The following is a 55,345-nucleotide window of genomic DNA, read 5'->3' as shown; positions in this document are numbered from 1 at the left end:
GATGAAGACACTCAGTTACGAGTGGCATTAGCCTGTGGCTTTGAGACCTTCGAATTATGCCAGCAGCGCATCGCAGCACATATGCAAGAGGTGCATCGTCAGTTTCTTAATGTGGTGGGCAGTGAGGAAGAGCTCCAAACTGAAAACGACAGCGCATTATCGATTTTATGGCAGGACTTACTCGATGACGCCACAGCCCTCGACGTGCTGAAAGAGGCAGGGGTAGGTGCTGACCACGCCGGCGACTGGTGGCAAGCGATTCAATTATGTCGTCAGCAGGTGCGCAAACGCAGCCCAGGCACTCGAGGACGAGAGTTATTAGCCACATTGGTTCCGCGTATTGTTGAATATGCTGCGCAAGGCGCCGTCGCAGTTGAAAGTTTGCAGCGTGCATTTGCTGTGGTGCAAACCATTGCATCACGGACGGCTTACCTTGATTTACTGGTGAATAATGCCGGTGCGTTACGCCAATTATTAGTGCTGTGCCATGCCAGCCCTTGGATAGCACACCAGATTGAGCGTTACCCACACCTTCTCGATGAGCTGATAGATCCGCAGCAACTTTATAATTTACCGGAATTAACCAGTTACCGTGCACAAGTACAAGAGTTTTTAAATCGTATTCCTCTGGATGAGATGGAAGCGCAAATGGAAGCACTGCGCCAGGTTAAGCAAAGCTTCCAATTAAAAGTAGCGGCAGCCGATGTGGCTGATGGCGTGGCCCTGATGCGAGTCAGCGACCACCTGACCTTCTTGGCGGAGGCGGTCATTGAACAAGTGGTTGCGATGGCGTGGCAGCAACTGACCGACCGTCACGGCGCGCCACCTGGCCGGGATTTACATAATTCAGGCTTTGCGGTGATTGGATATGGCAAGTTAGGCGGCATTGAATTGGGTTACGGCTCCGATCTCGACTTAGTGTTTGTGTGCGATGACATTCAAGACACCCAAACCCAGGGTGAGCGCCCGATTGATAGTCAGCAATTTTATCTGCGCCTTGCGCAGCGCGTGCTGCATTTGTTTACTACGCGCACGTTGAGCGGCGTCTTGTACGACGTGGATATGCGGCTACGCCCATCGGGCAATGCTGGTTTGATGGTGATTCAGTTATCCACCTACGACGACTATTTAGGTCGCGAAGCATGGACCTGGGAACTGCAAGCCTTGGTGCGCGCGCGTATGGTGTTTGGCCACGAGCACATGCATCGTCGCTTTGAACAGATTCGCCGGCGTCATTTGGCCCAGCCTCGCGACCTTGATGCTTTGCGCCACGACATCGTGTCCATGCGTGAAAAAATGCGTCAACACTTACTGAAGCGCAGTGCACAGGGGGTTGATATCAAGCAAATGCCCGGGGGCATGACGGATATTGAATTTCTGACCCAGTATCTGGTGCTTGCCCACGCGGATAAGTACCCACAGCTTTGCACATATACCGATAATGTGCGCATATTGGAGCACGCAGAAAAGGCGGGGTTATTGAATCAAGCTCAGTTGGCTGTGCTGATTGATAACTACAAATTGTTACGCGCTAAGAATCACCGCTTATCGTTAGCTGAACAACAAGGCATTAGTCACGATGACCTAAGTGCAAACGCTGAGCAAGTGCTCAGCGTTTGGCAAGTGTTACTTGGGAGCGCAACGGTCAATAAAGCTGGCGCAGAGGCAGCGAAATAGGGCGCGCAGCGCGACCTTTAGTCTAAATCTGCGTAATAATCAGGCATGTCTTCGCTGGGGCGAGTTTTGTAACGCCGATGCATCCACATATACAGGTCAGGCTGCATAGCAACCGCTTTTTCAACCTCGCGATTAACCCGGCAAGCGTCTTCGTACACGTCCCCGCTTGGGATCGGCGCTTGTGGCGGGTAAAAGTAAATGCAATAGCCTTGATCGTTCGGTAAGCGTTTAAGCACACTGACTAATGTGGTGGCATTCTTGACGTTGGCGAATAAGCTAGTGCCTTGAGTGGTGCACGCATCGGGCACCGCAAACAACGGCGCAAACACCGCACGGTGACGGCCGTAGTCTTGGTCGGGCAGGTAACCTGCCATTTCTCCCTCGCGCAGTGCGCTCACCATAGCGCGCACGTCCTTACGGTCAATCATATATTTGTTCGACCGGCTACGGCCTTTGGTCTGAATGTATTCCATCACGGCGTTATTGTGCGGCCGGTAAAGGCCCACTGAGCTATGGAACATGCCGGCTACGCGAACATGCACTTCCAGATTCAAAAAATGGAATAGCAGCACAAATAAGCCTTTACCCGCTTTTTGATTGGCAATTACATGCTCTTCGCCTTCAATTTTAATTAACCGTTTCAGGCGCCAGTTTGGCCACCACCAAGCGATGCCAGTTTCAAACAGCGCCATGCCAGCATTGGCAAAATTACGCTTCAATAGTGCTTCACGCTCCTTTTCAGGCATGTCTGGGAAGGACAATGTCAACGTGCGACGCGCTACTTTAGTGCGCTTTGGCACAGCTTTCATCAGTAAGCGGCCAATGCCCCGGCCTAACAGCATTTGTAGGCGATAGGGCAGCCACGACAGCAAGTACAAAAAGCCTACCAAAGCCCATGTGGGCCAAAACTTCGGCAATAACATCTGGCGCTGAAATTGAGGTGCGTGTAAAGCACCTTTTTGCTTCGCTGCCGTGGCTTCAGACGTTGATTTCGATTCAGTCATGAACACTCGTTTAGATAAATAACCAAAGTAAAATGATACCAAGAATCACACGATATGCGACAAAGGGTTGCATACCGATTTTGCGAATGAACACTAAGAAGTAGTGAATACACAGGTAAGCACTGACACCAGCCACCACTGCACCAAGCAATATAGCCAGCCAGTCCACTTCGACGTCGGCGCGCACCAAGCCTAATGTTTCATAGCCACCAGCGAGTGCAATCACCGGAATAGACAGTAAGAATGAAAAGCGCGCGGCAGCTTCACGGCTGAGGCCCAGAAATAGCGCGGCGGTAATGGTAATGCCCGAGCGCGACGTGCCAGGAATTAATGCGAGTGCTTGAGCAAGCGCTATCCAAAGTACATCCGTACGCGACATTTGGTATTCGGTTTTGTTGCCGCGATGCTTCCAATCCGCAACGCCGAGCAAGATACCAAAACCAATCAGGCCGAGGGCGACTACAATCGGTGAGCGTAAGGTTTGGCTAATGAAGTCGTTAAATAACACGCCAGCTAAACCAACAGGGATAGTGGCAAGAATCACTGCCCAAGCCAATTTACCGTCTTCGCTTAAACGCCGATGCTTGAGTGAATCTATCCACGCCAGCAACATGCGCGCAATTTCCTGGCGAAAATACAAAATAACCGCGGCTAAACTACCAATATGCAGCGCGACGTCAAAAGCTAACCCTTGATCATCCCATGCAGTGAAAACCGGAATTAAAAGTAGATGAGCTGAGCTCGAAACCGGCAGAAACTCAGTTAAACCTTGAATTAATGCCAATACAATAATTTGAATAAAGTCCATAACGGGGTCCGTGACTGGCTGTCGATACAATTACAAAAAAAGGTGCCCGAAGGCACCTTTTGTCGGCGCTACCTAGCAGGCAGCCTTAGTCCTGCTCAGCAGGTGCTGGGCGCAAAGCGTCATTGATTGCAAACAATGCGTCTTCGCTGATAGTACCAGCCGCTTGCTGCAAATTAAGAATGCCTTGAATGTAAGAATAACGTGCTTCCGATAAATTACGGCGTGCGTTAAACAGGTTACGTGTACTGTCGAGTACGTCGACAATAGTACGTGTCCCAACTTCAAAGCCAGCTTGGGTTGCATTTAATGCGCTCTCAGCTGAGACAACGGCTTGTTCCAGCGCCGCAATAGTAGAGATATTCGCAACTACGTCAAGGTAATTAGAGCGCACGCGACGCTCGACCGCACGACGGTTTTCTTCTAGCGTTTGGCTCACCGCCACATAATCGTTACGTGCTTGTTCAGTGCTAGCGACGGTGCGACCACCACTAAATAAAGGCACCACTAACTGAAGACCAACTTGGCTTTGGTCTAAACCGCTAAAGCTACGATCACCAAAGTCAACGTCACGATTTCCGTAGCTCGCGCTCAAGCTCACTGTTGGGTAGTGTCCACTGCGGGCCAGTTCAATACGCTGATCAGCTATTTCAAGCCCGCTGCGACTAATTAAAAGCTCAAGGTTGCGCTCATAAGCAACATTCACCCACTCACGCGCAGTGCTCGGGTCTGGCGTGACCGGCTCGAACATGTCAGTGTTCAGAACATGAATGTTTTGATGTGACCGTCCGGTTATTTCGCGCAATGCTTCATAGGCAATTTCTACCGCATTTTGTGCCTGAATTTCACGGGCGACTGCTTGGTCAAATTGCGCTTGCGCTTCATGCACGTCGGTCACCGCAGTTAAACCGACAGAAAAGCGCTGGCGTGTTTGGTCAAGCTGGCGCTCAATAGCACGTTTTTCTGCACGGGCAAATTCAAGACTATCCATTGCCAAAAGCACGTTAAAGTAGGCGTCTGTAACACGTAGCATTAATTGTTGGCGAGTTAGCAAGTAGTTGACTTCTTGCTGATAGGCTTGCTTTTCAACAATGCCGGTCGCGCGCCATGTACCTAAATTAAATACTTGTTGGCTCAGGTTAAGCTCGCGGTTCCAGGTTCTGGTGCTGGTGGTGTTACTGGTAATCAAATCGGGGTCGGTTGGAACTGTTGTTGCTGAAGGGGTGCCTTCAGAGCGGTTATAACTATAACCCGTGCGAAAGTCGATTTGCGGAAACCAGTCGGCACGAGATACATCAATAGCCGAGCGAGCGGCGTCGCGTTCAGCGGCGGCACGTAATAATTGCGGATCGTTTTCTAACGCCATACGATAAATATCGGTTAAGTCTGTGGCGTTAGCTGTCAAACTGGAGAAGCCTAAGCTGAAGCCTAGGGCGAGTGACAGAAGTTTGATTTTCATCGATCGTTTCCTTCACAGTATTGGGAGAACTACGTCATTATTATTGCTGTAGAATCTGTGACCCATGTTAGCGCGTTTAACTCTAAAAGCGTATGCTAAAACGCAAATTTTAAGACCGCGCAAGTGTAACAGAATGTTTGGTGAATAATGAGTCAATTCGTTCATATGCAGGTTAACTAAGGTAGTTTGTCCAATGCAGTTAAAATTTTCTTCAAAAGACGTGAAAATCATTAACAAGACCCCGTTGCACCAAGGTTTTTTCAAAACCACCTTGTATCGGCTTCAGCATAAGCTATTTGCTGGCGGCTGGAGTGCTGAGATCGAGCGCGAGGTGATGGACCGTGGTCACGCTGTGGTGGTGTTACCTTACGATGTGGAGCGCGACCAAATTGTCATGTTGGAGCAATTTCGGGTGGGTGCGATTGCCACCAGCGACACGCCATGGTTGATCGAGTTGGTAGCGGGCATGACCGAAGAGGGCGAAGCGGTCGAAGAGGTTGCACGCCGAGAATTAGACGAAGAAGCCGGATTAACCGCGCAGCACCTTGAATTCGCGTTAAGCTATTTGTCGAGCCCAGGCGGCTTAACTGAACGTATTCATATTTATTTAGCCAAAGTCGATGCCAGTTCTGCCAGTGATTTTGGCGGTCTTGCCAGCGAACACGAAGACATACGCGTGCAAGCATTACCTAGAGCAGAGGTGATGGCGCTGCTGGATGATGGTAAAATTGATAATGCGGCGACCGTCATCGCGTTGCAATACTTAGCCTTGCACCGGGATGCTATTATGACGCGATGGCAGCAAGCGACAATCGCACCTTAACAGATCGAATACATGAGACCTTTTTAAGTTCCATGGGGGGTTATGCAGTTTCAGCAACGACGCAAGAAGTACGTGCCTGATTTACGCGAGATGCAAAGCTTGGCTGAGCGCAATTATGCGGCGGCTATTGGTTTGCTGCCCGCGCAATATGAAGTGGGTCAAACACGACAGGTATCGATACACGATAGCTTAACCTTTGAACTGAAGGTGCTAACCGATGCGCCGTATACCACTGATATTCAAGTCGAACAGCAGCAGTCACGTGCATTACTACAAACTCGCTTCGTTATGCGCTTGTACCATGACATGCAGTTGGCGGAGATTATTTCCAGTCAAGGTTTGGAACGTTTTGCTGCGAGTTATGAGCAGCCTAACCCGCATATGCATCAGCGCGATGAGCGTCGGCAAATCAACCATTTTCTTGCCGATTGGCTTAAGCTTTGCTTTCAACGTGGACGCTGGCATGATGTATCTATAGCGACACACCACTCAGGCCTCCAATTTCAGGTAAAAAGATAACAATGACAGACTATAAAGCGGATGCTATTGAGGTTCTAAACGGCCTCGAACCGGTACGTCGACGCCCCGGTATGTACACTGACACGACTCGGCCTAACCATCTTGCCCAAGAGGTCATCGATAACAGTGTCGATGAAGCCTTAGCAGGACACGCTAAGGCCATCAAAGTCATTCTCCATGCGGACCAATCTATTGAGGTTGTCGATGATGGTCGCGGTATGCCGGTTGATATTCACCCCGAAGAAAAATTGCCCGGGGTTGAGTTGATCATGACGAAATTGCATGCGGGCGGTAAGTTTTCCAATAAAAACTATCAGTTTTCCGGTGGCTTACATGGTGTGGGTATCTCTGTAGTTAATGCATTGTCGCTGCGTGTTGAAGTCAGCGTGAAGCGCGACGGCGAAGTTTACCAGATGGCATTTGAACATGGTGACAAAGTCTCGGACCTCGAAGTCACGGGGACTGTAGGCAAGCGCAACACAGGCACCACGATTCGCTTTTGGCCAGACCCCAAGTATTTTGATTCGCCAAAATTTTCAGTGCGTGCGCTCACCTACCAACTACGCGCCAAAGCGGTATTGTGCCCAGGCTTGAGTATCACCTTCGTCGATAAAGCGCAAAATCAAGAGCAAACTTGGTTGTACGAAGGGGGTCTACAGGACTATCTGGTCGAGGCCGTCGATGGTTATGAGCGCTTACCGCATATTCCTTTTATCGGTGACTTTAGTGCCAAAGAAGAAGCGGCAGAATGGGCGGTTACCTGGTTGCCAGAAGGCGGCGAGGGCATTCATGAAAGCTATGTGAACTTGATCCCAACCGCTCAAGGTGGCACCCATGTCAACGGATTGCGCCAAGGTATGTTGGAAGCGTTGCGCGAGTTCTGTGAGTTTCGTAATTTGCTGCCGCGCGGCGTCAAGTTAACCCCTGAAGATATTTGGGAGCGTTGCAGCTTTATTTTATCGATCAAAATGGCAGATCCGCAGTTTTCCGGGCAAACCAAAGAACGCCTGTCGTCACGCCAAACCGCGGCATTCGTCAGTGGCGTGGTAAAAGACGCATTTAGTTTATGGTTGAATGAGCATACCGACCAAGCGGAGCAATTGGCTGAACTATGCATTAGCCACGCGCAAAAGCGTATGCGGGCAAGTAAGAAAGTAGTACGTAAACGCGTGACGCAAGGCCCTGCGTTGCCAGGCAAGTTAACCGATTGCGCCACGTCCGACCCAAGCCGTAGTGAATTATTTCTGGTTGAGGGTGATTCTGCAGGCGGCTCAACTAAGCAAGCTCGCGATCGTGATTTTCAAGCGGTCATGCCGCTGCGCGGTAAAATTCTTAATGCTTGGGAAGTTGAGTCCGACCAGGTTTTAGCGTCACAGGAAATTCATAACATTACGATTGCGTTGGGGGTTGACCCAGGGGCAGCTGATTTATCGCAATTGCGCTACGGTAAAGTCTGCATTCTTGCGGATGCTGATTCTGACGGTCTGCATATCGCCACCTTGCTGTGCGCATTGTTTATGAAGCACTTTAGACCGTTGGTGGAAGCGGGGCATGTGTATGTGGCAATGCCGCCCCTATATCGTATCGATGTCGGCAAAGAGGTGTTCTACGCCTTAGATGAATCGGAAAAGCAAGGTATTCTGGATCGCATCGAGGCGGAAAAGAAGCGCGGCAAAGTGAACGTGCAGCGCTTTAAAGGCTTGGGTGAAATGAACCCTATTCAGTTGCGCGAAACCACGATGGACCCTAACACTCGCCGTTTAGTCCAGCTTACGGTGAACGATATCGAACAAACCGATGCGCTGATGGATATGCTGTTAGCGAAAAAACGTTCAGGTGACCGCAAGACCTGGCTTGAGTCCAAAGGCAACTTGGTGGAGTTAGCATAAATTATGACCACGATGCTTGATAGCAACGAACAAATCGAACTGCATCGATTTACCGAAGACGCATACTTAAATTATTCCATGTACGTCATTATGGACCGCGCATTGCCACATATTGGCGATGGCTTAAAGCCGGTGCAGCGGCGCATTGTGTATGCGATGTCTGAGCTTGGTCTTTCGGCTTTGGCAAAGTATAAGAAATCAGCACGTACGGTTGGTGACGTGTTAGGTAAATTCCACCCCCACGGTGATTCCGCCTGCTACGAAGCGATGGTGCTGATGGCACAGCCGTTTTCGTACCGGTATCCGTTGATAGACGGGCAGGGCAACTGGGGCTCACCGGACGATCCCAAGTCATTTGCAGCAATGCGATACACCGAATCGCGGCTTTCGCGCTTTAGTGAAGTATTGCTCTCGGAGCTTGGCCAGGGAACCTCAGACTGGGTGCCCAACTTTGACGGCACGATGCAAGAGCCGAAGGTGTTACCTGCACGCTTGCCACATATTTTGCTAAATGGCGTGACTGGTATCGCCGTTGGTATGGCGACGGATATTCCGCCGCACAATGCCCGTGAGCTGGCAAACGCCTGTGCATTACTGCTGGACAAGCCGAACGCTGATTTAGCCGACATCATGACATTGGTGCAGGGGCCTGATTACCCCACTGATGCGGAAATTATTAGCCCGCAAAGTGATATTGAACAGATTTACCGCAGCGGTAAAGGCTCAATCAGAATGCGCGCACGTTATGCGGTAGAAGACGGTGAGATCGTAATCGATGCCTTACCACATCAAGCCTCAGGCGCCCGCATTTTAGAGCAAATTGCCCAGCAAATGACGGCGAAAAAGCTGCCTCTAGTGGCGGATTTACGCGATGAGTCAGACCACGAAAACCCAACGCGTCTAGTGGTAGTGCCGCGCTCCAACCGAGTCGATACCACGCAATTGATGGCGCATTTGTTTGCCACCACGGATCTGGAAAAGAGCTATCGCGTTAACTTGAATATGCTTGGCTTGGATGGCCGACCGCAGGTCAAGTCGCTGCTGACTATTTTGAACGAATGGCTGGTGTATCGCTTGCAAACCGTGACCCGGCGTTTGCAGTATCGGTTGGACAAAGTTGAAGCACGGCTGCATATTTTGCAGGGCTTGTTGATTGCGTTTCTGAATATCGATGAAGTGATCGAGATTATTCGCACCGAAGAAAAGCCCAAGCAAGAACTGATGGCGCGCTTTGGTTTAACCGACACCCAAGCTGAAGCTATTCTAGAGTTGAAGTTGCGCCATTTAGCTAAATTGGAAGAGCAAAAGCTGCGTGGCGAGCAAGATGAATTGGCCAAAGAACGTGACCAACTGACAACATTGCTTGGTTCAGAGCGCCGTTTAAAGACTTTAATCAAGAAAGAGCTATTAGCCGACGCTGAAAAATACGGCGACGATCGCCGCTCGCCGTTGGTGGAACGCAAAGAGGCCAAGGCGCTGACTGAACGCGAGTTGACGCCATCTGAAGCCGTTACCGTGGTGGTATCGAAGAAAGGCTGGGTGCGCGCAGCCAAAGGCCATGACGTCGACGGTGCGACATTGTCGTACAAGTCCGGCGATGACTACTTAGCCAGCGCGAGAGGGCGCAGCAATCAGCCTGTGGTGTTTATCGATTCATCGGGGCGCTGTTTTACCTGTGAAGCACATACTTTACCGTCCGCTCGAACCCATGGTGAACCGCTGACCGGACGTTTTTCCTTAGTCAGCGGGGAGGTGATAGAGCAAGTACTAATGGGCCGCGAAGAGCAGCAGTACTTGGTGGCGTCTGATGCAGGCTATGGGTTTGTGACCCGCTTTAGCGACATGCAAAGTAAGGTCAAAAATGGTAAAGCATTACTGACCCTGCCAAGTGCCGCGAAAGTATTAGCGCCTGTGGTGGTCAGCGACATAGAAACTGACCAGGTGGCGGTTGTGTCTAACGAAGGCCGCTTACTGGTATTTGCGTTAAAAGACATGCCGCAACTGAGTAAGGGCAAGGGCAATAAAATGCTCAGTATTCCTGGCACTCGGGCGAAATTGCGCGAAGAGTACGTTAAAGCCATGACGGTTGTGCCTGCTGGAAGTGGCCTGACCATCGTGGCAGGTAAGCGCAAGTTGGTGCTCAAAAGCAGCGACTTAGAGCATTACCAGGGCGAACGCGGACGGCGTGGCAATAAGCTACCACGCGGGCTGCAGCGCGTTGATGCACTACAAGCCCAAGTGCTCAATGACGATCATTTAAGCGCAGATGACGAACAAGAAACCCAAGCATAAGCTTGGGTTTTTTCTAGCGTACACGTGTATACTGTACGCTTTTAAGATTGTCTGAGAGTGTTCATGTTAGCTGTAATCCGACTTATTATTCTTGCGGTATTTTTTGTCGTAGTAGGTGTGTTGGGGTGTTTGTTCTGCATTTTGCGACCGTTCCATCGTAATAACACGCCTTTATTTGCGCATATATTCGGCAGTATGCACCGCCTGTTCGGCCTACGTTTAATTATTCGTAAACCAGAAGACTTTGACCACCAGGGCCCTTACGTTTACATCGCTAACCACCAAAACAGCTATGATATTTTTACCATGAGTCGCTCATTGCCATTAGGCACCGTGACGATTGGTAAAAAGAGCCTCAAATGGATTCCGTTCTTTGGCCAATTGTATTGGCTGGCAGGCAATATTCTGATCGACCGCAAGAACAAAGGGCGCGCCTACGGCACTATTGGCACCGCCGCTGAGGCAATTAAAAAGCGCAAGTTATCAATTTGGATGTTCCCCGAAGGCACCCGCAATTACGGCCGAGGTCTGCTACCGTTCAAAACCGGCGCATTTCATACAGCATTGCAAGCTGAAGTGCCTGTCGTTCCAGTATGTATGTCAACCACGCACAATCAAGTGAGTTTGAATCGCTGGCGCAATGGCACGGTTATTATTGAATTTTTGCCTCCGATTGAGACCGCAGGATTAAAAAAAGAGGGTGCGCGTGAACTTATGCAGTCCGCACATGCGCAAATGAATGCTAAGATAGCGCAAATTGACGCTGAAGTAGCGTCGCTTGATCATGATTTAACGCGTAAAGCATAGGAGACACAGCAATGTCCGAGTCTGAATTCCCGGTACTGGATAGTGAACAAGCATGCCGGGCTTTTACCCGCGAAACCTTAGCGGAGCTGAAAGAGGTCGGCGCGGAGATGGACGAGCCTCATTTAATCGAACATCACCTTTACAGTGATGATTTCGATAATCTAGAGAAGGCTGTCGTTGAGCTTGCCAAGCTAGGTTATGAAGTTGAAGACGCCGATGAAGTAGAAATGGAAGATGGCAGCACCGGTTTTTGTTGCGATATTATGGCGGAAAGCGCGTTAACTCAAGACGAATTGAATGTGCAAACCGACCTAATTATTGCATTGGCGATTAAATACGAGCTTGAGTACGACGGGTGGGGGACTTACTTACCTGAACTCGACGCTGAAGACGATGACGATTACGACAATGAGGGCACGGTGCACTAACTAGCCGCTGCGTCCGCTGCATATAAAAAGGCCGCTTAACGTTACCCGTTAAGCGGCTTTTTTCATGCCTTATATAGTCGATTGCTGACTCTACAATGCCGCAATTTTTGCCCGTTGCTGGGTTAATGTCGTCAGTGCTTCTTCTTGCTCGGCAAGCTTAGCTCGTTCTTTATCAATTACCGCCGCTGGCGCTTTACTGACAAAGCTTTCATTGCTGAGCTTACCCTCTACGCGCTGGATTTCGCCACGTGCTTTGTCTATCGCTTTATCTAAGCGTGCAAGCTCCGCGTCTTTATCAATTAACCCTGCCATCGGAATATGCAGCTCTAACTTACCGACCAATGCAGTCGCTGACGCTGGGCCTTCTTCATCGGCGGCCAAGAACTCGATACTTTCAAGCTTGGCGAGCGCTTTTAAGAAAGTTGCATTATCAGTTAAGCGACGCTCAGCAGTCTCGTCAGCGTGCTTAATGAGTAGTGCTAAGGCTTTGTTTGGCGAAATATCCATTTCACCACGAATGTTGCGAATGCCCACGATGACTTCTTTCAGCCACTCTAAGTCGGCCAGCGCAGTTGGGTACTGTTGTTCTGTCACTAACGGGAATGGCTCCACCATAATGCTCTTACGCACTTGGGTGTCGATACCCGCAACAGGGGCGACACGCTGCCAGATTGCCTCAGTCATGTAAGGTAAAATTGGGTGCAGCATGCGTAATAACTTTTCTAGTGTCTGCACCAAAGTACGGCGTGTACCGCGTTGTTGCGCTGGGCTACCATTGAATAATACCGGCTTAGTCAGTTCAAGATACCAGTCACAGAACTGATTCCAAGTGAACTCATAGGCGATGCTGGCCGCTTGGTCAAAGCGGTATTGCTCAAGTGCTTTGCGAAAATCAGCGACGGCCTGATTGGTGCGCTCAATAATCCAACGGTCCGCTAATGACAGCTCAATTTCCGCGTCAGTATCGAGACCACAATCAAGGGTTTCGGTGTTCATCAGCACATAGCGGCTGGCATTCCATAACTTGTTACAGAAGTTGCGATAACCCTCTAAGCGCTTCATGTCCCAGTTGATGTCGCGGCCCGTTGATGCAAGCGCTGTCAGGGTAAAGCGCAACGCATCCGTTCCGTGAGGGGTAATGCCTTCCGGGAATTCTTTACGGGTGCGTTTAGCAATTTTGTCAGCTAATTTGCCCTGCATCATGTTGGCGGTGCGCTTAGCCACGAGTTCGTCAGCACTGATGCCGTCAATCATATCCAATGGGTCCAGCACGTTACCCTTCGACTTCGACATTTTATTGCCTTCTTCGTCGCGGATAAGACCGGTAACGTAGACTTTCTTGAAGGGCACCTGAGGTGTGCCATCCGGGTCTTTAATAAAGTGCATGGTCATCATGATCATGCGCGCAACCCAGAAGAAAATAATATCGAAACCAGTAACCAACACGTCAGTGGGGTGGAAGGTTTTCAAATCATCGGTGTTTTGCGGCCAGCCAAGGGTTGAGAAAGTCCACAGGGCGGATGAAAACCAGGTATCCAACACATCATCGTCTTGGCGCAATGTAACGCTGTCAGCTAACTGATGCTTGCTGCGTACTTCGGCTTCAGTGCGACCGACATAGACTTTGCCCTCGTCGTCGTACCACGCTGGAATGCGATGTCCCCACCACAATTGGCGCGAAATACACCAGTCCTGAATGTCACGCATCCAGGCAAAGTACATGTTTTCGTATTGCTTTGGCACAAACTCGATGCGGCCGTCTTCAACTGCTGCGGTTGCTTCTTTTGCCATCGGCGCCACACGCACGTACCACTGGTCAGTCAAAAATGGTTCGATGACCACGCCTGAACGGTCACCCATAGGAACTTTGTTGGTGTGGTTCTCGATGGCATGCAGCAAGCCTTTTTCTTCAAACGCCACGACAATTGCCTGGCGTGCGTCGAAACGGTCCATACCTGCGAATTCGCTTGGTAGCTGCGTGTCGGCATTGGCAATCACTTCACCCGTGCTGGTGTACACCTCAGCTTCGGCTAAAATCTGGGCATCGGCATTGAGCACGTTAATCATTGGCATGCCATGCTTTTTACCCACTTCATAGTCATTAAAGTCGTGGGCTGGGGTAATTTTGACGCAACCAGTGCCGAATTCTGGATCTACATAGTCGTCGGCGATAATTGGAATGCGGCGACCCACCAGTGGCAAGGTAATAAACTTACCGTGCAAATCTTTATAGCGCGCATCATCTGGATGCACCGCAACGCAGACGTCACCCAACATGGTTTCAGGGCGGGTGGTGGCGACGATTAAGTAGCCGTTGCCTTCAGCGGTGGTCTGGCCGTCCGCTAGTGGATAACGTAGGTGCCATAACTTGCCCTGAGCGTCGATGTTTTCAACCTCTAGGTCAGAAATCGCCGTTTTAAGCTTAGGGTCCCAGTTAACCAGGCGCTTGCCACGGTAAATCAGGTCGTCTTCAAATAAGCGCACAAAGACTTCTTGCACAGCATCCGACAAGCCGTCGTCCATGGTAAAGCGCTCGCGATCCCAATCTACCGAGTCACCTAAACGGCGCATCTGTTGGGTAATGGTGCCACCGGACTGCTCTTTCCATTGCCAAATTTTATCAATAAAGGCATCGCGACCAAGCTCGTGACGCGTCGGGCCACCTTCATTGGCGAGTTTACGTTCCACTACCATTTGGGTAGCAATACCCGCATGATCAGAACCCACTTGCCAGAGGGCGTTGTAGCCGTCCATGCGCTTGTAGCGGGTTAAAATGTCCATGATAGTGTGTTGAAACGCATGCCCCATATGCAACGAGCCGGTGACATTGGGGGGCGGGATCATGATGCAGTAAGCATCGCCTTGACCGCTCGGTTTAAAATAACCAGCAGTTTCCCATGTCTGATACATTGATTCTTCAATGGCTTGTGGGGAATACGTCTTGTCCATAATGTCCTTCGTTATCTAGTTACGGGTCAATTCGGCATGCGCCGTGTGTGGTTGTAAACCAAATTGACGATATTGCTTAAAACGTTCGCGAGCAGCGGCGCGCTGGGTGGTTTCGACCGGCACTACATCGACCACCCGTTGTGCTCTTGCTGCCACACTGGGCGCTTGCGTGGCCAAGTTAATGACCACTTGGCGCATGGCTGCGTTGGCCTGTTGTGGCCAACTGATTTCAACCGGGCTGCCTTGGCCGCCTTCACCACTTAAGTGATGGGGCACGAATGCATCGACAGGAAGCTGCCACAGCAGCTCGTCCAGCGCCTCAGCTTGTGCTTGATCTTCTGCCATCACCAGCACGCGCTGACCTTGGCGGAAGAAGTGACTTACCTGCTGGCAAATAAACGGTAGCAATTGTGCATCGCCAATATCATCCAGCAGGTAAAACGTCGCTGTTGCCATACTTATTCGCCAGCCACTTCACCAGCGCGGCTCAATAAAAACTGGGTCAACAGTGGCACAGGGCGCCCAGTTGAACCTTTATTTTTACCACCTTGCCAAGCGGTGCCAGCGATGTCCATGTGCGCCCATTGGTACTTCTTGGTAAAGCGCGATAAGAAACATGCGGCAGTAATAGTACCGGCTGGGCGGCCACCTAAGTTGGTCATGTCCGCGAACGGGCTGTCCAGCATGTCTTGGTACTCGTCCCACAGCGGCATACGCCAAGCGCGGTCACTACTTTGCTCACCCGCGTTAATCAATTCATGGGCAAGCGGATTATGCGTACTTAACACCGCACTCGCGTGAGCGCCCAAAGCGATAACACAAGCACCAGTTAAGGTCGCCAGGTCAACCACCACGTCTGGGTTAAAGCGCTCTACATAGGTCAGCGCGTCGCACAGGACTAAACGACCTTCGGCGTCCGTATTCAGCACCTCAACCGTTTGTCCAGACATTGTGGTCAATACATCACCAGGGCGATAGGCTTTACCATCCGGCATGTTTTCACACCCGGCTAGAACACCGATGACGTTGATAGGCAATTGCAGCTCCGCCAGTGACTGCATGGCACCTAGCACACCCGCGGCGCCGCCCATGTCATATTTCATTTCGTCCATCGCTTCTGACGGCTTAATTGAAATACCGCCAGAGTCGAAGGTTAAACCTTTACCGACCAGCACTATTGGTGCTTTGTCATCGCTCGCGCCGCGATAATGCATTAAGGTCATCATCGGTGGGTTGGCTGAGCCCTGTGATACCGCCAAGTAGGCATTCATACCTAACTCGGCCATAGCGTCGCGGTCTACTCGCTCAATATTTAAATTATCGTACTGCTCTGCGATTTGTTCTGCCTGTTCCGCTAACCATACCGGGGTACAAATATTGGGTGGCATGTTGGCTGCATCACGGCACAAGCTGACGCCTTTCGCTACCGCCAGACCATGCTTTACTGCACGCTCGCCTAAATTCAATTCACGGCGGCTTGGCACGTTAAATACCAATTTTCTAAGCGGTCGACGAGGCTCTTCTTTCTTGGTTTTCAGCTGGTTAAAGGTGTATAAACTGCTGTTGGCCGCTTCAACGGCTTGGCGAACCTTCCAATAGGTGTCGCGAGCTTTAACATGTAGCTCACTTAAAAAGCACACCGCTTCCATTGACCCTGTTTCGTTCAAGTTAGCAATGGTCTTGCTAATAATTTGCTTGTACTGGCGCTCGTCAAGCTCACGTTCTTTGCCGCAGCCGACTAAAAGCACGCGCTCGCTTAAAATATTTGGCACGTTGTGCAGCAGTAGCATTTGGCCCGCTTTGCCTTCAAGGTCGCCACGGCGCAGTAAGTTACTAATGTAGCCGTCGCTGACTTGATCAAGTTGTTCGGCAGCGGGAGACAGGCGGCGAGGTTCGAAAACACCGACTACAATACACGCGGAGCGTTGCTTTTCAGGGCTACCGCTTTTGACATTAAATTCCATGGTGACTCCCATTTCTGGTGAATTGCAAGCAAGCATGGCATTATACGCCTGCCCTGAGACAACTAGTTGCACATAAATGCAAAGCGAATCATGCTTAGTTGCTCATTGTATGTATGCTTGCAGGGCTAAATCTTATGAAAACAACAAGTTTACCTAAATATCTGCGTATTTCCAGCAAAACGCAAGGTTAAGAGAACTGATACGTGCGCATTTTTCGTTACTTAATTCGTGAAACATTCAAAGCACAGCTGGCCGTTTTCGTGGTCCTGATGACTATTTTTATCAGCCAGCAATTCGTCTCCGTGCTTACCGAAGCCTCAGAAGGCCAAGTGCCTGCGACTTTAATTTTGCAGGTGCTGGGCTTACAACTGCCCGCGCTCGCCGCGTTAATTTTACCTATCAGCTTGTTCCTCGGCATTTTAATGGCGCATGGGCGTATTTATGCTGACAACGAAATGGCGGTATTACATGCCTGTGGCGTGAGTGAATGGTATGTCACACGCGCCACGCTTGCCTTTGCCACTGTATTGGCGGCTATTACTGCGGTATTAACTATTTGGCTTGGCCCTTGGGCGATGAGCCAAGAGCATCAAATTGCCGAGCGTGCGCGCATGGAAGCGGGTTTAACCGCAGTGCAAACTGGGCGTTTTCAACAAGCCAGCAGCCAAAATGCGGTCATTTTTATTGAGCAACAAGCCGAAGGCGGGCGCCTTGAAGGGGTATTTGTCGCGCAGTTGCCAGAACGCTCAGAAGTCCGCGGTGAGCGCGCAAGTGTGGTTATGGCCCAATACGGTCAGGTTAGCTCCGATGGCAGTGGTGGGCAAACGCTGATTCTGGAAAATGGCCGTCGTTATTCACAGCATGTGACTGAACTTGACCATCAAGTGATGGAGTTTAGTCGCTATCAAATGCAAATTCGCGAACAGGAAATCGACCAAGAACGCCGCCGTTTAGAATCGATTCCAACTCTGGAACTGATGCAGCGCAGCGATTATGAAGCGCAGGCAGAGCTGCAATGGCGAATTGCTATTCCGCTGGCGATGCCGCTGCTGACCCTGATTGCCGTGCCACTGGCACGGGTTAACCCGCGTCAAGGCAAGTTCGCGCGCATGGGCCCAGCGCTGATGATCTACTTAGGCTATTTCTTAGTGTTGATGGCAGCGAAACGGGCTCTGGGCGACGGTGCGATTCCAGTCAGTGTTGGGCTATGGTGGATTCACGTGGCGCTGGCAATCTTTGGCTTTATTTTAGTATTTAAAGGGCGGCCCATGGGGCACAAAGCCCTTGCTAAGCTGCGAGGGCGCGGCTGATGATGTTTAGTATTTTAGACCGCTACATTGGCAAAACCATTCTAACCACCACAGGTTTGAGCCTTGGTGTACTCACTGGTTTGAGTGCGTTAATCCGGTTTGTTGAACAAGTACGCAGTATTGGCCGCGGCACCTATGACATGATGGACGTGCTGACCTTTGTGTTACTCAGCATGCCTCGTGACATCGAGCAGTTCTTCCCGATGGCAACCTTGCTCGGTGGCCTTATCGGCATGGGCATGCTGGCGAGCAACAGTGAACTGGTGGTGATGATGGCCGCAGGGCGCTCGCGCCTTAATATTGTTGCCTCAGTGATGAAGTCAGCAATCCTAATGATGTTACTGATTACCGCACTCGGTGAGTGGGTGGCACCCCAGATGGAAGGGCAAGCCCGTCAATTGCGCGCCCAAGCCATCTCTGGGGGCAGCTTGATTAGTGGCCCGCAAGGCCAGTGGGCCCGTGACGGTAGCCAGTTTATTAATATTGGTGAAGTACAAGACACCGGTTTGCTACTGGATGTCACCATTTACCAGTTTTCGTCTGAGCGTGAGTTAGAGCGAGTGATTCGTGGCGAAAGCGCGCAGTTTGTTGACGATAGCTGGCGTGTGCGTGATGTGCGTTACACCGAAATGGGCACTGAGGCACTACAAAATTATCGTTTAGCGAGCTGGGTGTGGCGCTCAGGCCTGACGCCTGAAAAGCTCGGTGTGTTGACCGTGCGGCCAGAATCACTACCGATTACCGGCTTGCAAAGTTACATCAGTTACTTACGCAGTAATAATCAAGATGCCAGCCGCTACGAGTTGGCGTTATGGCGCAAGATACTGGCACCACTGACGGTCGCTGTCATGCTGTTGGTGGCGTTGTCGTTTATATTTGGGCCACTACGTTCAGTGACGATGGGGGCTCGGATCTTGCTTGGGGTGATTACCGGCTTTGTCTTTCATATGGCGAACCAGGTGTTTGGCCCGATTGCACAGGTATACCATTTACCGCCGGTGGCAGGGGCAATACTACCGAGTATTATTTTTGCAGCCGCCGCAATTTATATGATGCAGCGGCAGAAAACCTAGCCCATTTAGCGCAAATAGGCTGGCTTATTTGCGCTTTTTCCAGGTAATCGAGCGATTCGCTTCAACACTTAACAGCACCACTTCGCACTTTGCGGCGCGGTCTTGCCATGCCAGGTTATCGCGACTGAACAGCACACCAAGGTTGCTAAGCCCAAGTACTGCGGTGAGAAAGCGGATGCTGGCTTGACGCCAGGACAGGGTAGAGCCGTCGTGGTTTTGTACTCTAAGGCGCCAGGCGCGCATCCCCAAGGTTTGACCACCGCGCACCCAAAACCCACCATAAAACCACAGCAAAACCGCAATCAGGTAAATGCGATACAGCCAATTATTCTCAAGTACAGAGGCATGGTCAGCGCCCTCAGCCAAAGTCAGCAATCCGATTGCGTTTAAACCCGCTACCAAAGCTAAGGCGATACCCGCTGCAAACATGAGTACCGCGACGACAACTAACGAGTCGTAGACAATAGCGCCGATGCGGCGAAAAAAGCCTGCACGCGGAAAGTTTGCGAAGTCATAGGGCGCACTGGGCTGGGTGCCAGTGTTAGGTGATGGTGTGGTGGCCATATTCATACTCTTATCAAACCATGATGGAATAGATGCGCATCTTAGCATGGAATTTCCAGCCCAGCGGCGCACACAGTGCCAAAACCAACTAAGTTGCTTAAAGCTTAAGCATACGCACTGAATTTATCATTTTGTGCTTGCTTCAATAAAAGTGAAATGTATAATGCAAACCGCTTGAGGGGCAAAACCTTCAAGTAGCCTCCTAAGTTTCAACCTGAAACATTGCCTGGGTGGCGAAATTGGTAGACGCAGCGGATTCAAAATCCGCCGGGGTTAAACCCGTGACGGTTCGAGTCCGTCCCCAGGCACCATCATCTCAACGACTCTCAACGACTCTCAACGACTCTCAATAAACTTTCTCAAACATTATATTTACGCCTTCGCGCTTGCTCGGCTATTGATGCGATCATGCCATGCTTTCAAGTGGGCATGTCGCGGTTGGATGCGAATATCGACCACTTTGGCAAACTGCACGGTCACGTAGGCGTTGATATCAGCAATTGTGAAACGGTCGGCACAGATAAATTCGTGCTGCTCTAAGTGGTTATCGAGAAAATCAAAAAACGCCCAGACCTTGCTGGCGCAGTCTTTGCCAAAGTCTGGAAAGGTGTTCATATGGGCTTTGAAGTAACCACTGCAATGTTGAAAGCACGCGCCCAGCGGCACCATAAACTCAAAGTCTATCCAGCGTAGCCATTGTTCAACTAGCGCCTTTTCTTGCGCATCGTTGCCCATTAAATTGGGAGCTTGAGTAAAGGTGTCTTCCATGTAGCGGCAAATTGCATTGGTTTCCGCAATACAGCTGCCGTTATCAAGTTCCAGTACAGGCACGCGGTAAAACGGATTCTTTTGAGCAAACTCGGGTGTACGATGTTCACCTTTAGCCAAATCTAATTCGACTCGCGTTACCTTATCAAGCAGGGATTTTTCGGCCAGGAACATGCGCACGCGACGCGGGTTTGGCGCAATCGCCATTTCATACAGCAGCATAAGCCCTCACTAATTGTTAGCCAATCTATTGTATTGAATCATGCTACTAACTATGTCGCTAGGCAAGGTGCAGGCAGCATGTACCATGTTACTATGTGCCAAACTGACACGCGAAAACCCGCAGCGCAACAACTGAACGGCGATTACACCCACTATGATTTATATCACTCACCCGGATTTTTACCTGATTGCTAAGCCATCAGGAACAAATATGCACCAAGAAGGCGAGGCCATTGGGTTGGTCACTCAAGTGGAAGCATTGGTGGGTGAGAAGTTATTTCCTGTGCATCGGTTAGATAAAGACACCAGCGGGTTAGTGATTCTGGCGCGGCACGCTGAGGCGGCGGCTATTTTTGGGCGCTTGTTCGAGCAGCGCGAGATAGACAAGTTCTATGTTGCAGTGGCAGGTAATAAGCCAGCCAAGAAGCAAGGTGCGATTCAAGGCGATATGGAAAAGGCAAGGGGTGGAAGTTGGCGCCTTACGAAGTCACAGCAAGCGCCGGCCAAGACTTGGTTTTTTAGTTTTGGCACCGGGCAGGGCACACGTCTATATGTGCTAAAGCCTCTAACGGGGCGCACCCATCAGATAAGGGTGGCGCTGAAAAGTATTGGTGTGCCAATTCTTGGCGATAGTCGTTACAAAGGAAAGCCTGCGCAGCGGCTGATGTTGCATGCGCTTGCGCTCGGTTTTACCTGGCGAGGGGAAAAGTTAAGCTATTTACTGCTGCCTGACAGTGACTTTTACCCACTCAACGATGAACTAACCGCGAAACTTAACCAGCCATGGGACCTTCCGTGGCCCCAAGCCAGCGTCTAAGTTACCGCGAAGTGTTGTTACTCGTCACGTTGGGCGATTTCTTCGCTATCGTCGTCCGAGCTTGATGTGACTGATGCAATGACTGCATCGACACCGTGCACGTAGCCTTGTGCGGTTTGGATATCCGGCATATTAACGCTGACGTGCTCGACCATGATCGCGCCATACAATGTACGCAAGCTAACAGTCTCGCCATTTAATGTGGTGACTTCCTGTGCGTCATCAGATAACGCATTGGTGTCGTACTCGCCTTCCACAATGTGATAACCGATAAACTCACGGTAGCCTTCTTCATCGTCTCCAGCTTGCCATGCTTCGAGTACATCGCTTGGAACACGCGAGAACGCTTCATCAAAAGGGGCGAACACGGTGTACGACTGCTCTGGGTCAAGCTCCTCTAGCAGCCCTGTTTGCTCAAGAGCCTGATGGAATTGACCGAAATAGGGTTGCTCTGCAAGTGCTTGGGCTAAGGTATAACCAGAGAAATCCGTTGGTTGATTCTCATCCATAGCTTCTTGCGCTTGCTGCTCGGCGAGCTCTTCACGTGACTGTGTCTTTAACCATGGGCAAGTTTTTGATACGCAGCAAGCGTGTTTAGATGAACTTTACCTTCTTTAACAAAATGTGTTTAACGAGATGTGTTTAACAAAATAAATTGAAGGAAATGGAGATAAAGAAAAAGCGATGCCCAAGGCATCGCTTTTGTATCATCAAGACTGATTAAGTGGTTAAGTCACTATTCTGCGGCTTGGCGCCCGGTGCGGCTAGCATCCATTAGCACGGTGTCAATCGCGTGAATATAGCCATTTTCCGTTTCAATGTCTGCGTGGGTCACACTTGCAGTATTCACCGTGAAGCTTCCAAACGCATTGGCGACCCGAAGTTGCTCGCCTTGCATGGACGCATGTTCTTCACGTGCTTCGCCAATATCGTCCACGCTAACGCGCTCTTCTACGATGTGGTAGCTGAGGATTTCGCGTAATTGGTCACGGTTATCATCTTCCATCCACTGCTCCCAAGTGCCTTGTGGTAGGCGCTCGAAAGCTTCATTAGTGGGTGCGAATACCGTGTACGAATCACTATCATTCAATTTGTCTTTCATGTCAGCCTGCTCTAGGGCTTCGCTGAACTTAGAAAAACGGTCTTTTTCATTCAGTACTTCGACAATAGTTTTGTCGTCGTGCTTACTACCTTTTTCATAGCGACGTTGTTCGTCACCGCGCTGCTCACCCATGCGCTCTTGCTGCTGTTGCTGTTGCTGTTGCTGAGTTTGAGTGCGCTGCTCTTGCTGAGCCATCGCCCCAGCTGAGAAAGTTGCTGCGATCAGGGCGGCTAACGTTGTAGTTCCGAAAGTACGTAACATAACTTGTTCCTCCTGTGTCAAATTCACTTAAACCCTAGTCATGGAGGTTTAGCTTGCAGCGTCGTTTACGTATTCTTTACGACTTCACGCCCTAAATTATCAAGTGCCCGTATTAAGCATCGGCAGTACTTACTCGGTTTCGTCCCCCGTGCTTAGAGGCATACAGCGCTTGATCCGCAGCCTCTAACCATTGCGTATGGGTTTTGAATTGTGACGAAAAACTCGCCACCCCTAAACTCACCGTAATGAAAAAATCAATGTCTTCGTGTTGGAAAGGTGCTTTTGCGATGGACTCACGCAAGCGTTCAGCCAACTGACGAGCGTCGTCGAGCTCGGTGTGGGGTAACAAAATGGCAAATTCCTCGCCGCCGTAGCGCCCTGGCAAATCGGTTTCGCGTAAGCTTAACCTCAGAATATCAGCCATCCACTGCAGCACCAGATCACCCACATGGTGCCCGTGGGTGTCATTAATTTTCTTAAAGTAATCAATATCAAGCATTATTAGTGACGCATGCCCGGTGTAGCGTTGCAGGCGTGAAAACTCGGAGGCTAAACACTCTTCCCAGTGACCGCGGTTAAACAAGTCAGTCAAACGGTCAGTTTGGCTAAGCTCCTCAAGGCGGTGGTTGGCGCGCTCTAAGCTCATCCGTGACGTCACGATGTCCGTTACGTCGTACACTAAAATACAGACATGCGACACCTCACCGTCGGTACCGATTAACGGTGTCAGGGTTAAGTTTTGAAACATCCACGGTGCTTGGCTGGTAAGTGGGCGCACACTTTTGAATTTAAAAATATGTGGGCGCTGTTCCCAGGTAGAGTATGCGCGGCTTTTTAATTCGAACACCGCACGAATTTTGCGTTCCAGCCAAGCTTTTGGCAGCTCTGGAAATAATTCAAATAGATTGCGCTGGCGCGCCGTAGCGACACGAACACCACTATGGTTTTCCATAAAGCTATTCCAAAGCTCAATCTTGCCCGCTTTATTTAGCACTATCAGGCCGACTTCAATGGTTTGAAGCATTTGCGCCATCCAGTGCATGCTATGCGATTGGGTAGGGTTCTCAGTAGCCACAAAACATTCCTATAGTAAGCCTGCGCGGCTGCGCAGTTCGTCGATAGAGTCTTCGGTAAATACAATAATCAGATCGCATTCGACGCCATGCTCGGGTATGGCGTAGTTCACTTCAACGGCTAATACCTGCTGTTTATTGGCATTGCCTCTGAGCAAACGCTGTGCGCTTAGTTTGCGCCCAAGCATCACCGGGTGTGAGTAACTAAGCTGCAAATCGAGCTGATTGGCAATATTCTGCAGGCAGGCTCCAGTAATGACTGAGGACAAATCCATCAGCACTTCCAAGTCACTTACCTTGCGTAAGCCTTGATCATATTTAAATAAATTAAATAAGCGCGAGAAGCTTTGTTCGTCGATTAATAAAATCGCTTCGCCGGTAATTTGATTGCCCGTAAACCCTTCCGTGACGCCACTTAACGAGGCATAGCGGTGCGCCGCAATCTGTTGCGGTAGTTGTGCAAATTCAAGGGTGCGAACCTTAGGCACAGGCAATTCTACAAAGGTATCTAGCATGCGACTTAAGCGCGACCCCGCCTCACCCATGGCGATATTCACCACTTCCTGCATCATCTCATGCAATTCCACATGAATGCCATCAAAGCGATGCAGCTCGTCTTCACTTTGCGCAAGCGGGGTTTCGACCACACCGTAACGCTGTAGAATTTCGGAAATTTTTTCAGCATTGGCGGGCTTACGAATAAAATCCATGGCTCCAAGTGCTTTCACGCGTTCATAAGCCGGTTGCTGAATGTCGCCTGACACCACAATCACCATGGTTGGTAAATCGTCGCGGCGAATGGCTTCAAGTACTTCATAGCCGTCCATTTCAGGCATGTTGAGGTCAAGAAATAAAATATCACCTTGACCTGCTTTGACGGCAGCTACCGCTTCAATTCCATTGCTGGCAAAACTAATGGCAACGTCCCAATCGCCAGGCAGCGAGCGAGCCATCTGCTTGCGTGCCATTGCGGAATCATCGCAAATTAAAACAGGTAAAGTCATAGCGCCTCAAATGTCATACAGCTTGCATATAAGAACCCACCGCTGGGATATATTGCCATGCGGTGGGTTTTTAGAACGTGGGTTGGTTAAATAATACTTTGAATCGCTCCAAAGCGTTCAATTGTTTATCCCGCTTGTTGTGTTGCTATCCAGTTGCGCACTTGACGCTCTAAAATTGGTAATGGCATCGCACCGCCACCTAACACGGTGTCATGGAACCCGCGGATATCAAAATTATCGCCTAATGCATCTTCAGCCTCAGCGCGTAGTTCCTGAATTTTAATCATCCCAATTTTGTAAGATGTTGCTTGTCCTGGCATCACCAAATAGCGCTGCACTTCCGAGCGCACCGCGCCCTCAGGAATAGGTGAGTGCTCCTGGAAGAAGGCAACCGCTTGTTCTTCGGTCCAGTCTTTAGCATGTAAACCGGTGTCAACGACTAAGCGAATCGCGCGCCACATTTCGGTCACTAAACGACCAAAGTCACTATAGGGGTCTTCGTAGCCGCCCATTTCTTTCGCTAATAGTTCGGAATACAGCGCCCAGCCTTCACTGTACACGGTAAAGCGTGCTTGAGTGCGAAACTGAGGAACGTCGTCCAGCTCTTGCGCGATTGAAATTTGCATATGATGGCCCGGGTTACCCTCGTGGTAGGCAATCGCTTCCATCTCATTCTTAGCCATTGAACGCATATCGCTTAAGTGGGCGTAATAGACGCCAGGCCGTGAGCCATCTGGCGAACCTGGATAATAATGTTGTGGCGCACCATCTTGTTCACGGAATGGCTCCACTCGGCGTACCACCAGGTCGGCTTTAGGTAAACGGCCGAAGAAGTCAGGGAGGCGGTCAGCGATGGCATCCAAATATTCGCGCGACTGCTCAAGGTACATCTCTGCACCTTCATCATTGTTAGGGAAGAAGAATTGCTCATCCGTACGAATGAATTCGAAAAACGCTTGTAAGTCGCCCTCAAAGCCAACTTGCTGACGAATTTCATTCATCTCCTCAGTGATACGCGCAACTTCGTCTAAGCCTATTTGATGAATTTCAGCGGCGCTAAGGTCCGTCGTGGTAGAGACCTTTAGCATATACTCGTAAAAGTCATTACCGTTTTCGTGCCTGCTTATACCGACAGTATTCTGCTCGGTGTTTTCAAGATCAGATTCCAGCCAGCTGATTAAGCCTTGATATGCTGGTTTAAATGCTTCAACTAGCGCAGCTTCGAGCTCGCTGATTAACTCGTTTTTAGCTTCTTCGTTAATCTCATCATTGTCATACAAGCTTTCAATCTTACTAACCCCGTCTGCATAAATAGGCGATGCATCGCCATCGTCGAACGGTGCTCCGGTGATTAACGCTTGAGACTGCCGCAGCACGTGCTGGTAGGCAAAACGCGGTGGACGGATGTCATTTTCGGCACGTGACTGCGCTTGCTCGGTCAAGGTTTGAATGGCTTGGCCGATACCTCGGATGCGAGAGTTATAGGCTTGCATGTCTGACTCGCTGTCGACACCATGATAGGCAAGAAGTAGCTGGGGCAGGCTCGAGTGCGCGCCACGCATCTGGTCAAACACATAGCCTGCTTGTAAAAAGTCTTGGCCCTCGCGCGCAAGCTCGTATTGGAACATCCAGATGTCGTATGAAATTTGTGCGTCGGCGTCTAATAAATCGTAGTCAAATTCATTTTGTAACTGTTCAACTGTGCTTTCAAGCCACGCAAACTGCTGGCGTTGGGCATCCAGTGATACGTCGTCAATTTCACCGTAACGATCTTTGCGGCCAAGCATGGTCATGCGTAATGGACTGTTTTGCAGCTGCGCTTCAAATTGTTCATCAAACCACTGATTTAGACGCGCAGTTTCAGCAGCTACTTGGTCAGCATGGGCCTGCTCACTCGTATCCTGACTGGAATAGCTCTGACTACTGTCAGCACGTTGGCGTTCTTCGCTAGTTTGGTCGGCTGGCGCGCTTGCGTCCGAACAGGCAGTAGCAGTTAGGCTTAAAAGGCCAGCGATGGTAAGTGCAAGTATACTTTTTTGCATGCAAACTCCGGGTTGTTGGGGCCTCAGTGCACCGTCCTTGCGGGGTACTTAAGCGTCGTGCTTAAGCGCAGCACTTAAACGCAGCAATTAATCGCTGTCGCACTTGAGGCGTATCATTGTTATTTAAGGTTGCGGTCAGTGATTCTTAACAACATAGCATGATGATGCAGCCACTGTTATACTCAACTGTATATAAGATACACAGATAAAAGCCATTGTTTTACAAACATTATAGTAACATTTCACAGCCGTAACAGGCTGGCAAGTAGGAAAAGAATATATATATGACAGATGACCAAGGGTCTTCACCGATTCAATACGAAGTTTCCATTCCGTCACGCGAAGCTTTGTTAGCTGCCGTCGAGGCGCAGAGTAAGCCCTTACCTTACGACGATATCGTGCGCCAGTTTAAACTCGACGACGAACGTCAACAAATCGCCGTTAAACGCCGCTTACGCGCAATGGAGCGCGACGGCCAATTGGTATACACCAAAGCCAATGCCTATGGCTTGCCAGAGCGTATGGACCTGGTAAAAGGCCGCGTAATAGGCCACCGTGACGGCTTTGGGTTTTTGCAAGTTGAAGGCGGCGGCAAAGACTTATTTTTACCCCATCACCAAATGCAGTTAGTTCTGCATGGCGACATTGTGCTGGCCAAAGAAGGCGGCACAGATTTCAAAGGCCGCACCGAAGCACGGATTGTGCGTGTAGTCGAAGCAGGCAATCAGGATATCGTTGGGCGTTTTTTCGTTGAACAAGGCGTCAGTGTCGTGGTGCCGGACGATACCCGTATCACCCAAGATATTTTAATTCCGCCTGAAATGACGCACGGCGCACGACACGGGCAAATGGTGGTGGCCAAAGTAGTTTCACGTCCAAGCCGACGCAGCAGTCCAGTTGGCGAAGTCAGTGAAATCCTTGGCGAGCACATGGCGCCAGGCATGGAAATTCAAATTGCTATTCGTGAACATGGCATCCCATACGAGTGGTCCGCCGAGGTACAAGCCGAGGTTGGAACCATTGCTGAGGAAGTCACTGACAGTGATAAGCAGGGCCGCGTTGATTTAACCGCGATGCCACTGGTGACCATTGACGGCGAAGACGCACGTGATTTTGACGATGCAGTCTATTGTGAACCGGAAGGTAACGGCTTTCGTTTGTGGGTCGCTATCGCTGATGTAAGCCATTATGTGCGTCCTAAATCAGCACTGGATAACGAAGCGCACACACGCGGTACATCGGTTTACTTCCCTGACAATGTCGTGCCGATGTTGCCAGAAAAGCTGTCGAACGGTTTATGCTCACTAAACCCCCATGTCGATCGGTTATGCATGGTGGCGGAAATGAGTATTGATGCGCGTGGGCAACTGCAAAAGTACCGTTTTTACCCAGCGGTGATGAACTCAAAAGCGCGCTTAACCTATACCAAAGTGCATAAAATGCTTAGCGGCGACCCGCAGTTGCGCGAGCAATACGCACAGCAATTGCCGCATATTGAGCATTTAAAGGCGTTATATGACGTACTTAAAAAGGCGCGCGCAAAACGTGGTGCAATAGAGTTCGAAACCACGGAAACGCGATTTGTGTTCAACGCCCAGCGCAAAATTGAGCAAATTGTGCCACTGCATCGCAACGTCGCACATATGATCATCGAAGAATGCATGATTATGGCCAATGTGGCCGCCGCGCGGTATGTGCAAGACAACCAAGGGTTGGCATTGTACCGCGTGCATGAAACGCCGGACGACGAGCGTTTAGAAGGGTTTCGTGCATTCTTGAGTGAACTTGGTTTGAGCTTAGGGGGTGGCGATGAGCCGCAACCCAAAGACTTCACTAAATTGTTGCAGCAGGTAGCTGAACGGCCGGACCACGAGCTAATTCAAACCTTATTACTGCGCTCGTTAAAACAAGCAATCTATACGCCTGACAACGAAGGCCATTTTGGTTTAGCTCTTGATGAATACGCCCATTTCACATCACCAATTCGACGCTATCCGGATTTGCTGTTGCACCGGGAAATTAAGTACCAGCTGAAGCAAAGCAAACAAAAATTAGCTGGGCTGGAAGGTGCGTTTCATTACGGTGAAACCCACATGCAAGAATTGGGTGCGCATTGTTCCAGCACAGAACGTCGGGCGGATGATGCAACCCGACAAGTCGATGAGTGGCTCAAGTGTGAATATATGCAAGACCATGTCGGTGCTGAATTTGACGGTGTCATTTCGACGGTGACAAATTTCGGTTTCTTTGTGCGCTTAAGTGAACTGATGATTGACGGCTTGGTGCATATTTCAGGCTTAGCCAATGAGTATTATCATTTCGATGCGCAACGTCATTTATTAATTGGCGAGCATTCTCGGCGTGTATTCCGCATTGGCGATAACCTGCGCGTTAAGGTCAAAAGTGTCAACTTAGACGAGCGCAAAATTGATTTTGATATCGTTGATATTGAGAACGCGGGGCGCATTGAAGACCGCCGTCAGGCTAAGAAAATCACTGATTCGATTGCGGCTGGCGCGGCGAACAAGCAAGGCTCGCGCTCAGGTCAAGCCAAAGGTAAGGGCAAAGGAGCGCCAAAAGGTGCACCGAGAGCTGATAAAAGCGGGCAGGGCAAAGAGACTGGCAAAAAAAAGCCGAGCGCAAAAGCGAAAGCTAAAGCCAAGGCTAGACCGAGTAAAGGCAATCGTGCGCGTAAAGCGAAGCAAGCAGCAAAAACTAAACGTAAGTGAATTTAAATGAGTAAAAAAGATATTGTGCATGGTATCCATGCGGTGACCTCGATTGTGCAGCATAATCCTGAGCGTTTGATTGAATTGTTCGTGCTGCAAGGGCGTCGCGACCATGCGCTTGATACGATTCTACAGCAAGCCCGTAAAGCTGGAGTGCGAGCCCAAGAATGTCAACGAAAGACCTTAGATCAAAAGGCTCAGGGTGAGAACCACCAAGGTGTGATTGCGATTGTCACGCCGCCAAAGCATTATCAAGAGAATGATTTGCCAGGGCTATATGAAAAGGCAGGGCGCCAAGCGTGCTTTTTGGTGCTTGATAACGTCACTGACCCACATAACCTTGGTGCCTGTCTGCGTACAGCCGATGCGGCTGGTGTGACAGCAGTCATTGTTCCCAAAGACAAGTCAGCTAAAATCAGCAGTGTGGTAAGCAAAGTAGCTTCGGGCGCTGCTGAAACTATGCCACTGGTGGTAGTGACTAATTTGGCGCGCACCTTACGCGAACTTCAACAGTTAGGCGTGTGGGTGATTGGAACCGCGGGTGAAGCCACGCAGACTCTGTACGCGGTTGACCTTAAGGGGCCTGTAGCGCTGGTGATGGGGGCCGAGGGCAGTGGCATGCGCCGTCTAACCCGTGAGCACTGCGACGAACTGATTGCAATTCCTTTGGCGGGTACGGTTAGCAGCTTGAATGTGTCAGTAGCCGCGGGTGTGTGTCTGTTTGAGGTCGTTAGACAGCGGCAAGGCGCCTGACGGTGACGCCTATGCTAAAGCATAATCTGGCGATTCCTATCATTGCGGTTTTAGCTGTGCTAGCGCTACTTACCTTGGCGTGGTTGCCCGCCCAAACGGGCAACGTGCAGCAGCGTCCTTGGGTTGACCTTGAGCTCAGTTTCGATGCCAGCAACAGGCATTTGCAACCCTTGGCAACCGACTTGCGCTATCGTATGAATACGCACCATACATATCGCTTACTCAACGAAAACTCGCAAGTACCACAGGGCCACACGATTCATGTTATACGCATTGAACTCAGTCAACAGGACGACATGCTGTGGCTGCGAGCCAACGCGGCCGGGCAGGCTATTGAGGTCAATGGCCCAATAAGCGCTGCGTCGAGTCTGTCGAGTAAATTGTTCAGTTTAATTAATCAAACCTTAGCGCAAGCCTAATGCTTGCGCTAGCTGCCTAAATCCCGTACAATTCGCCGGCTTAAATCAGCCAACCAACAATTATTTAAGTTCCTTGCCTCTATGTCAGTGTGGCTGATCTGATCGAGGCTTAACATCCATAAGGAGCAGCAATGCGTCATTATGAAATCGTATTTATGGTTCACCCTGACCAGAGTGAACAAGTTCCAGGCATGATCGAGCGTTACACTGACACGATCAAGCAAGGCGGTGGCGCTGTTCACCGTTTAGAAGACTGGGGCCGTCGCCAGTTAGCTTACCCAATCAACAAGCTGCACAAAGCTCACTATGTTCTGATGAACATCGAAGCGACTGCAGAAGTGGTTGAAGAGCTAGAAACTAACTTCCGTTACAACGATGCTGTTCTGCGTAACCTGATTATGCGTCAAGATGAAGGGGTTACTGAGCCTTCACCTTTCGCTAAGCCGAAAGAAGAGCGTCGCGAAAGCCGAGCTGACGCACGCACTGAAGCCACTGAAGACGCTGAATAAGCGTTGTCAGTCGCAATTTTGTGATGAATCGATACTGGGTTCAAGGCAGCGTTGTAAAGCCGCCAAGAATCAGTAAAAGCCCTGCCGGTATCATGCATTTGCACTTGGTCATTGACCATAAGTCGCAACAGCAAGAAGCCGGAATGACCAGACAGTCATTTGTGCGCATCCAAGTTGTCGCTAGCGGCACTTTGGCCAACGGGGAACAGGCACAAGATTTGGCTAATCATTTAACTGTCGGGAGTGCGGTGGAAGTGGAAGGTTTTTTAAACCGCCACGAAACATCTAGCGGAGTCGCTAAATTAGTCCTCCACGCCCAACAACTAAAAAAGATTTAACAGGAGACCACCATGGCTCGTTTTTTCCGTCGTCGCAAGTTCTGCCGTTTTAAAGCAGAAGGCGTTAAAGAAATCGATTACAAAGATATCGCTACGTTGAAAAATTACGTAACTGAAAGCGGCAAGATCGTACCTAGCCGTATTACTGGCACTTCAGCAAAATATCAGCGTCAGCTGGCTCGCGCTATCAAGCGTGCACGCTACCTGAGCCTGTTGCCTTACACTGACTTACACAAGTAAGTGTCGGTTCGTTTTAACTAATTCGAAAGGGGTAACAGACTCATGAATATTATCTTATTAGATAAAGTAGCTAACTTGGGTGGCTTAGGCGACCAGGTAGACGTTAAACCAGGTTACGCACGTAACTTCTTGTTCCCAGCTGGTAAGGCTGTACCTGCAACAAAAGCAAATGTTGAAGCTTTTGAAGCACGTCGCGCTGAGTTGGAAGCTAAGATTGCAAGCGACCTGAAAGCAGCTGAAGAACGCGCTGCCACTGTTAACGCATTAGACGCGGTAGTTATCCAGTCTAAAGCGGGTGACGAAGGTAAGCTATTCGGTTCAATCGGTACTCGTGACATCGCTGACGCAATCACTGCGGCGGGTGTTAAAGTTCAGAAGAGCGAAGTATTAATGCCTCACGGCACTATTCGCGAAACTGGCGAGTACGAAATTGAATTGCAATTGCACGCTGATGTAACTGCAACAGTTAACTTGGTTGTTGAAGCGGCTTAATAAAAAGCACTTGAATACCAGTTTGAAAAAAGCGCCTTAGGGCGCTTTTTTTATCTAAAAGTTTTGATAACCAGCGGACAATATCCCACGTCTGCGGTATCCTTTTCAGCCTGAATCGGTAATTCGTAGTTAGCACAAGGAGCCACGCGTGGCGCAATCTAATACCAAGCCTAAAGACGCCAAAATAGAGGCGATTAAGTCAGCCCCCCATTCGATTGAGGCAGAGCAGTCGGTATTGGGTGGTCTGATGCTTGATAATGAAGCTTGGGACAATGTTGCAGAGCGCGTTATCGGTGACGATTTCTACTTGCGCTCACACCGACTTATTTTCAATTCCATGCATAAGTTGGTGTCACGCGAACAGCCAATTGATTTGGTGACGCTATCTGAACTGCTGGAGAAAACCGACGAGTTACAGCAAGTAGGTGGCTTCGCTTACCTGTTAGAAATTCAAAAGAACACACCAAGTTCAGCCAATATTCTGGCGTATGCGGATATTGTGCGCGAGCGCGCGGTGGTGCGCGAAATGATCGGTATTGCCAACGAAATTGCCGAATCTGGTTATGATACCCAAGGCCGGACCTATCAAGAGCTGCTCGACGAAGCTGAGCGTAAGGTGTTTGCGATTGCAGAGAAGCGCACCAACGCCAACGATGGCCCGCAGGGTATCAGTGAGATTTTAACCAAAACTCTAGACCGGATTGAATTCTTAAGTAGTCAAACCAACCATGATGGTGTCACCGGGGTTTCCACGGGGTATCACGACTTAGACCGCATGACTACAGGCTTACAGCCGTCAGACTTGATTATCGTCGCGGCGCGACCTTCGATGGGTAAGACCACCTTTGCTATGAACTTGGCCGAACACGCGGCAATGAATGAAGACAAGCCAGTGGTCATTTTCAGCCTCGAGATGCCCGCGGAGCAAATTATGATGCGTATGCTGGCTTCGTTGAGCCGAGTCAATCAGACCAAAGTACGCACAGGCGACCTGGACGACGACGATTGGGCGCGAATTAGCTCGACCATGGGCATGCTGAATGAAAAAAACAACATGTACATTGACGATGGGTCAGGGCTCACGCCAACGGAAGTACGCTCACGCTCTCGTCGTATCGCCAAGGAGCATGGCGGTATCAGTATGATCATGATCGATTACCTACAGTTAATGACTGTGCCCGGAATGAGCGAAAACAGAACCTTGGAAATCGCTGAAATTTCACGCTCATTGAAGGCGTTAGCCAAAGAGCTTAAGTGCCCAGTGGTGGCATTGTCTCAGCTTAACCGCTCGTTAGAGCAGCGTGCTGATAAACGCCCTGTGAACTCAGATTTACGTGAATCGGGGTCTATCGAGCAGGACGCCGATTTAATCATGTTTATTTACCGTGATGAAGTGTATCACCCAGAAGGCGAGAAGCAGGGCTTGGCGGAAATTATTATCGGTAAGCAGCGAAACGGCCCCATTGGCTCGATCGAGCTGAAATTCCACGGCGCTTTATCGCGCTTTGATAACTATACTCGCGCCGATTTAGGAGACGATTACTAGTGCGTGCAGCATGGGCAAATATCCATTTAGACGCGCTGGCGCATAATCTTGCCGTGTTAAAGCAGCACGCAGGTGGGGCGCGGATATTAGCCATTTTAAAGGCAAATGCCTACGGCCACGGGTTAGCGCGTATTGCGAGCGAGCTACACGGCGTGGATGCAATTGGTGTTGCACGCTTAAATGAGGCACTGGCTTTGCGTAATGCCGGTATAGTGAAGCCTATCGTGCTGCTTGAAGGTTTTTTCTCAGCCGATGAGTTGCCGATATTTGCTGCCAGCGGTTTGCAACCAGTGATTCACTCGCAGTATCAGCTGGCGCAGTTAGAGCAAGCCCAAGGTTTAGCACAGCCTTTACGGGTGTGGTTGAAAGTAGACACTGGCATGCATCGCCTGGGGGTGGCACCTGATCAAGCCGTTGCGTGTTACCGTCGCCTGCAAGCGTGTGCCAATGTTCAAGGTGAACCCATCTTAATGTCTCATTTTGCCAGTGCGGATGCGCCTGATGCAGCGCAGAATAACAATCAAAATCGTGTACTGGCAGATATTCAACGTCAGCTTGCGGCGCCGGTATCGTTTTCAAACTCTGCTGCACTATTAGCGAAAGTCGCGCAGCATGATGACTGGTTTCGCCCTGGTTTGGCGTTATATGGTGTTTCACCTTTCGCCCAGCATACAGGGGCTGACTACAACTTACGTGCGGTTATGAGCCTGCAGGCGAGTGTGATTTCAGTGCGGGACGTAGCTGCCGGCGAAGGGGTTGGGTATGGCGCGGCTTGGCAAACTGAACGTGACACTAAAGTCGGCATTATTGCGATTGGTTATGGCGATGGCTACCCGCGTTTGGCCCCAGCAGGAACGCCAGTGTGGATTAACGGTCGCTGTTACCCATTAAAAGGCCGTGTGTCGATGGATATGTTAAGTGTCGATTTGGGTGTGGATAGCCAAGTTCAAGTAGGCGACACTGCTCAGTTATGGGGCGAACATTTAGCTGTCGAATTGATTGCAGAAAAAGTAGGAACGATTGCTTACGAATTGTTGTGCAATGTGGCACATCGGGTCGCACTGGAATATAACTGAGTATACTTTCCAGTGCGTTCTTTAGGCTGCTTAGCCAATCTTATCGAAGCAAATCTCGATATGGGCTTTGCCAGCCGGATGGTCGAAAGGCATGATCAAACGTGGACCTTCAGACTTGTGGCGAATGGTGTGATTAAAACCAGACACCACCACCGGTGACGCCATTTCAAATTCAAAGCCTTTCTCACCGAGTGTTCGCTTCGCACCACCAGTGACCATATTGGTAATTTCACCCACCATGTCAGTAATTTCTTCATTGATTTCTGACGGCCGCTCACCGAGCATGTTCTGCATAATTTGCAGTGCTAGCGCTTCATCGAATGTGATTGAAAATGAACCTTTAGTTTGCGCGCCTACCATACCAATCAAACCAGAGACGTCACCACGTGCTATATCGTCTTTTTTTATTTGTGGTTTGCCAGGCTTAAGCTCGATCTGTGCCATCATGGACAGCACGTTTTGAACCGAAGTAAGAAATGGATTAATAAAGTCAGCATTCATAGAAATTTCCGTTTAACTAGCTGTTTTGGGTTCTGCACTGTGCACAAATCCCAAGGGCTTCGACGGTCTGTTGCTCAACCTCGAACCCCTGTGCGTTGGCTTGATTTAAAAATTGTTCGTGTACTCCGTCGGAATGTATTTCCTGTACGTTGCCGCACTGCCGACAAATAAGCATCTGCACTGGGTGCTTTTGCTCAAAGTGGGAACATAGTACGTAACTGTTGGACGACGAAATCTTGTGTACAAAACCCTGCGACTGCAGAAAGTCGAGAGCTCGGTAAATAGTGGGTGGTTTTGCGTTGGGCACGACAGCTTTAAGCTGTTCTAATAAATCATACGCACCAATTGCGCCGTCATGTTTGCTTAAAAGCGCAAATACTTCCTTGCGCGCAGGCGTCATTCTTACACCTCTATGTTGGCATAATTTCTCTGCGCGGTTGAGTAACTGATGTGTTTGTGTCTCGTTCATGAACCTAGCTTAGCATGAGTATGCAGCCCAATGCATGCATTTTAAAGCTGTTGTATAATGCCCGCTGACTGATTGCAACCCATGGAACATTAGCATGCCAAAATATTTCTCCGTCGCCCCGATGATAGATTGGACCGATCGCCATTGCCGGTACTTCCACCGCCAAATGACTCGGCAAGCTATTGTGTATACGGAGATGGTCACCACAGGCGCGATTATCCATGGCAAGAATGACTTTTTAGCCTACGACCAAGCTGAGCACCCGGTTGTGCTGCAGCTGGGCGGTAGTAACCCACAAGACCTTGCCACCTGCACGCGTTTGGCGGTTGAGCGCGGCTATGCCGAGGTCAACCTGAACTTAGGTTGCCCATCAGATCGCGTTCAAAACGGCAGCTTTGGCGCTTGCTTAATGGCTGAGCCTCAATTGGTCGCTGATTGCGTGAAGGCCATGCAGGATGCCGCGCAAGATGTACCTGTCAGCATTAAAACTCGCTTGGGCATTGATGAACATGATAGCTATGAATTTCTGCTTGAATTGCTGCATGCGGTAGAGGCAACTGGCTTGCGTCGTGTCACCTTACATGCGCGCAAAGCTTGGTTAAAAGGTTTAAGCCCGAAACAGAACCGTGAAATTCCACCGCTGGATTACGCGCGTGTGTATCAGGTAAAACAAGACTTACCGCAACTGCAGTTGCATATAAATGGCGGCATTCAAGACCTTGACCAAGCAAAGCAGCACCTTGAGCATGTTGATGGCGTTATGCTCGGCCGTGCCGCTTATCAAAACCCTTGGATGCTGAGCAAGGTGGATGCCGATTTATTCGGTCAGCAAAACCCTGTGCACAGCCCACAGCAAGTTGTTGATTTAATGGCGCCTTATATTGAAAACCACATTCGCCAAGGCGGGCGTTTCTGGCATGTGGCGCGGCATATGCTGGGACTATTTCAAAATTGCCCAGGCGCGCGCCAATGGCGACGTCATTTGAGCGAACAGGGACCGCGTGCAACCTCGGCTGCACCTTTATATGAGGCATTAGCCTTTGTCAGTCAAAGTGACAAATCGGAAGTGGCGAATTTGGCTAAATCAACTAGTTAAAAAGGCTAATTTTTGGTCTGTTCATTTGCTCTTCGAGTAATCGATATGACTTGAATGTTGAATTTGTCCTTTATATTCAATTGCTTATTGAGTTATTAAAAGCTGGCACGCAGATTGTAATTACTTTGGTATGAGGCGCCGCCTCAGTACTTAACCAAATAGAAGGAATACAATCATGCAATCACTAATTTTAGTCGCCAGCCTATTTATTAATCAGCCTATTACGACTCAAACCGACAGCACATGGCTAGAGCTGGCCAGTATCCAAGCTCAGAGTCGTGCGACTGTGTTGGAGGATGTGCGCAATGTGTCAGCGTCGTTGCAGACCAGTCTGCGCGAAAGCATTCAATCGGGTGTGCAGCTTGGCATGTACACGGCCAGTCAAGCACTGACTCAAGCACCAAAGACGCAAGTCGCGAATGCAGCAACGACCCATAGCAGTGCAACGGTTAACGCAGGCCGTGAATGATTTGGTGGGCGAGTGCAGCGTGGTTGGTCTTGCCGGCGTTATCAATCATTAGTATGACAGGTCTGGTGTTGTTATTACGCAGTGCATTCAACATCGCAAAAACTAAAAGTCATCACCCCAAGGCCATGCAATAACAAAGCGAGTGTTTGTGTCGTCACTCGCTTATCTCACCCCCACTATCGCACCTTTCTCAGTGCTGCTGACTGTGCTACATTTTGGTGACTATAAAGCCACCATAATAATAAGGACAAGTCATGCGTAAGTCTTTGCTTGCAGCCTCTATGGCATCCGTTTTAGCTGCCTCTTTATTACCATTCAATGCCAGCGCTACAGAGATCTTTGCCAGTGAGCGCGCTATTCAAATCGCTCAAGACAGCATCATCATTGATACCCATATCGATGTACCTTGGCGCTTAATCAATGATTGGGAAGACTTGACCCAAGCATCTGAGCGCGGCGATTTTGATTATGAGCGGGCGCGGGAAGGCGGCTTGAATGCACCTTTCATGGCAATATACATTCCGAGTTCTTATGAGGACAACGGGGCTTACACGTTAGCAAATCACTTAATCGACTTTGTTGAGTCCATGGTATATCGAGCACCTGATAAGTACGCCATTGCTCACCATAGCGATGACATTCAAGCTCACTTTGAACAAGGTTTGATTTCGCTGCCAATGGGGATGGAAAACGGCGCGCCAATAGAAGGTGACTTTGACAAACTTCAACACTTCTTTGATCGCGGTGTGCGCTACATTACCCTTGCGCATTCAGAAGACAATCATATTAGTGATTCATCGTATGATATCCGCCAGCGCTGGGGCGGCCTTAGCCCGTTTGGCAAAGAACTGATTGTGCGTATGAATGATATGGGCATGATGGTGGATGTCAGTCATATCAGTGACCAAGCTTTTTACGATGTACTGGAAATCACTCAGGTGCCGGTAATTGCCACCCACTCCTCAGCACGGACATTTACCCCAGGCTGGCAGCGTAATATGAGTGATGACATGATCAAAGCCCTGGCTGATAACGGTGGTGTGGTTCAGGTCACCTTTGGTTCGACTTTTGTGACTGTACAGGCCAATCAACATCGTGCGCGGTTACAGCGCCTAACCGACGAAATTAATGCTGAGTTAGGTGAGGGCACGGACGCGGCTGAAGCGGCGATTGCAGATATGCGTGCAGCGAACCCTTATCCGTTTGCCACCTATGAAGATGTACTTAACCATTTCGACCATATCATTGAGCTAGTGGGAATTGATTATGTCGGCATAGGTTCAGATTATGATGGCGTCGGTGACACGTTACCTGAAGGCTTAAAGGACGCACGTACGTTCCCGAACTTAATCCAAGGTTTCTTGGACCGCGGCTACAGCGAAGAAGATATTGATAAAATATTGTACAAAAATACGCTACGGGTTTGGCAGCAGGCAGAAGCCTATGCCAGACAGCGCAACGCGCAATAATGCAGGTTTAGGGTTGCATTTGTTAGTAAACTCAGTATAATCTCGCGCCACGGTAGGTAAGCTTTAGCCAGCTCATTGAGCAAACTTAGCTTATGTACCGTCAACAGTGCCCCCGATTGGGGGGCAAACGTGTAGTTGAAAAGACGTCCTCTCACAGCGGTTTCGCTGTTCTAGAGGCGCGTTTTTTTATGCTCTTTTTTAAATGCTCTTTTTTTATGAGGCTTTGATTATGTCTAGTCAAAGAATTCGAATTCGCTTGAAAGCGTTCGATCACCGTCTGATCGACCAATCTACTGCGGAAATCGTTGATACTGCCAAGCGTACCGGTGCACAGGTTCGTGGTCCAATTCCACTGCCTACGCGCAAGGAACGTTTCACCGTGTTGATTTCTCCTCACGTGAACAAAGATGCTCGTGATCAGTACGAAATCCGCACTCACAAGCGTCTTATCGACATCATTGAACCTACTGAGAAAACAGTAGACGCACTGATGCGTTTGGACTTAGCTGCTGGCGTTGATGTACAAATCAGCCTGGGCTAAGAGCACTAGGATTCTGGATAAGAGGTTTTAACAATGGCTATTGGTCTAGTCGGTCGTAAAGTCGGAATGACTCGCATCTTCCAAGAAGATGGCGCTTCTGTTCCTGTGACTGTGATCGAAGTGCAGGCAAACCGTGTGACTCAGGTAAAAAACCTGGACACTGACGGTTACCGCGCGCTTCAAGTGACCACCGGCAGCAAAAAAGCTAACCGTGTCACCAAGCCTGCAGCGGGTCACTTCGCTAAAGCTGGTGTAGAAGCGGGTCGTGGTCTTTGGGAGTTCCGCCTTGGAGAAGGTGAGGGCGAAGAGATCGCGGTTGGCTCTGAGCTGACAGTGGAAATTTTTAATGAAACTAAAATGGTTGACGTAACCGGTACCTCTAAAGGTAAAGGTTTCGCCGGTACAGTTAAGCGTTGGAACTTTGCAACGCAAGACGCGACGCATGGTAACTCATTGTCGCACCGTGCACCGGGTTCTATTGGTCAGAACCAGTCACCAGGTAAAGTATTCAAAGGTAAGAAAATGGCCGGCCATATGGGTGCTGAGCGTGTAACCGTTCAGTCTCTAGAAGTCGTCCGTGTTGACGCTGAGCGCAACTTAATTTTGGTTAAGGGTGCTGTCCCTGGCGCGACTGGCGGTGACGTCATCGTCAAGCCTGCGGTCAAAGCGTAACGTCTGAGGAGATTAGTGATGGAATTAGCATTAAAAGACGCAAAAGGCGCTCTTGAAGTTTCCGAAGCTACCTTTGGACGTGAGTTTAACGAAGCTCTCGTACATCAGGTCGTAGTCGCCTATGCGGCGGGTTCGCGTCAAGGTACGCGTGCTCAATTGACTCGCTCTGAAGTTTCAGGTGGCGGCAAGAAGCCATGGCGTCAAAAGGGTACAGGCCGCGCTCGCGCTGGTACTATCCGTAGCCCAATTTGGCGTTCTGGTGGGGTGACTTTTGCAGCTAAGCCGCAAGATCACAGCCAGAAAGTAAACAAAAAAATGTACCGCGGTGCGATTAAAAGCATTCTGTCTGAGCTGGTTCGTCAGGAGCGTTTGATTGTTGTTGAAAACTTCAGCGTTGATGCGCCGAAGACCAAACAACTGCAAGCGAAGCTGAAAGAGCTAGAGCTTAAAGACGTGCTTATCGTAACTAAAGAAGTAGACGAAAACTTATTCTTGGCTTCACGCAACTTGTACAAAGTTGACGTACGTGACGTGCAAGGTATCGACCCGGTCAGCTTGATCGCGTTTGATAAAGTTCTTATCACTGCTGAAGCGGTCAAGCAGCTTGAGGAGGCCTTATCATGATTAGCGAAGAACGTATGTTGAAAGTGTTACTAGCTCCTCATATCTCTGAGAAAGCAACTTTGAGTGCTGAAACTAACAACACGTTAGTTTTTAAAGTAGCAAAAGACGCTACTAAAAAAGAAATCAAAGCTGCAGTTGAGAAACTGTTTGAAGTCGAAGTAACTGGCGTTCGCACTCTGAACGTGAAGGGTAAGACCAAGCGCACTGGCGCGCGCATGGGCAAGCGTAGCGATTGGAAAAAAGCTTACGTGACCCTGACCGAAGGTGCTGACATCGACTTCGTCGGCGGCGCTGAATAATTAGGAGGATAGTGAAAATGGCTGTTGTTAAACAGAAGCCTACATCTCCGGGTCGTCGCCACGTCGTTAAAGTCGTAGGCCAAGACCTGTATAAGGGCAAGCCTTACGCCCCGTTGCTGGAAAAAAACAGCAAGTCTGGTGGTCGTAACAACAAAGGTCGTATCACAGTTCGTCACATTGGTGGTGGTCACAAGCATCACTATCGCGTGATTGACTTTAAACGCAATAAAGACGGTATCCCTGCAAAGGTTGAGCGTATTGAATACGATCCTAACCGTTCTGCAAACATTGCGTTGGTTCTGTATGCTGACGGTGAACGCCGTTACATTCTGGCACCAAAAGGTCTGAAAGCTGGCGATAAAGTCGTTTCAGGCGCTGATGCACCAATCAAAGCAGGTAACACTTTACCGATGCGCAATATCCCTGTGGGTAGCACTGTGCACGCGGTAGAAATGAAGCCTGGTAAAGGTGCTCAGTTAGCACGTTCTGCAGGTGCTTATGTACAAATCTTAGCGCGCGACGGCATGTATGTGACGGTTCGTTTGCGTTCAGGTGAAGTACGTAAAGTATTGGCTGAATGTCGTGCTACTATCGGTGAGATTGGTAACGCGGAACACATGCTGAAGCAGCTAGGTAAAGCTGGTGCTGCTCGCTGGCGTGGTGTTCGCCCAACCGTTCGTGGTGTTGCCATGAACCCGGTTGACCACCCACACGGTGGTGGTGAGGGCCGCACTTCAGGTGGTCGTCATCCGGTATCTCCATGGGGTATGCCTACTAAAGGTTATAAGACCCGTAAGAATAAGCGTACTGACAAGTACATCGTGCGTCGTCGCACTAAATAAGGCAAGAGGATTCATTAAATGCCACGTTCTCTTAAAAAAGGTCCATTTATTGACCTTCACCTACTTAAGAAGGTGGAGAAAGCGATGGAAAGCGGGGACAAGAAGCCAATTAAGACTTGGTCTCGTCGTTCAATGATCATTCCAGATATGATTGGATTGACCATCGCTGTTCACAATGGCCGTCAACACGTTCCAGTATTCGTTACTGACGAAATGATCGGTCATAAATTAGGCGAATTTGCTCCGACTCGCACTTACCGCGGCCACGCTGCGGATAAGAAAGCGAAGAAACGTTAAGAGGTAAATACAATGGAAGCTATTGCTAAACATAAATTTGCCCGCGTTTCCCCTCAAAAGGGACGTTTGGTTGCAGACCAGATTCGTGGTCAATCAGTTGCTAAAGCGCTTGATATTCTGGCTTACAGCCCGAAGAAAGCCGCAACTTTGGTCAAGAAAGTTTTAGAGTCTGCTATCGCCAACGCGGAGCATAATGAAGGTGCTGACATCGATGAGCTTAAAGTAGCCGCCATCATGATTGATGAGGGTCCTACTATGAAGCGCATCAAGCCTCGTGCTAAAGGTCGTGCCGATCGTATCTTGAAGCGTACCAGCCACATTACTGTGGTTGTGTCAGATAGCTAGGAGATAAATTATGGGTCAAAAAGTACATCCTAATGGTATTCGCCTAGGTATCACCAAGCCATACAATGCTACCTGGTATGCGGATTCTAAGGATTTCGCCAACAACCTGCACAGCGATCACAAAGTGCGTGAGTTCCTTAAAACCGAACTTAAAAGCGCATCAGTGAGCCGTATTGTTATTGAGCGTCCTGCAAAGAGCGTTCGTGTAACAATCCACACTGCTCGTCCAGGTGTTGTTATTGGTAAGAAAGGTGAAGATGTTGAGAAGCTGCGTCAACAAGTTTCTAAACTGACTGGCGTACCTGCGCAAATCAACATTTCTGAAGTTCGTAAGCCTGAGCTTGATGCACAACTTATCGGCGAGAACATCGCTGGTCAGTTAGAGCGCCGTGTTATGTTCCGTCGTGCGATGAAGCGCGCGGTACAAAACGCTATGCGTTTGGGTGCACAAGGTATCAAGGTTGAAGTTAGCGGCCGTTTAGGCGGTGCTGAAATCGCGCGTACTGAATGGTACCGTGAAGGTCGTGTTCCATTGCACACTCTGCGTGCGGACATCGACTATGCAACAGCTGAAGCTAACACAACCTACGGTATCATCGGCGTGAAGGTTTGGGTATTCCGCGGCGAAGTCCTTGGTGGCATGCCGGTTCAGGAAGAGCAACAGCAACCTAAACCTGCTAAGCGCGGCAAAGGTCGTAAGTAAGGAGAACCGTAATGCTACAACCTAAGCGTACAAAATTCCGTAAGGTACATACAGGCCGCAACCGTGGTCTGGCGCAGACTGGTAACAAAGTTAGCTTCGGTACTTTCGGCCTGAAAGCGACTGAGCGTGGTCGTATGACTGCGCGTCAAATCGAAGCTGCCCGTCGTGCGATGACTCGTCACGTCAAGCGTCAAGGTAAAATCTGGATCCGTGTGTTCCCAGACAAACCAATCACTCAAAAGCCGCTTGAAGTGCGTATGGGTAAAGGTAAAGGTAACGTTGAATACTGGGTTTGCCAAATCCAGCCAGGTCGTGTTTTATACGAAATGGACGGCGTTTCCGAAGAGTTGGCACGTGAAGCGTTCAAATTAGCGGCTGCTAAACTGCCATTCAAAACCACATTTGTTTCTCGGACGGTGATGTAATGAAAGCTAGCGAACTTAATGAAAAAAGCGTTGAACAGCTGAATGAAGAGCTGCTTGGCCTGCTTCGCGAGCAATTCAACTTGCGCATGCAAGCTGCTACCGGCCAGCTGAATCAAACTCATATGTTGAAGCAAGTGCGTCGTGATATCGCACGTGTGAAAACTGTTATCAACCAGAAGGCGGGTGCGTAATGACCGAAGCTAAATCTATCCGTACTCTGCAAGGTCGTGTTGTTAGTGACAAGATGGACAAGTCTATCGTTGTTGCTATCGAGCGTCGGGTTAAACACCCAATCTACGGTAAGTACATCACTCGTACTACCAAGATTAAAGTGCACGACGAGTCTAACCAGTGCAGCCAGGGCGACCTCGTGACTATTCGCGAAACTCGTCCAATCTCGAAAGGGAAAAACTGGACTTTGGTTGACGTTCTTGAGAAAGCGAACTTGGTATAATTAAACCTTTGCGTTTAAATAACCAATAAAAAGCGGCTCCTTGTGGGGCCGCTTTTTTTTATCCTTTTGATTTACTTCAAGTTGTGGGTCAGCGTTTTACCACTATACTTATATGCAATTTTAGTAAAGTTGGAGAACACAATGACCTTAAATCGTCTGTCTATTGCTATTCTGAGCGCAACTACACTCAGTGTAGCAGGGCTTACTCCGGTGAGTGCGCAGCAGAATGATGAAAGTCGGTTACAAGCGTTGGAACAGCGTATGGCTGAACTTGAAGCTGAATTAGCGATTGCGCAACGCAATTTGCGTGCCGCTGAAGAGGAAGCAGAACAAGCATCTGGCGAACAAAGTTCTGAACAAAGCGAAGACGGTATTGAATTTGGTGGCGCGGTGCGCTTTCAGTATGTGCTGGCAGACTACGACGAGGGTCAGAAAAACCGCGGTGGTGATCTGCAGTTCGATATCTTTCGCTTAAACTTTGATGGCCAGATGAACAACGCGATATTGTCCGCAGAGTATCGCTGGTATGAATACATGGATGCGTTGCGCCATGCCTATTTTGGTTACAATTTTACCGAGAAGTGGCAGGGGCAGGTTGGTGTTGTGATTCAACCATGGGGTGTGATGCCCTATAACTCGCACAGCTACTTTTTTAGCTCGAACTTTTATGTTGGCTTCGAGGACAACCCAGGTTCCGGTGTACGTTTCCAGCGTCGTGGCGACGAATGGGACTTAGATTTCGCGTTCATTTTGAACGATGATCTTGGTGGTACGAGCGGCGACGTACGTAGCCGTGCTGATAGCTACAATTACAACGTGACAGGTATTCGCTTGCCAGGCGAGGACCCGTTTGCTGACCCGGAGTTTACCGCCAGCGAAAACAATACTTTGATTACGCGTATTGCACGCAAATGGGACCTTGACGGCGATTTATTCGAGCTAGGTGTTTCGGCGCAATACGGTGATGTTGACGACGGGCTTGGCTCCGTCGGTTCGAAAACGGCGCTTGGTCTGCATTCAGTTTATCATACCGGTCGTTGGGAATTTCATGCCCAATGGACCCACTACGACTATGATTTAGATATCGAGAACGAAGGTATCATTGTTGGTGCATACGCGTATTTCGATACTATCCCAACCCGCTCGGATATCTTTACCGGTAACGTCGCGTATAACTATCCGTTCGAGTGGGGGCCAATCCAAAGTTTGCAGTTTTACAACAACACCAGTTTGATCACGAATAAGCGTGGCTATGATGAAGACACGGTGATGAACGTGATTGGGATGGCGGTGGCTGCAGGCGGTATTTATACCTATATAGATTTAGTCTCGGCTAAGAACCAGCCATTTGCCAATGGCTCAGTGGTGGGTGAAAGTGACCGTTGGAACACACGTTTCAACATAAACTTTGGTTATTATTTCTAGTCTTTGCTATACTCAGCACGTTGAAGATTGGAGGTGCCGCCCGGCATCTCCGTTATTCTTTACTTTTCTTGCTTTACCCCTGTTACCTGACAAATTTATCTGTTACAATTCGCCGCCCTTTTAATATGGGGACGTCTTTATACTGCTCGTAAAAAAGCCTTATGAAGATGTGGGAGAGGGCCAATTTGGCCTGTAATTTAACTCAAGCGGAGCACTGAGATGATCCAAATGCAAACTATGCTGGACGTTGCCGATAACTCCGGCGCGCGAAGCGTACAATGTATTAAGGTTCTAGGTGGTTCGCACCGCCGTTACGCAAACATTGGCGACATCATCAAAGTTACTGTGAAGGAAGCAATTCCACGCGGTAAGGTGAAGAAAGGCGATGTTTACAACGCGGTGGTCGTTCGCACCCGGAAAGGCGTCCGTCGTCAAGACGGCTCTGTTATCCGTTTTGACCGCAATGCAGCTGTGATTTTGAACAACAACTCACAGCCAATTGGCACCCGTATCTTTGGTCCAGTGACTCGTGAATTGCGCGGTGAGCAGTTCATGAAGATTATTTCACTGGCGCCTGAAGTACTATAAGGAGTCGACAATGGCGGCAAAAATTAAACGTGATGACGAAGTGGTAGTCCTGGCCGGTAAAGACAAAGGCAAACGCGGTCGCGTTGTGTCTGTCCAAACCGATAAGGATCGTGTAATCGTTGAAGGTGTAAACCTGGTTAAGAAACATCAGAAGCCTAATCCGGCTTTGAACCAGGCTGGTGGCATTATTGAAAAAGAAGCCTCTATTCACGTTTCAAACGTAGCGATTTTTAACCCAGCGACTGAAAAAGCAGATCGTGTTGGTTTCAAGATTGAAGACGGCAAAAAAGTGCGTGTTTTCAAATCTAACAACGAAATCATTTAACTAAACATTGGAGTATACGATGGCGAAACTGCATGAACATTATAGAGATACTGTAGTTCCTGAGCTGATGAAACAGTTCGGCTACGACAGCGTCATGCAAGTCCCTCGGATTGAAAAAATCACCCTAAATATGGGTGTTGGTGAAGCATTAACCGACAAAAAGATTCTCGATAACGCAGTTGCAGACCTGGAAGCTATTGCTGGCCAGAAAGTAGTTCGCACTGTTGCTCGTAAATCTGTTGCTGGCTTCAAAGTCCGTGAAGGCTTTCCGATTGGCTGTAAAGTAACTCTACGTGGCGAGAGAATGTGGGATTTCCTACAGCGTTTGATTTCAATCGCAATTCCTCGTATTCGTGATTTCCGTGGCTTGAACGCAAAATCGTTCGACGGCCGTGGTAATTACAGCATGGGTGTCCGTGAACAAATCATCTTCCCTGAAATCGACTATGACCAAGTCGACAGAGTTCGTGGTTTGGACATCACTATCACCACTAATGCTGGGAACGATGAAGAAGCTCGCGCACTGCTTGCTGCCTTCAACTTCCCATTCAAGAAGTAAGGTGTAGGGTTATGGCAAAAGTTTCAATGAAAATGCGTGAGCTCAAGCGTGAAAAGCTTGCAGCTAAATACGCAGAGAAGCGCAGCGCATTGAAGGCAGTGATTGCTGATCCTTCATCATCAGACGAGCAACGTTGGGAAGCGGTTTTAGAGTTACAAAAGCTTCCTCGTGATTCCAGTCGTTCACGTCAGCGTAACCGCTGTAATGTGACTGGTCGTCCTCATGGTTTCCTTCGCAAGTTCGGCATGAGCCGTATCAAGGTGCGTGAGAAAGCAATGCGCGGTGAAATCCCTGGCTTGAAAAAAGCTAGCTGGTAAGCCAAGAATCACGGGAGATAGCAATTTATGAGCATGCAAGATCCAATTGCGGATATGTTCACTCGCATTCGCAACGCGCAAAGTGCGAACAAGGTCGCCGTGACCATGCCAGCTTCTAAGCAAAAACAGGCAATTGCCAAAGTATTGCAAGAAGAAGGTTACATCAGCGGCTACGAATTATCAGGCGACGTTAAGCCTGAGTTGACTGTTACTTTAAAGTACTTCGCAGGCAAACCTGTCATCGAGTCAATTCAGCGTGTAAGCCGTCCTGGTCTACGTATTTACAAAAAGCGTAACGAATTACCATCAATTATGGGTGGTTTAGGCGTTGCAGTGGTTTCAACTTCAAAAGGCTTAATGACCGATCGCGCCGCTCGCAAAGCGGGTCTTGGTGGCGAAATCATCGGTTATGTAGCGTAACGAGGAGGTAGGATATGTCACGCGTTGCTAAAGCACCTGTCGCTATTCCTGCTGGCGTAGAAGTTACGTTACAGGGCCAGGAAGTAACCGTTAAAGGTGCTAAAGGGTCATTGACTCGCGTTATCAACGACGCCGTTGAGGTCGCTAACGCTGACCAGCAACTGACTTTCGCTCCACGCGAAGGTTTTGCTGATGGTTGGGCGCAAGCAGGTACCGCACGTGCAGTGTTGAATAACATGGTTCACGGTGTAGCCCAAGGATTTGAGCGTAAGCTTTTACTCCAAGGTGTTGGTTACCGTGCACAAGCACAAGGTCAGAAATTAAACCTAAGTTTAGGCTTCTCACATCCAGTTGAGTACGAAGTTCCACAAGGTATTAGCGTGGAATGCCCGTCTCAAACTGAGATCGTAGTCAAGGGCGCAGACAAGCAGTTAGTTGGCCAAGTTGCCGCTAACATTCGCGCATATCGTAAGCCAGAGCCTTATAAAGGCAAAGGTGTTCGTTATGCTGATGAGCAAGTGCGCCGTAAAGAAGCCAAGAAAAAGTAGGGTAGGACGATGGACAAGAAAACAGCTCGCTTACGTCGCGCTACTCGCGGACGTAAAAAGATCCAAGAGTTGGGTGCAACGCGCCTTGTGGTTCACCGTACCCCACGGCACATTTACGCACAGTTGATTGCACCAAACGGTTCTGAAGTACTTGCGGCTGCCTCTACTACCGAAAAAGCTATCGCGGAAAGCGTTGGCAAAACCGGTGGCGTAGATGCTGCTAAAGCAGTAGGTAAAGCTATTGCTGAGCGTGCAAAAGAGAAAGGCGTTGAGTCTGTATCTTTTGACCGCAGCGGGTTTAAGTACCACGGTCGCATTGCTGCACTGGCAGACGCTGCCCGTGAAGCAGGACTTCAGTTCTAGGAGACGAACATGGCTAATGTAGAAGCTCAAAACGGTGAACTGATGGAAAAATTGATCACTGTTAACCGCGTATCAAAAGTGGTTAAAGGTGGTCGTATTTTCAGTTTCACCGCATTAACTGTGGTTGGTGATGGCAATGGTAAAGTAGGTTTCGGTTACGGCAAGGCACGTGAAGTTCCTGCTGCTATCCAGAAAGCTATGGAAAAAGCACGTCGTAACATGGTTACCGTGCAGCTGAACGGCGGTACCCTTCAGCATCCTGTTAAAGGCCGTCATTCAGGTTCACAGGTATTCATGAAGCCTGCCTCTGAAGGTACTGGTATCATCGCCGGTGGTGCGATGCGTGCAGTATTGGAAGTGGCTGGTGTTCACAACGTATTGTCTAAGGCATACGGCTCAACCAACCCGATCAACGTAGTTCGCGCTACGATCAAAGCCCTGGAAGCTATGCATTCTCCAGAGCAAATCGCAGCGAAACGCGGACTGTCTGTTGACGCAATTGTGGGGTAAGTGAACATGGCTAACAAGACAGTTAAAGTAACCCAAACTAAAAGTGCTATCGGTCGTTTACCGAAGCACAAGGCAACTTTGCGTGGTTTAGGTTTACGTCGCATTAATCACACAGTTGAACTGGAAGATACTCCTTCAGTTCGCGGTATGATTAACCAAGTTTATTACATGGTTAAGGTGGAGGGTTAAGATATGTTTTTGAATTCATTGACTCCTGCACCAGGCGCGAAAACCTCTAAGAAGCGTTTAGGTCGCGGTATTGGTTCTGGCCTGGGTAAAACCGGTGGACGTGGTCACAAAGGGCAAAAGTCTCGCTCTGGTGGCAGCGTTAAGCCTGGTTTCGAGGGCGGCCAAATGCCAATTCAACGTCGTTTGCCAAAGTTTGGTTTTACCTCGCGTAAAGGCATGGTAACTACCGAAGTAACTTTAGCAGAGCTGGCGAAAGTGAATGGTGATGTTGCATCAGTAGCTACGTTGAAAGACGCAGGCTTAATCAAAAAGAACATGCAGTTCGTTAAAGTGGTTAAGTCAGGCGAAATCAATCGCGCTATCACTGTTCAAGGTGTAAAGGTAACTAAAGGCGCTCGCGAAGCAATCGAAGCGGCCGGCGGTAAAATCGAAGGATAAGTGATAAATGGCTAAACCAGGATTGGATAACTCCAGCGCAAAGGGCGGTTTGTCTGAACTCAAATCGCGTTTGCTTTTCGTGCTTGGTGCGATCATCGTATTCCGAGCTGGCTCCTTTGTGCCGATTCCTGGTATAGATGCCGCCGTTCTGGCTGATCTATTTGCCCAGCAACAGGACACCATCGTGGCCATGTTTAACATGTTCTCTGGTGGTGCCCTGGAGCGCGCTTCAATTTTAGCGTTGGGTATTATGCCGTACATCTCGGCTTCGATTATTATGCAGCTGTTAACTGTGGTACATCCAAAGTTGGCAGAGCTTAAGAAAGAAGGTGAGGCGGGACGACGTAAGATTAGTCAGTACACGCGTTGGGGTACATTAGTACTTGCTACGTTCCAATCAATCGGTATTGCTACCGGTTTGCCGAATTTAATGCCGGGCTTGGTGCTTAATCCAGGCTTTGCATTCTATTTCACCGCGGTAGTCTCACTGGTCACCGGTACCATGTTCTTAATGTGGTTAGGTGAGCAAATTACTGAGCGCGGGATTGGAAACGGTATCTCAATTATCATCTTTGCCGGGATTGTCGCTGGCTTGCCGTCTGCCATTGGTCAAACCATTGAGCAGGCACGTCAAGGCGATTTGAACGTCTTACTGCTGTTCTTAATTGCTGTGATTATTCTTGCTATCACATATTTTGTAGTATTTGTAGAGCGCGGACAGCGTCGCATTGTGGTAAACTATGCGAAACGTCAGCAAGGCCGTAAGGTTTTTGCAGCGCAAAGCTCTCACTTACCATTGAAAGTGAACATGGCAGGGGTTATCCCACCAATTTTTGCATCAAGTATTATTTTGTTCCCAGGTACAATTGCGACTTGGTTTGGACAAGGTGACACGGGTATTGCGAATGTTCTTCAGGAAGTAGCTTTAACGCTGTCTCCTGGTCAGCCGCTCTACGTGATGCTATATGCAGCCGCGATTATCTTCTTCTGTTTCTTCTATACCGCGTTGGTATTCAACCCGCGCGATACAGCAGACAACCTGAAGAAGTCTGGTGCGTTTATCCCGGGCATCCGCCCAGGTGAACAAACCTCGCGTTACATTGATAAAGTAATGACTCGTCTGACACTCGCAGGTGCACTGTACATTACCTTTATTTGTTTGGTTCCTGAATTCATGATGATTGCTTGGAACGTTCAGTTCTACTTCGGCGGTACATCGCTGTTGATTATCGTCATCGTCATCATGGACTTCATGGCACAGGTACAAACTCACATGATGTCGCATCAATATGAGTCTGTGCTTAAGAAAGCGAATCTTAAAGGCTATGGCCGTTAAGAACGCACGTTACGGAGAGTAGCAATGAAAGTTCGTGCTTCCGTTAAGAAGATCTGCCGTAACTGTAAGGTTATCCGTCGCAACGGTGTTGTGCGTGTAATCTGCAGTGACCCTAAGCACAAGCAGCGGCAGGGTTAAGAAAGTGAATCGGTCCAGTGCTATTTGGCACTGGACTCGGTTTTTATTTGCAATGAGTCATATGGTTGAGTATCCTAACGGGCTTTTTAACCAATGACCCTTTAACTATAGGAGATGTGTTAGTGGCCCGTATCGCTGGCATTAACGTCCCTGACAACAAGCATGCTGTGATTGCATTGACTTCGATCTACGGTGTAGGCCGTACTCGTTCGAAGGAAATCCTTGCAAAAACTGGCATCGCAGAGACCACTAAGATTGGCTCTTTGTCAGAAGAACAACTAGATCAACTTCGTGAAGTAGTAGCTAGCTACACTGTAGAAGGCGACCTACGTCGTGAAGTTTCTATGAATATCAAACGTTTGATGGACCTCGGATGTTTCCGTGGCCTTCGTCATCGTCGTAGCTTACCTCTGCGTGGACAGCGTACTAAAACAAACGCTCGTACTCGTAAAGGTCCGCGTAAACCAATCCGTAAATAAGGGGGAATTGAGATATGGCTAAGCAACCAACTCGTTCTCGGAAACGCGTTAAAAAGCAAATCGCCGATGGCATGGCTCACATCCATGCTTCTTTCAATAACACCATTATCACTATTACCGATCGTCAGGGTAACGCTCTGTCGTGGGCAACTGCAGGTGGCTCAGGCTTCCGTGGTTCGCGTAAATCTACTCCGTTTGCTGCTCAGGTAGCTGCGGAACGTGCTGGTGAAATGGCGAAGGAATACGGCGTTAAGAACCTAGAAGTGTTCGTGAAAGGCCCAGGTCCAGGTCGTGAATCATCAATTCGCGCTCTGAACGCTGTGGGTTATAAAATCACAAACATTACTGACGTGACACCGATTCCTCACAACGGTTGTCGTCCGCCTAAGAAACGTCGCGTTTAATTGGCGTGAAACGATAGTTGGAGAAAGAAGATGGCTAGATATTTGGGTCCAAAACTCAAACTGAGTCGTCGCGAAGGAACTGATTTGTTCCTTAAAAGCGGCGTTCGCGCAATTGACACCAAGTGTAAGTTAGAAACTGCACCTGGTCAGCATGGTGCCCGTCGTGGTCGCCTGTCTGACTACGGCGTTCAGTTACGCGAGAAGCAAAAAGTACGTCGTATGTTCGGCGTATTGGAAAAGCAGTTCCGTAATTACTACAAGGAAGCTGCACGTCTGAAAGGCAATACAGGTGAGAACCTTCTGCAATTGCTTGAGCAGCGTCTTGACAATGTTGTGTACCGTATGGGCTTTGCATCAACTCGTGCTGAAGCACGTCAGTTGGTCAGCCATAAAGCTGTAGTCGTTAACGGTCAAGTGGTCAACATTCCTTCATTCACAGTGAAGCCAGAAGATGTTGTCAGCATTCGTGAAAAAGCTAAAAAGCAAGCACGAATTGCAGCGGCCCTTGAGTTGGCAGAGCAACGTGAGAAGCCAACTTGGGTTGAAGTAGATAACAAAGCGATGGAAGGAACGTTCAAGCGTCTTCCAGAACGCAGTGACTTATCTGCTGAAATTAACGAACAGTTGATCGTAGAGCTTTACTCTAAGTAAGGCTTAAGCATAAAGAGAGGACACAATGCAGGGTTCTGTAACCGAATTTTTGAAACCAAGGTTAGTAGATATTGAACAAATCAGTGCCAACCACGCCAAGGTAACTCTTGAGCCGTTGGAGCGCGGATTTGGTCACACGCTAGGGAATGCGCTGCGTCGTATTTTGCTCTCTTCGATGCCCGGTTGTGCGGTCACGGAAGTAGAGATCGACGGCGTGCAGCATGAATACAGCACGAAAGAAGGTATTCAGGAAGACATTATCGAAATCCTGCTTAACCTGAAAGGCCTGGCTGTCAAAATGGACGGCAAAAACGAGGCCACGTTGACCTTGAACAAATCCGGCGCAGGTCCTGTAATTGCAGGTGACATTACTTGTGATGGTGATGTCGAAGTATGTAATCCACAGCACGTTATCTGTACTTTAACTGGCGACGCAGAAGTGTCGATGAGAATTAAAGTAGAGAAAGGCCGTGGTTATGTACCTGCGAATGCTCGTCAAAATGACGAGGATGAAGATCGTCCAATCGGCCGCTTGCTGGTTGACGCTTCTTTCAGCCCTGTTGAGCGTATCGCTTACACAGTGGATTCAGCTCGTGTAGAGCAGCGTACAGATTTGGATAAGCTTGTTATCGATATGGAGACCAATGGTACTCTAGATCCAGAAGAAGCTATCCGTCGTGCTGCGACTATTTTGGCTGAACAGTTGGAAGCTTTTGTTGAATTACGTGACATCAGCGAGCCAGAAGAGAAAGAAGAGAAACCGGAATTCGATCCAATCTTGCTGCGTCCAGTCGATGACTTGGAACTGACAGTTCGTTCAGCGAACTGTTTGAAAGCAGAAGCGATTCAATACATTGGTGACTTAGTACAACGCACTGAAGTCGAGCTGTTAAAGACGCCGAATTTAGGTAAGAAGTCATTAACAGAAATTAAAGACGTGCTGGCATCACGTGGTTTGTCTTTAGGCATGCGCCTAGAGAACTGGCCACCAGCTAGCCTGATTGATAACGACTAAGCGCTGTACCAGTTAACCTTGGTATAGAGTTTTATTTAGAAGGGTATAGGTTATGCGCCATCGTAAGAGTGGTCGTCAACTCAACCGCAACAGCAGCCATCGTCAAGCGATGTTTCGCAACATGGCAAGCTCTTTAGTCCGTCACGAAGTGATCAAAACTACGTTGCCTAAGGCTAAAGAACTGCGTCGTGTTATCGAGCCTTTGATCACATTGGCAAAAGAAGACAGCGTTGCAAATCGCCGTTTAGCTTTTGCTCGTACACGTGACAAAGAAGTCGTAGGTAAGCTGTTCAGCGATTTAGGTCCACGCTATTCAGAGCGTCCAGGTGGTTACACTCGTATTTTGAAGTGTGGCTTCCGCGCCGGTGACAACGCGCCAATGGCGTACGTCGAATTAGTAGACCGTGTAGTAGTTGAAGAAGAAGCTGTTGAAGAAGCAGTTGAAGAGTAAGCTTTAGGTTTACTTGTAAAGAACGGGGCCTTTTGGGCCCCGTTTTTGTTTCTAGCTCTTTGAGCCTTCACATCCATGTTAAGCTCTGACGTCCTTGTCGATTTCCATCCCTTATTTTATTGCTTCAAGTCAAAATCATATTGCTTAATGCTAGCTATATACTCATCCTTGACCATTCATATGCTAACGACCTCATCATACTTCCATGTATATAGAACCGCGCTCAATCCCATCCTTGATCTGTAACGTGATTCTTAAGGCTAAGCCACACATCAGCTCGACTTGCTATTTCAATGTGGCACGACAACCTTGCTTTGCAAAGCTAAAAAAGGATGCTTTAGTGTTTTTGCGCAATTGCGTACAAACCTAACACTAATAGTTTAGTTAATAAGTAATACTTACCTCGTAAGCAGGCGGTAAGAGGACTAAATACCTCCATTTCATTGTAAATTGGTACACTTTCTAAACGATCTGCCGGTTATTTGTTCGTTCGCATAGGTTTTTGCAAAAAACTTCAAAAAGGGGGTTGCGCGTTGTCAGAAGATCTCTATAATGCGCCTCCGTTGTCAGGGCAAACGCTGAGACAGTGCCAAGAAGATTCCTTCGTAAGAAGTTGAGTTTTCAAGGCAAGAAGAAGACCTCAAAATTAATTGAAATTAAGGGGTTGACTTCACAAGCGGAACGCGTAGAATTCGCATCCCTGCTTCGGCGAAACGCCAAGCAAAACGTTCTTTAACAATATATCAAAGCCAAGCAATCTGTGTGGGCACTTACATTGATTGAGCAACTTAAAAAGCTACCTCGGTAGCAGATTCGGACGGCAAGCTTGTCTTGCAATAAGAATCAAAATGCTCATGAAATGATGGTGACCAAACAAAGCGGTCTTTAACGACCGAATTGATTTAAGAACCAACGATTCATTGAGCACTTGCATATCAAAATCTTTAATTGAAGAGTTTGATCATGGCTCAGATTGAACGCTGGCGGCAGGCCTAACACATGCAAGTCGAGCGGTAACATTTCTAGCTT

At 49.1% G+C, this 55,345-nt stretch carries 66 protein-coding genes, 1 tRNA gene and 1 rRNA gene (1 of these 68 cut by a window edge); 53 read left to right on the top strand and 15 right to left on the bottom strand.

Features of this window, described 5'->3' with window-relative positions:
• A protein-coding gene (gene glnE, locus CWE07_RS11720) for a bifunctional [glutamate--ammonia ligase]-adenylyl-L-tyrosine phosphorylase/[glutamate--ammonia-ligase] adenylyltransferase (RefSeq protein WP_157983269.1) crosses the window boundary here: on the top strand, positions 1-1,677 show its 3' portion. 1,224 nt of this gene lie to the left of the window's left edge; only the last 1,677 of its 2,901 coding nucleotides appear in the window; the start codon falls outside the window, past its left edge; its stop codon occupies positions 1,675-1,677.
• Between the two features lie 17 nt (positions 1,678-1,694).
• Here the strand turns inward: glnE and lpxL are convergent, their stop codons facing one another.
• The 3 genes from lpxL to tolC form a co-directional block, all read right to left on the bottom strand.
• Positions 1,695-2,681 carry an LpxL/LpxP family Kdo(2)-lipid IV(A) lauroyl/palmitoleoyl acyltransferase gene (lpxL, locus tag CWE07_RS11715; RefSeq protein WP_111569973.1) on the bottom strand — a complete coding sequence of 329 codons (987 nt, stop codon included), beginning with the start codon at positions 2,679-2,681 and terminating at the stop codon, positions 1,695-1,697.
• A gap of 10 nt (positions 2,682-2,691) precedes the next feature.
• Entirely contained in the window at positions 2,692-3,489 is a 798-nt protein-coding gene (locus tag CWE07_RS11710) for an undecaprenyl-diphosphate phosphatase (protein ID WP_111569974.1), read from the bottom strand.
• A gap of 85 nt (positions 3,490-3,574) precedes the next feature.
• Complete coding sequence (tolC, locus tag CWE07_RS11705; RefSeq protein WP_111569975.1) at positions 3,575-4,945, bottom strand: outer membrane channel protein TolC; 1,371 nt, start codon at positions 4,943-4,945, stop codon at positions 3,575-3,577.
• Between the two features lie 193 nt (positions 4,946-5,138).
• On the opposite strand from tolC, the gene nudF reads away from it, so the two are divergent.
• From nudF to rraB, 6 genes are all read left to right on the top strand, one after another.
• On the top strand, positions 5,139-5,768 hold the full coding sequence (gene nudF, locus CWE07_RS11700) for an ADP-ribose diphosphatase (protein WP_111569976.1): 630 nt from the start codon (positions 5,139-5,141) through the stop codon (positions 5,766-5,768).
• A 42-nt stretch (positions 5,769-5,810) separates the two neighbouring features.
• On the top strand, positions 5,811-6,287 hold the full coding sequence (locus CWE07_RS11695) for a DUF1249 domain-containing protein (RefSeq protein WP_111569977.1): 477 nt from the start codon (positions 5,811-5,813) through the stop codon (positions 6,285-6,287).
• Positions 6,288-6,289: 2 nt separating this feature from the next.
• Entirely contained in the window at positions 6,290-8,176 is a 1,887-nt protein-coding gene (gene parE, locus CWE07_RS11690; protein WP_111569978.1) for a DNA topoisomerase IV subunit B, read from the top strand.
• A 3-nt stretch (positions 8,177-8,179) separates the two neighbouring features.
• The gene (gene parC, locus CWE07_RS11685) at positions 8,180-10,468 is read left to right on the top strand and encodes a DNA topoisomerase IV subunit A (RefSeq protein WP_111569979.1); all 2,289 of its coding nucleotides are present in this window, start codon (positions 8,180-8,182) and stop codon (positions 10,466-10,468) included.
• Positions 10,469-10,531: 63 nt separating this feature from the next.
• Entirely contained in the window at positions 10,532-11,275 is a 744-nt protein-coding gene (locus CWE07_RS11680) for a 1-acylglycerol-3-phosphate O-acyltransferase (protein ID WP_111569980.1), read from the top strand.
• Between the two features lie 11 nt (positions 11,276-11,286).
• The gene (rraB, locus tag CWE07_RS11675; RefSeq protein WP_111569981.1) at positions 11,287-11,703 is read left to right on the top strand and encodes a ribonuclease E inhibitor RraB; all 417 of its coding nucleotides are present in this window, start codon (positions 11,287-11,289) and stop codon (positions 11,701-11,703) included.
• 90 nt (positions 11,704-11,793) lie between these two features.
• Here rraB and CWE07_RS11670 read toward each other — a convergent pair whose 3' ends face one another.
• From CWE07_RS11670 to pepA, 3 genes are read right to left on the bottom strand one after another with little or no spacing between them, the layout of a single operon-like run.
• Positions 11,794-14,652 (bottom strand): valine--tRNA ligase, encoded by a 2,859-nt coding sequence (locus CWE07_RS11670; protein ID WP_111569982.1) that lies wholly within the window; start codon positions 14,650-14,652, stop codon positions 11,794-11,796.
• Between the two features lie 15 nt (positions 14,653-14,667).
• Positions 14,668-15,108 carry a DNA polymerase III subunit chi gene (locus CWE07_RS11665; RefSeq protein WP_111569983.1) on the bottom strand — a complete coding sequence of 147 codons (441 nt, stop codon included), beginning with the start codon at positions 15,106-15,108 and terminating at the stop codon, positions 14,668-14,670.
• A gap of 2 nt (positions 15,109-15,110) precedes the next feature.
• On the bottom strand, positions 15,111-16,616 hold the full coding sequence (gene pepA, locus CWE07_RS11660) for a leucyl aminopeptidase (RefSeq protein ID WP_111569984.1): 1,506 nt from the start codon (positions 16,614-16,616) through the stop codon (positions 15,111-15,113).
• A 203-nt stretch (positions 16,617-16,819) separates the two neighbouring features.
• Between pepA and lptF the strand changes: the two genes are divergently transcribed.
• Together lptF and lptG are read left to right on the top strand one after the other, a co-directional pair.
• Entirely contained in the window at positions 16,820-17,926 is a 1,107-nt protein-coding gene (lptF, locus tag CWE07_RS11655; protein ID WP_111569985.1) for an LPS export ABC transporter permease LptF, read from the top strand.
• Between the two features lie 2 nt (positions 17,927-17,928).
• A complete protein-coding gene (lptG, locus tag CWE07_RS11650; RefSeq protein WP_111570034.1) occupies positions 17,929-18,999 on the top strand; it encodes an LPS export ABC transporter permease LptG in 1,071 nt (356 codons plus the stop codon).
• A 24-nt stretch (positions 19,000-19,023) separates the two neighbouring features.
• Here the strand turns inward: lptG and CWE07_RS11645 are convergent, their stop codons facing one another.
• Positions 19,024-19,563 (bottom strand): RDD family protein, encoded by a 540-nt coding sequence (locus CWE07_RS11645; protein ID WP_111570035.1) that lies wholly within the window; start codon positions 19,561-19,563, stop codon positions 19,024-19,026.
• A gap of 224 nt (positions 19,564-19,787) precedes the next feature.
• Here CWE07_RS11645 and CWE07_RS11640 point away from each other — a divergent pair.
• Positions 19,788-19,874, top strand: a tRNA-Leu gene (locus CWE07_RS11640).
• Between the two features lie 61 nt (positions 19,875-19,935).
• Here the strand turns inward: CWE07_RS11640 and CWE07_RS11635 are convergent.
• Positions 19,936-20,553: a glutathione S-transferase family protein gene (locus CWE07_RS11635; RefSeq protein ID WP_111569986.1), complete on the bottom strand. Its 618-nt coding sequence runs from the start codon at positions 20,551-20,553 to the stop codon at positions 19,936-19,938.
• 154 nt (positions 20,554-20,707) lie between these two features.
• Between CWE07_RS11635 and CWE07_RS11630 the strand changes: the two genes are divergently transcribed.
• Positions 20,708-21,370: a pseudouridine synthase gene (locus CWE07_RS11630; RefSeq protein ID WP_111569987.1), complete on the top strand. Its 663-nt coding sequence runs from the start codon at positions 20,708-20,710 to the stop codon at positions 21,368-21,370.
• A 17-nt stretch (positions 21,371-21,387) separates the two neighbouring features.
• On the opposite strand, the gene CWE07_RS11625 is transcribed toward CWE07_RS11630, so the two are convergent.
• From CWE07_RS11625 to CWE07_RS11605, 5 genes are all read right to left on the bottom strand, one after another.
• Positions 21,388-21,879, bottom strand: a complete 492-nt coding sequence (locus tag CWE07_RS11625) for a fasciclin domain-containing protein (RefSeq protein WP_111569988.1) — start codon at positions 21,877-21,879, stop codon at positions 21,388-21,390.
• 227 nt (positions 21,880-22,106) lie between these two features.
• Positions 22,107-22,733 (bottom strand): fasciclin domain-containing protein, encoded by a 627-nt coding sequence (locus CWE07_RS11620; protein WP_111569989.1) that lies wholly within the window; start codon positions 22,731-22,733, stop codon positions 22,107-22,109.
• A gap of 112 nt (positions 22,734-22,845) precedes the next feature.
• The gene (locus CWE07_RS11615) at positions 22,846-23,808 is read right to left on the bottom strand and encodes a GGDEF domain-containing protein (protein ID WP_338067878.1); all 963 of its coding nucleotides are present in this window, start codon (positions 23,806-23,808) and stop codon (positions 22,846-22,848) included.
• A gap of 9 nt (positions 23,809-23,817) precedes the next feature.
• A complete protein-coding gene (locus CWE07_RS11610; protein WP_111569990.1) occupies positions 23,818-24,810 on the bottom strand; it encodes a response regulator in 993 nt (330 codons plus the stop codon).
• A 125-nt stretch (positions 24,811-24,935) separates the two neighbouring features.
• Positions 24,936-26,852, bottom strand: a complete 1,917-nt coding sequence (locus CWE07_RS11605) for a DUF885 domain-containing protein (RefSeq protein WP_111569991.1) — start codon at positions 26,850-26,852, stop codon at positions 24,936-24,938.
• A gap of 284 nt (positions 26,853-27,136) precedes the next feature.
• On the opposite strand from CWE07_RS11605, the gene rnr reads away from it, so the two are divergent.
• From rnr to alr, 9 genes are all read left to right on the top strand, one after another.
• Positions 27,137-29,581 carry a ribonuclease R gene (rnr, locus tag CWE07_RS11600; protein ID WP_111569992.1) on the top strand — a complete coding sequence of 815 codons (2,445 nt, stop codon included), beginning with the start codon at positions 27,137-27,139 and terminating at the stop codon, positions 29,579-29,581.
• Between the two features lie 6 nt (positions 29,582-29,587).
• The gene (gene rlmB / locus CWE07_RS11595) at positions 29,588-30,334 is read left to right on the top strand and encodes a 23S rRNA (guanosine(2251)-2'-O)-methyltransferase RlmB (RefSeq protein ID WP_111569993.1); all 747 of its coding nucleotides are present in this window, start codon (positions 29,588-29,590) and stop codon (positions 30,332-30,334) included.
• An 11-nt stretch (positions 30,335-30,345) separates the two neighbouring features.
• Positions 30,346-30,753 (top strand): hypothetical protein, encoded by a 408-nt coding sequence (locus tag CWE07_RS11590; protein WP_126819006.1) that lies wholly within the window; start codon positions 30,346-30,348, stop codon positions 30,751-30,753.
• Positions 30,754-30,884: 131 nt separating this feature from the next.
• Entirely contained in the window at positions 30,885-31,262 is a 378-nt protein-coding gene (gene rpsF / locus CWE07_RS11585; protein WP_111569995.1) for a 30S ribosomal protein S6, read from the top strand.
• A gap of 23 nt (positions 31,263-31,285) precedes the next feature.
• Positions 31,286-31,600 carry a primosomal replication protein N gene (gene priB, locus CWE07_RS11580; protein ID WP_111569996.1) on the top strand — a complete coding sequence of 105 codons (315 nt, stop codon included), beginning with the start codon at positions 31,286-31,288 and terminating at the stop codon, positions 31,598-31,600.
• Between the two features lie 12 nt (positions 31,601-31,612).
• Positions 31,613-31,840 carry a 30S ribosomal protein S18 gene (gene rpsR / locus CWE07_RS11575; protein WP_111569997.1) on the top strand — a complete coding sequence of 76 codons (228 nt, stop codon included), beginning with the start codon at positions 31,613-31,615 and terminating at the stop codon, positions 31,838-31,840.
• Positions 31,841-31,882: 42 nt separating this feature from the next.
• Positions 31,883-32,332 (top strand): 50S ribosomal protein L9, encoded by a 450-nt coding sequence (gene rplI / locus CWE07_RS11570; protein ID WP_111569998.1) that lies wholly within the window; start codon positions 31,883-31,885, stop codon positions 32,330-32,332.
• A gap of 148 nt (positions 32,333-32,480) precedes the next feature.
• The gene (gene dnaB / locus CWE07_RS11565; RefSeq protein ID WP_111569999.1) at positions 32,481-33,878 is read left to right on the top strand and encodes a replicative DNA helicase; all 1,398 of its coding nucleotides are present in this window, start codon (positions 32,481-32,483) and stop codon (positions 33,876-33,878) included.
• A complete protein-coding gene (alr, locus tag CWE07_RS11560; protein WP_111570000.1) occupies positions 33,878-34,954 on the top strand; it encodes an alanine racemase in 1,077 nt (358 codons plus the stop codon). Before dnaB ends, alr begins: the two co-directional genes overlap by 1 nt.
• A gap of 30 nt (positions 34,955-34,984) precedes the next feature.
• Here the strand turns inward: alr and CWE07_RS11555 are convergent, their stop codons facing one another.
• Together CWE07_RS11555 and zur are read right to left on the bottom strand one after the other, a co-directional pair.
• Positions 34,985-35,455, bottom strand: a complete 471-nt coding sequence (locus CWE07_RS11555) for a chemotaxis protein CheX (RefSeq protein WP_111570001.1) — start codon at positions 35,453-35,455, stop codon at positions 34,985-34,987.
• Positions 35,456-35,471: 16 nt separating this feature from the next.
• Complete coding sequence (gene zur / locus CWE07_RS11550; RefSeq protein WP_111570002.1) at positions 35,472-35,924, bottom strand: zinc uptake transcriptional repressor Zur; 453 nt, start codon at positions 35,922-35,924, stop codon at positions 35,472-35,474.
• 94 nt (positions 35,925-36,018) lie between these two features.
• On the opposite strand from zur, the gene dusA reads away from it, so the two are divergent.
• The 33 genes from dusA to CWE07_RS11385 form a co-directional block, all read left to right on the top strand.
• Complete coding sequence (gene dusA / locus CWE07_RS11545) at positions 36,019-37,020, top strand: tRNA dihydrouridine(20/20a) synthase DusA (RefSeq protein WP_111570003.1); 1,002 nt, start codon at positions 36,019-36,021, stop codon at positions 37,018-37,020.
• Between the two features lie 175 nt (positions 37,021-37,195).
• Positions 37,196-37,489, top strand: a complete 294-nt coding sequence (locus tag CWE07_RS11540) for a hypothetical protein (RefSeq protein ID WP_111570004.1) — start codon at positions 37,196-37,198, stop codon at positions 37,487-37,489.
• Positions 37,490-37,743: 254 nt separating this feature from the next.
• On the top strand, positions 37,744-38,958 hold the full coding sequence (locus CWE07_RS11535) for a dipeptidase (protein WP_111570005.1): 1,215 nt from the start codon (positions 37,744-37,746) through the stop codon (positions 38,956-38,958).
• A 229-nt stretch (positions 38,959-39,187) separates the two neighbouring features.
• A complete protein-coding gene (gene rpsJ / locus CWE07_RS11530; RefSeq protein WP_111570037.1) occupies positions 39,188-39,499 on the top strand; it encodes a 30S ribosomal protein S10 in 312 nt (103 codons plus the stop codon).
• Positions 39,500-39,532: 33 nt separating this feature from the next.
• Positions 39,533-40,171 carry a 50S ribosomal protein L3 gene (gene rplC / locus CWE07_RS11525; RefSeq protein WP_111570006.1) on the top strand — a complete coding sequence of 213 codons (639 nt, stop codon included), beginning with the start codon at positions 39,533-39,535 and terminating at the stop codon, positions 40,169-40,171.
• A gap of 18 nt (positions 40,172-40,189) precedes the next feature.
• Positions 40,190-40,795, top strand: a complete 606-nt coding sequence (gene rplD, locus CWE07_RS11520) for a 50S ribosomal protein L4 (protein WP_111570007.1) — start codon at positions 40,190-40,192, stop codon at positions 40,793-40,795.
• Positions 40,792-41,094, top strand: a complete 303-nt coding sequence (gene rplW / locus CWE07_RS11515) for a 50S ribosomal protein L23 (protein ID WP_111570008.1) — start codon at positions 40,792-40,794, stop codon at positions 41,092-41,094. Before rplD ends, rplW begins: the two co-directional genes overlap by 4 nt.
• Positions 41,095-41,111: 17 nt before the next feature.
• Positions 41,112-41,936, top strand: a complete 825-nt coding sequence (gene rplB / locus CWE07_RS11510; protein WP_111570009.1) for a 50S ribosomal protein L2 — start codon at positions 41,112-41,114, stop codon at positions 41,934-41,936.
• A gap of 18 nt (positions 41,937-41,954) precedes the next feature.
• Positions 41,955-42,233, top strand: a complete 279-nt coding sequence (gene rpsS, locus CWE07_RS11505; protein ID WP_072155074.1) for a 30S ribosomal protein S19 — start codon at positions 41,955-41,957, stop codon at positions 42,231-42,233.
• 12 nt (positions 42,234-42,245) lie between these two features.
• Entirely contained in the window at positions 42,246-42,578 is a 333-nt protein-coding gene (gene rplV / locus CWE07_RS11500) for a 50S ribosomal protein L22 (protein ID WP_111570010.1), read from the top strand.
• A 10-nt stretch (positions 42,579-42,588) separates the two neighbouring features.
• Complete coding sequence (gene rpsC, locus CWE07_RS11495; protein WP_111570011.1) at positions 42,589-43,281, top strand: 30S ribosomal protein S3; 693 nt, start codon at positions 42,589-42,591, stop codon at positions 43,279-43,281.
• Positions 43,282-43,292: 11 nt separating this feature from the next.
• Positions 43,293-43,706 carry a 50S ribosomal protein L16 gene (gene rplP / locus CWE07_RS11490; RefSeq protein WP_111570012.1) on the top strand — a complete coding sequence of 138 codons (414 nt, stop codon included), beginning with the start codon at positions 43,293-43,295 and terminating at the stop codon, positions 43,704-43,706.
• Positions 43,706-43,897: a 50S ribosomal protein L29 gene (gene rpmC / locus CWE07_RS11485; RefSeq protein WP_111570013.1), complete on the top strand. Its 192-nt coding sequence runs from the start codon at positions 43,706-43,708 to the stop codon at positions 43,895-43,897. The genes rplP and rpmC overlap by 1 nt, the downstream gene beginning before the upstream one ends.
• The gene (gene rpsQ / locus CWE07_RS11480; RefSeq protein WP_111570014.1) at positions 43,897-44,160 is read left to right on the top strand and encodes a 30S ribosomal protein S17; all 264 of its coding nucleotides are present in this window, start codon (positions 43,897-43,899) and stop codon (positions 44,158-44,160) included. The genes rpmC and rpsQ overlap by 1 nt, the downstream gene beginning before the upstream one ends.
• Positions 44,161-44,301: 141 nt before the next feature.
• Positions 44,302-45,585, top strand: coding sequence for a carbohydrate porin (locus CWE07_RS11475; protein WP_111570015.1), 1,284 nt, complete (start codon positions 44,302-44,304; stop codon positions 45,583-45,585).
• A 219-nt stretch (positions 45,586-45,804) separates the two neighbouring features.
• The gene (gene rplN / locus CWE07_RS11470; RefSeq protein ID WP_111570016.1) at positions 45,805-46,173 is read left to right on the top strand and encodes a 50S ribosomal protein L14; all 369 of its coding nucleotides are present in this window, start codon (positions 45,805-45,807) and stop codon (positions 46,171-46,173) included.
• Positions 46,174-46,183: 10 nt separating this feature from the next.
• A complete protein-coding gene (gene rplX, locus CWE07_RS11465) occupies positions 46,184-46,498 on the top strand; it encodes a 50S ribosomal protein L24 (protein WP_111570017.1) in 315 nt (104 codons plus the stop codon).
• Positions 46,499-46,517: 19 nt separating this feature from the next.
• A complete protein-coding gene (rplE, locus tag CWE07_RS11460; RefSeq protein WP_111570018.1) occupies positions 46,518-47,057 on the top strand; it encodes a 50S ribosomal protein L5 in 540 nt (179 codons plus the stop codon).
• An 11-nt stretch (positions 47,058-47,068) separates the two neighbouring features.
• Positions 47,069-47,374, top strand: a complete 306-nt coding sequence (rpsN, locus tag CWE07_RS11455; RefSeq protein WP_111570019.1) for a 30S ribosomal protein S14 — start codon at positions 47,069-47,071, stop codon at positions 47,372-47,374.
• Positions 47,375-47,401: 27 nt separating this feature from the next.
• On the top strand, positions 47,402-47,794 hold the full coding sequence (gene rpsH / locus CWE07_RS11450) for a 30S ribosomal protein S8 (protein WP_111570020.1): 393 nt from the start codon (positions 47,402-47,404) through the stop codon (positions 47,792-47,794).
• Between the two features lie 14 nt (positions 47,795-47,808).
• The gene (rplF, locus tag CWE07_RS11445) at positions 47,809-48,342 is read left to right on the top strand and encodes a 50S ribosomal protein L6 (protein WP_111570021.1); all 534 of its coding nucleotides are present in this window, start codon (positions 47,809-47,811) and stop codon (positions 48,340-48,342) included.
• Positions 48,343-48,351: 9 nt separating this feature from the next.
• The gene (gene rplR / locus CWE07_RS11440; protein ID WP_111570022.1) at positions 48,352-48,705 is read left to right on the top strand and encodes a 50S ribosomal protein L18; all 354 of its coding nucleotides are present in this window, start codon (positions 48,352-48,354) and stop codon (positions 48,703-48,705) included.
• Positions 48,706-48,714: 9 nt separating this feature from the next.
• Positions 48,715-49,215: a 30S ribosomal protein S5 gene (rpsE, locus tag CWE07_RS11435; RefSeq protein WP_111570023.1), complete on the top strand. Its 501-nt coding sequence runs from the start codon at positions 48,715-48,717 to the stop codon at positions 49,213-49,215.
• Between the two features lie 6 nt (positions 49,216-49,221).
• Positions 49,222-49,404, top strand: a complete 183-nt coding sequence (gene rpmD / locus CWE07_RS11430) for a 50S ribosomal protein L30 (protein WP_111570024.1) — start codon at positions 49,222-49,224, stop codon at positions 49,402-49,404.
• Between the two features lie 3 nt (positions 49,405-49,407).
• Entirely contained in the window at positions 49,408-49,842 is a 435-nt protein-coding gene (gene rplO, locus CWE07_RS11425; protein WP_111570025.1) for a 50S ribosomal protein L15, read from the top strand.
• 7 nt (positions 49,843-49,849) lie between these two features.
• Positions 49,850-51,178 carry a preprotein translocase subunit SecY gene (secY, locus tag CWE07_RS11420; RefSeq protein WP_111570026.1) on the top strand — a complete coding sequence of 443 codons (1,329 nt, stop codon included), beginning with the start codon at positions 49,850-49,852 and terminating at the stop codon, positions 51,176-51,178.
• A 24-nt stretch (positions 51,179-51,202) separates the two neighbouring features.
• Positions 51,203-51,316 (top strand): 50S ribosomal protein L36, encoded by a 114-nt coding sequence (rpmJ, locus tag CWE07_RS11415; RefSeq protein ID WP_111570027.1) that lies wholly within the window; start codon positions 51,203-51,205, stop codon positions 51,314-51,316.
• Between the two features lie 122 nt (positions 51,317-51,438).
• On the top strand, positions 51,439-51,795 hold the full coding sequence (gene rpsM / locus CWE07_RS11410; protein WP_111570028.1) for a 30S ribosomal protein S13: 357 nt from the start codon (positions 51,439-51,441) through the stop codon (positions 51,793-51,795).
• Between the two features lie 14 nt (positions 51,796-51,809).
• Positions 51,810-52,199 carry a 30S ribosomal protein S11 gene (gene rpsK, locus CWE07_RS11405; RefSeq protein WP_111570029.1) on the top strand — a complete coding sequence of 130 codons (390 nt, stop codon included), beginning with the start codon at positions 51,810-51,812 and terminating at the stop codon, positions 52,197-52,199.
• 30 nt (positions 52,200-52,229) lie between these two features.
• Positions 52,230-52,850 carry a 30S ribosomal protein S4 gene (gene rpsD, locus CWE07_RS11400; RefSeq protein WP_111570030.1) on the top strand — a complete coding sequence of 207 codons (621 nt, stop codon included), beginning with the start codon at positions 52,230-52,232 and terminating at the stop codon, positions 52,848-52,850.
• Between the two features lie 25 nt (positions 52,851-52,875).
• Positions 52,876-53,865 (top strand): DNA-directed RNA polymerase subunit alpha, encoded by a 990-nt coding sequence (locus tag CWE07_RS11395; protein WP_111570031.1) that lies wholly within the window; start codon positions 52,876-52,878, stop codon positions 53,863-53,865.
• Between the two features lie 52 nt (positions 53,866-53,917).
• Positions 53,918-54,316 carry a 50S ribosomal protein L17 gene (rplQ, locus tag CWE07_RS11390; RefSeq protein WP_111570032.1) on the top strand — a complete coding sequence of 133 codons (399 nt, stop codon included), beginning with the start codon at positions 53,918-53,920 and terminating at the stop codon, positions 54,314-54,316.
• 945 nt (positions 54,317-55,261) lie between these two features.
• Positions 55,262-55,345, top strand: a 16S ribosomal RNA gene (locus CWE07_RS11385); the annotation flags it as partial.

This window comes from Aliidiomarina maris, assembly GCF_003987335.1.
Taxonomy (GTDB): domain Bacteria; phylum Pseudomonadota; class Gammaproteobacteria; order Enterobacterales; family Alteromonadaceae; genus Aliidiomarina; species Aliidiomarina maris.
This window is presented reverse-complemented; position numbering and strand designations above follow the sequence as displayed.

Bases quoted from the DNA above. Each gene is read 5' to 3' on its own strand.
- lpxL (WP_111569973.1), bottom strand. From the start codon at position 2,681: ATGACTGAATCGAAATCAACGTCTGAAGCCACGGCAGCGAAGCAAAAA.
- CWE07_RS11710 (WP_111569974.1), bottom strand. From the start codon at position 3,489: ATGGACTTTATTCAAATTATTGTATTGGCATTAATTCAAGGTTTAACT.
- tolC (WP_111569975.1), bottom strand. From the start codon at position 4,945: ATGAAAATCAAACTTCTGTCACTCGCCCTAGGCTTCAGCTTAGGCTTC.
- nudF (WP_111569976.1), top strand. From the start codon at position 5,139: ATGCAGTTAAAATTTTCTTCAAAAGACGTGAAAATCATTAACAAGACC.
- CWE07_RS11695 (WP_111569977.1), top strand. From the start codon at position 5,811: ATGCAGTTTCAGCAACGACGCAAGAAGTACGTGCCTGATTTACGCGAG.
- parE (WP_111569978.1), top strand. From the start codon at position 6,290: ATGACAGACTATAAAGCGGATGCTATTGAGGTTCTAAACGGCCTCGAA.
- parC (WP_111569979.1), top strand. From the start codon at position 8,180: ATGACCACGATGCTTGATAGCAACGAACAAATCGAACTGCATCGATTT.
- CWE07_RS11680 (WP_111569980.1), top strand. From the start codon at position 10,532: ATGTTAGCTGTAATCCGACTTATTATTCTTGCGGTATTTTTTGTCGTA.
- rraB (WP_111569981.1), top strand. From the start codon at position 11,287: ATGTCCGAGTCTGAATTCCCGGTACTGGATAGTGAACAAGCATGCCGG.
- CWE07_RS11670 (WP_111569982.1), bottom strand. From the start codon at position 14,652: ATGGACAAGACGTATTCCCCACAAGCCATTGAAGAATCAATGTATCAG.
- CWE07_RS11665 (WP_111569983.1), bottom strand. From the start codon at position 15,108: ATGGCAACAGCGACGTTTTACCTGCTGGATGATATTGGCGATGCACAA.
- pepA (WP_111569984.1), bottom strand. From the start codon at position 16,616: ATGGAATTTAATGTCAAAAGCGGTAGCCCTGAAAAGCAACGCTCCGCG.
- lptG (WP_111570034.1), top strand. From the start codon at position 17,929: ATGTTTAGTATTTTAGACCGCTACATTGGCAAAACCATTCTAACCACC.
- CWE07_RS11645 (WP_111570035.1), bottom strand. From the start codon at position 19,563: ATGGCCACCACACCATCACCTAACACTGGCACCCAGCCCAGTGCGCCC.
- CWE07_RS11635 (WP_111569986.1), bottom strand. From the start codon at position 20,553: ATGCTGCTGTATGAAATGGCGATTGCGCCAAACCCGCGTCGCGTGCGC.
- CWE07_RS11630 (WP_111569987.1), top strand. From the start codon at position 20,708: ATGATTTATATCACTCACCCGGATTTTTACCTGATTGCTAAGCCATCA.
- CWE07_RS11625 (WP_111569988.1), bottom strand. From the start codon at position 21,879: ATGGATGAGAATCAACCAACGGATTTCTCTGGTTATACCTTAGCCCAA.
- CWE07_RS11620 (WP_111569989.1), bottom strand. From the start codon at position 22,733: ATGTTACGTACTTTCGGAACTACAACGTTAGCCGCCCTGATCGCAGCA.
- CWE07_RS11610 (WP_111569990.1), bottom strand. From the start codon at position 24,810: ATGACTTTACCTGTTTTAATTTGCGATGATTCCGCAATGGCACGCAAG.
- CWE07_RS11605 (WP_111569991.1), bottom strand. From the start codon at position 26,852: ATGCAAAAAAGTATACTTGCACTTACCATCGCTGGCCTTTTAAGCCTA.
- rnr (WP_111569992.1), top strand. From the start codon at position 27,137: ATGACAGATGACCAAGGGTCTTCACCGATTCAATACGAAGTTTCCATT.
- rlmB (WP_111569993.1), top strand. From the start codon at position 29,588: ATGAGTAAAAAAGATATTGTGCATGGTATCCATGCGGTGACCTCGATT.
- CWE07_RS11590 (WP_126819006.1), top strand. From the start codon at position 30,346: ATGCTAAAGCATAATCTGGCGATTCCTATCATTGCGGTTTTAGCTGTG.
- rpsF (WP_111569995.1), top strand. From the start codon at position 30,885: ATGCGTCATTATGAAATCGTATTTATGGTTCACCCTGACCAGAGTGAA.
- priB (WP_111569996.1), top strand. From the start codon at position 31,286: ATGAATCGATACTGGGTTCAAGGCAGCGTTGTAAAGCCGCCAAGAATC.
- rpsR (WP_111569997.1), top strand. From the start codon at position 31,613: ATGGCTCGTTTTTTCCGTCGTCGCAAGTTCTGCCGTTTTAAAGCAGAA.
- rplI (WP_111569998.1), top strand. From the start codon at position 31,883: ATGAATATTATCTTATTAGATAAAGTAGCTAACTTGGGTGGCTTAGGC.
- CWE07_RS11555 (WP_111570001.1), bottom strand. From the start codon at position 35,455: ATGAATGCTGACTTTATTAATCCATTTCTTACTTCGGTTCAAAACGTG.
- zur (WP_111570002.1), bottom strand. From the start codon at position 35,924: ATGAACGAGACACAAACACATCAGTTACTCAACCGCGCAGAGAAATTA.
- dusA (WP_111570003.1), top strand. From the start codon at position 36,019: ATGCCAAAATATTTCTCCGTCGCCCCGATGATAGATTGGACCGATCGC.
- CWE07_RS11540 (WP_111570004.1), top strand. From the start codon at position 37,196: ATGCAATCACTAATTTTAGTCGCCAGCCTATTTATTAATCAGCCTATT.
- CWE07_RS11535 (WP_111570005.1), top strand. From the start codon at position 37,744: ATGCGTAAGTCTTTGCTTGCAGCCTCTATGGCATCCGTTTTAGCTGCC.
- rpsJ (WP_111570037.1), top strand. From the start codon at position 39,188: ATGTCTAGTCAAAGAATTCGAATTCGCTTGAAAGCGTTCGATCACCGT.
- rplC (WP_111570006.1), top strand. From the start codon at position 39,533: ATGGCTATTGGTCTAGTCGGTCGTAAAGTCGGAATGACTCGCATCTTC.
- rplD (WP_111570007.1), top strand. From the start codon at position 40,190: ATGGAATTAGCATTAAAAGACGCAAAAGGCGCTCTTGAAGTTTCCGAA.
- rplW (WP_111570008.1), top strand. From the start codon at position 40,792: ATGATTAGCGAAGAACGTATGTTGAAAGTGTTACTAGCTCCTCATATC.
- rplB (WP_111570009.1), top strand. From the start codon at position 41,112: ATGGCTGTTGTTAAACAGAAGCCTACATCTCCGGGTCGTCGCCACGTC.
- rpsS (WP_072155074.1), top strand. From the start codon at position 41,955: ATGCCACGTTCTCTTAAAAAAGGTCCATTTATTGACCTTCACCTACTT.
- rplV (WP_111570010.1), top strand. From the start codon at position 42,246: ATGGAAGCTATTGCTAAACATAAATTTGCCCGCGTTTCCCCTCAAAAG.
- rpsC (WP_111570011.1), top strand. From the start codon at position 42,589: ATGGGTCAAAAAGTACATCCTAATGGTATTCGCCTAGGTATCACCAAG.
- rplP (WP_111570012.1), top strand. From the start codon at position 43,293: ATGCTACAACCTAAGCGTACAAAATTCCGTAAGGTACATACAGGCCGC.
- rpmC (WP_111570013.1), top strand. From the start codon at position 43,706: ATGAAAGCTAGCGAACTTAATGAAAAAAGCGTTGAACAGCTGAATGAA.
- rpsQ (WP_111570014.1), top strand. From the start codon at position 43,897: ATGACCGAAGCTAAATCTATCCGTACTCTGCAAGGTCGTGTTGTTAGT.
- CWE07_RS11475 (WP_111570015.1), top strand. From the start codon at position 44,302: ATGACCTTAAATCGTCTGTCTATTGCTATTCTGAGCGCAACTACACTC.
- rplN (WP_111570016.1), top strand. From the start codon at position 45,805: ATGATCCAAATGCAAACTATGCTGGACGTTGCCGATAACTCCGGCGCG.
- rplX (WP_111570017.1), top strand. From the start codon at position 46,184: ATGGCGGCAAAAATTAAACGTGATGACGAAGTGGTAGTCCTGGCCGGT.
- rplE (WP_111570018.1), top strand. From the start codon at position 46,518: ATGGCGAAACTGCATGAACATTATAGAGATACTGTAGTTCCTGAGCTG.
- rpsN (WP_111570019.1), top strand. From the start codon at position 47,069: ATGGCAAAAGTTTCAATGAAAATGCGTGAGCTCAAGCGTGAAAAGCTT.
- rpsH (WP_111570020.1), top strand. From the start codon at position 47,402: ATGAGCATGCAAGATCCAATTGCGGATATGTTCACTCGCATTCGCAAC.
- rplF (WP_111570021.1), top strand. From the start codon at position 47,809: ATGTCACGCGTTGCTAAAGCACCTGTCGCTATTCCTGCTGGCGTAGAA.
- rplR (WP_111570022.1), top strand. From the start codon at position 48,352: ATGGACAAGAAAACAGCTCGCTTACGTCGCGCTACTCGCGGACGTAAA.
- rpsE (WP_111570023.1), top strand. From the start codon at position 48,715: ATGGCTAATGTAGAAGCTCAAAACGGTGAACTGATGGAAAAATTGATC.
- rpmD (WP_111570024.1), top strand. From the start codon at position 49,222: ATGGCTAACAAGACAGTTAAAGTAACCCAAACTAAAAGTGCTATCGGT.
- rplO (WP_111570025.1), top strand. From the start codon at position 49,408: ATGTTTTTGAATTCATTGACTCCTGCACCAGGCGCGAAAACCTCTAAG.
- secY (WP_111570026.1), top strand. From the start codon at position 49,850: ATGGCTAAACCAGGATTGGATAACTCCAGCGCAAAGGGCGGTTTGTCT.
- rpmJ (WP_111570027.1), top strand. From the start codon at position 51,203: ATGAAAGTTCGTGCTTCCGTTAAGAAGATCTGCCGTAACTGTAAGGTT.
- rpsK (WP_111570029.1), top strand. From the start codon at position 51,810: ATGGCTAAGCAACCAACTCGTTCTCGGAAACGCGTTAAAAAGCAAATC.
- rpsD (WP_111570030.1), top strand. From the start codon at position 52,230: ATGGCTAGATATTTGGGTCCAAAACTCAAACTGAGTCGTCGCGAAGGA.
- CWE07_RS11395 (WP_111570031.1), top strand. From the start codon at position 52,876: ATGCAGGGTTCTGTAACCGAATTTTTGAAACCAAGGTTAGTAGATATT.
- rplQ (WP_111570032.1), top strand. From the start codon at position 53,918: ATGCGCCATCGTAAGAGTGGTCGTCAACTCAACCGCAACAGCAGCCAT.